This is a genomic window from Streptoverticillium olivoreticuli subsp. olivoreticuli, from assembly GCF_003391135.1.
Lineage (GTDB): Bacteria > Actinomycetota > Actinomycetes > Streptomycetales > Streptomycetaceae > Streptomyces > Streptomyces blastmyceticus.
Genome location: NZ_CP031455.1, coordinates 7649415 through 7705424, shown reverse-complemented (window position 1 = coordinate 7705424; position 56010 = coordinate 7649415). Strand labels below are relative to the sequence as shown.

Annotated in this window: 50 protein-coding genes, 1 tRNA gene and 1 pseudogene (1 of these 52 cut by a window edge); 29 read left to right on the top strand and 23 right to left on the bottom strand. The window is 73.0% G+C overall.

Annotation, left to right across the window (positions count from 1 at the left end):
• Positions 1 to 30 precede the first annotated feature (30 nt).
• The 4 genes from DXZ73_RS33440 to DXZ73_RS33425 form a co-directional block, all read right to left on the bottom strand.
• Positions 31 to 1173, bottom strand: coding sequence for an acyl-CoA dehydrogenase family protein (locus tag DXZ73_RS33440; protein ID WP_116214691.1), 1143 nt, complete (start codon positions 1171 to 1173; stop codon positions 31 to 33).
• Entirely contained in the window at positions 1170 to 2309 is a 1140-nt protein-coding gene (locus tag DXZ73_RS33435) for a CaiB/BaiF CoA transferase family protein (RefSeq protein ID WP_116214690.1), read from the bottom strand. Before DXZ73_RS33435 ends, DXZ73_RS33440 begins: the two co-directional genes overlap by 4 nt.
• 137 nt (positions 2310 to 2446) lie before the next feature.
• A complete protein-coding gene (locus DXZ73_RS33430; RefSeq protein ID WP_116214689.1) occupies positions 2447 to 2827 on the bottom strand; it encodes an MmcQ/YjbR family DNA-binding protein in 381 nt (126 codons plus the stop codon).
• A 56-nt stretch (positions 2828 to 2883) separates the two neighbouring features.
• On the bottom strand, positions 2884 to 3819 hold the full coding sequence (locus DXZ73_RS33425) for a dihydrodipicolinate synthase family protein (protein ID WP_116214688.1): 936 nt from the start codon (positions 3817 to 3819) through the stop codon (positions 2884 to 2886).
• 357 nt (positions 3820 to 4176) lie between these two features.
• Between DXZ73_RS33425 and DXZ73_RS33420 the strand changes: the two genes are divergently transcribed.
• Together DXZ73_RS33420 and DXZ73_RS38515 are read left to right on the top strand one after the other, a co-directional pair.
• Positions 4177 to 4683 (top strand): inorganic diphosphatase, encoded by a 507-nt coding sequence (locus tag DXZ73_RS33420; RefSeq protein WP_116214687.1) that lies wholly within the window; start codon positions 4177 to 4179, stop codon positions 4681 to 4683.
• 18 nt (positions 4684 to 4701) lie between these two features.
• Positions 4702 to 6234: a hypothetical protein gene (locus tag DXZ73_RS38515; protein ID WP_162890429.1), complete on the top strand. Its 1533-nt coding sequence runs from the start codon at positions 4702 to 4704 to the stop codon at positions 6232 to 6234.
• Between the two features lie 19 nt (positions 6235 to 6253).
• On the opposite strand, the gene DXZ73_RS33410 is transcribed toward DXZ73_RS38515, so the two are convergent.
• The 3 genes from DXZ73_RS33410 to DXZ73_RS33400 form a co-directional block, all read right to left on the bottom strand.
• Positions 6254 to 6670 carry an SsgA family sporulation/cell division regulator gene (locus DXZ73_RS33410; protein WP_116214686.1) on the bottom strand — a complete coding sequence of 139 codons (417 nt, stop codon included), beginning with the start codon at positions 6668 to 6670 and terminating at the stop codon, positions 6254 to 6256.
• 130 nt (positions 6671 to 6800) lie between these two features.
• Positions 6801 to 7982 carry a sensor histidine kinase gene (locus DXZ73_RS33405; RefSeq protein ID WP_116214685.1) on the bottom strand — a complete coding sequence of 394 codons (1182 nt, stop codon included), beginning with the start codon at positions 7980 to 7982 and terminating at the stop codon, positions 6801 to 6803.
• An 85-nt stretch (positions 7983 to 8067) separates the two neighbouring features.
• Positions 8068 to 8367, bottom strand: coding sequence for a YciI family protein (locus tag DXZ73_RS33400; protein ID WP_116216042.1), 300 nt, complete (start codon positions 8365 to 8367; stop codon positions 8068 to 8070).
• An 82-nt stretch (positions 8368 to 8449) separates the two neighbouring features.
• Between DXZ73_RS33400 and DXZ73_RS33395 the strand changes: the two genes are divergently transcribed.
• Positions 8450 to 9154 (top strand): endonuclease V, encoded by a 705-nt coding sequence (locus DXZ73_RS33395; RefSeq protein ID WP_116214684.1) that lies wholly within the window; start codon positions 8450 to 8452, stop codon positions 9152 to 9154.
• Between the two features lie 116 nt (positions 9155 to 9270).
• On the opposite strand, the gene DXZ73_RS33390 is transcribed toward DXZ73_RS33395, so the two are convergent.
• The gene (locus tag DXZ73_RS33390; protein WP_275898603.1) at positions 9271 to 10284 is read right to left on the bottom strand and encodes a DMT family transporter; all 1014 of its coding nucleotides are present in this window, start codon (positions 10282 to 10284) and stop codon (positions 9271 to 9273) included.
• A 316-nt stretch (positions 10285 to 10600) separates the two neighbouring features.
• Between DXZ73_RS33390 and DXZ73_RS33385 the strand changes: the two genes are divergently transcribed.
• Complete coding sequence (locus DXZ73_RS33385) at positions 10601 to 12211, top strand: FAD-dependent monooxygenase (RefSeq protein ID WP_116214682.1); 1611 nt, start codon at positions 10601 to 10603, stop codon at positions 12209 to 12211.
• 46 nt (positions 12212 to 12257) lie between these two features.
• Here DXZ73_RS33385 and DXZ73_RS33380 read toward each other — a convergent pair whose 3' ends face one another.
• Positions 12258 to 13826 carry an FAD-dependent monooxygenase gene (locus tag DXZ73_RS33380; RefSeq protein ID WP_162890428.1) on the bottom strand — a complete coding sequence of 523 codons (1569 nt, stop codon included), beginning with the start codon at positions 13824 to 13826 and terminating at the stop codon, positions 12258 to 12260.
• A gap of 648 nt (positions 13827 to 14474) precedes the next feature.
• Between DXZ73_RS33380 and DXZ73_RS33375 the strand changes: the two genes are divergently transcribed.
• Genes DXZ73_RS33375 through DXZ73_RS33345 form a run of 7 tightly spaced genes read left to right on the top strand, consistent with a single transcriptional unit; the run spans position 14475 to position 21295 of the window.
• Positions 14475 to 15251: an alpha/beta fold hydrolase gene (locus DXZ73_RS33375; RefSeq protein WP_116214680.1), complete on the top strand. Its 777-nt coding sequence runs from the start codon at positions 14475 to 14477 to the stop codon at positions 15249 to 15251.
• Positions 15248 to 16795: an amino acid adenylation domain-containing protein gene (locus DXZ73_RS33370; RefSeq protein WP_116214679.1), complete on the top strand. Its 1548-nt coding sequence runs from the start codon at positions 15248 to 15250 to the stop codon at positions 16793 to 16795. The genes DXZ73_RS33375 and DXZ73_RS33370 overlap by 4 nt, the downstream gene beginning before the upstream one ends.
• Positions 16796 to 16820: 25 nt before the next feature.
• A complete protein-coding gene (locus DXZ73_RS38510) occupies positions 16821 to 17084 on the top strand; it encodes a phosphopantetheine-binding protein (protein ID WP_162890427.1) in 264 nt (87 codons plus the stop codon).
• Positions 17081 to 18250: an acyl-CoA dehydrogenase family protein gene (locus tag DXZ73_RS33360; RefSeq protein ID WP_116214677.1), complete on the top strand. Its 1170-nt coding sequence runs from the start codon at positions 17081 to 17083 to the stop codon at positions 18248 to 18250. Before DXZ73_RS38510 ends, DXZ73_RS33360 begins: the two co-directional genes overlap by 4 nt.
• Positions 18251 to 18279: 29 nt before the next feature.
• Positions 18280 to 19476, top strand: coding sequence for an acyl-CoA dehydrogenase family protein (locus DXZ73_RS33355; protein WP_116216041.1), 1197 nt, complete (start codon positions 18280 to 18282; stop codon positions 19474 to 19476).
• Complete coding sequence (locus DXZ73_RS33350; protein ID WP_162890426.1) at positions 19473 to 20750, top strand: MFS transporter; 1278 nt, start codon at positions 19473 to 19475, stop codon at positions 20748 to 20750. The genes DXZ73_RS33355 and DXZ73_RS33350 overlap by 4 nt, the downstream gene beginning before the upstream one ends.
• Positions 20747 to 21295, top strand: coding sequence for a flavin reductase family protein (locus DXZ73_RS33345; protein ID WP_116214675.1), 549 nt, complete (start codon positions 20747 to 20749; stop codon positions 21293 to 21295). The genes DXZ73_RS33350 and DXZ73_RS33345 overlap by 4 nt, the downstream gene beginning before the upstream one ends.
• Before the next feature lie 51 nt (positions 21296 to 21346).
• On the opposite strand, the gene DXZ73_RS33340 is transcribed toward DXZ73_RS33345, so the two are convergent.
• The 5 genes and pseudogenes from DXZ73_RS33340 to DXZ73_RS33330 form a co-directional block, all read right to left on the bottom strand.
• On the bottom strand, positions 21347 to 22795 hold the full coding sequence (locus DXZ73_RS33340; RefSeq protein WP_116214674.1) for an MFS transporter: 1449 nt from the start codon (positions 22793 to 22795) through the stop codon (positions 21347 to 21349).
• A gap of 373 nt (positions 22796 to 23168) precedes the next feature.
• A pseudogene (locus tag DXZ73_RS38505) lies at positions 23169 to 23432 on the bottom strand (helix-turn-helix domain-containing protein); the annotation flags it as partial.
• A 130-nt stretch (positions 23433 to 23562) separates the two neighbouring features.
• Positions 23563 to 24732, bottom strand: a complete 1170-nt coding sequence (locus DXZ73_RS33335) for an RICIN domain-containing protein (RefSeq protein WP_116214673.1) — start codon at positions 24730 to 24732, stop codon at positions 23563 to 23565.
• A 204-nt stretch (positions 24733 to 24936) separates the two neighbouring features.
• Positions 24937 to 25110 carry a hypothetical protein gene (locus tag DXZ73_RS38500; RefSeq protein WP_162890423.1) on the bottom strand — a complete coding sequence of 58 codons (174 nt, stop codon included), beginning with the start codon at positions 25108 to 25110 and terminating at the stop codon, positions 24937 to 24939.
• Between the two features lie 325 nt (positions 25111 to 25435).
• Positions 25436 to 25523: transfer RNA gene (locus DXZ73_RS33330), tRNA-Leu, on the bottom strand.
• Positions 25524 to 25629: 106 nt separating this feature from the next.
• Here DXZ73_RS33330 and DXZ73_RS33325 point away from each other — a divergent pair.
• Positions 25630 to 26961 (top strand): DUF2254 domain-containing protein, encoded by a 1332-nt coding sequence (locus DXZ73_RS33325; protein WP_116214672.1) that lies wholly within the window; start codon positions 25630 to 25632, stop codon positions 26959 to 26961.
• A gap of 98 nt (positions 26962 to 27059) precedes the next feature.
• Positions 27060 to 27893, top strand: a complete 834-nt coding sequence (fdhD, locus tag DXZ73_RS33320; protein WP_116214671.1) for a formate dehydrogenase accessory sulfurtransferase FdhD — start codon at positions 27060 to 27062, stop codon at positions 27891 to 27893.
• 15 nt (positions 27894 to 27908) lie between these two features.
• Here fdhD and DXZ73_RS33315 read toward each other — a convergent pair whose 3' ends face one another.
• Complete coding sequence (locus tag DXZ73_RS33315; RefSeq protein ID WP_116214670.1) at positions 27909 to 28352, bottom strand: MarR family winged helix-turn-helix transcriptional regulator; 444 nt, start codon at positions 28350 to 28352, stop codon at positions 27909 to 27911.
• Positions 28353 to 28441: 89 nt separating this feature from the next.
• On the opposite strand from DXZ73_RS33315, the gene DXZ73_RS33310 reads away from it, so the two are divergent.
• Both DXZ73_RS33310 and DXZ73_RS33305 read left to right on the top strand, forming a co-directional pair.
• On the top strand, positions 28442 to 29374 hold the full coding sequence (locus DXZ73_RS33310) for a quinone oxidoreductase family protein (RefSeq protein ID WP_116214669.1): 933 nt from the start codon (positions 28442 to 28444) through the stop codon (positions 29372 to 29374).
• Between the two features lie 135 nt (positions 29375 to 29509).
• The gene (locus tag DXZ73_RS33305) at positions 29510 to 31474 is read left to right on the top strand and encodes a sialidase family protein (protein ID WP_116214668.1); all 1965 of its coding nucleotides are present in this window, start codon (positions 29510 to 29512) and stop codon (positions 31472 to 31474) included.
• A 119-nt stretch (positions 31475 to 31593) separates the two neighbouring features.
• On the opposite strand, the gene DXZ73_RS33300 is transcribed toward DXZ73_RS33305, so the two are convergent.
• Complete coding sequence (locus tag DXZ73_RS33300) at positions 31594 to 32661, bottom strand: bile acid:sodium symporter family protein (protein WP_116214667.1); 1068 nt, start codon at positions 32659 to 32661, stop codon at positions 31594 to 31596.
• 85 nt (positions 32662 to 32746) lie between these two features.
• Here DXZ73_RS33300 and DXZ73_RS33295 point away from each other — a divergent pair, with 85 nt between their 5' ends.
• The 4 genes from DXZ73_RS33295 (at position 32747) to DXZ73_RS33280 (ending at position 37098) form a co-directional block, all read left to right on the top strand.
• Positions 32747 to 33622, top strand: coding sequence for a LysR family transcriptional regulator (locus DXZ73_RS33295; protein ID WP_116214666.1), 876 nt, complete (start codon positions 32747 to 32749; stop codon positions 33620 to 33622).
• A 169-nt stretch (positions 33623 to 33791) separates the two neighbouring features.
• Complete coding sequence (locus tag DXZ73_RS33290) at positions 33792 to 35618, top strand: AMP-dependent synthetase/ligase (protein WP_116214665.1); 1827 nt, start codon at positions 33792 to 33794, stop codon at positions 35616 to 35618.
• A 92-nt stretch (positions 35619 to 35710) separates the two neighbouring features.
• Positions 35711 to 36541 (top strand): aldo/keto reductase, encoded by an 831-nt coding sequence (locus tag DXZ73_RS33285; protein WP_116214664.1) that lies wholly within the window; start codon positions 35711 to 35713, stop codon positions 36539 to 36541.
• 86 nt (positions 36542 to 36627) lie between these two features.
• The gene (locus tag DXZ73_RS33280; RefSeq protein ID WP_116214663.1) at positions 36628 to 37098 is read left to right on the top strand and encodes an Asp23/Gls24 family envelope stress response protein; all 471 of its coding nucleotides are present in this window, start codon (positions 36628 to 36630) and stop codon (positions 37096 to 37098) included.
• A 42-nt stretch (positions 37099 to 37140) separates the two neighbouring features.
• On the opposite strand, the gene DXZ73_RS33275 is transcribed toward DXZ73_RS33280, so the two are convergent.
• Entirely contained in the window at positions 37141 to 37449 is a 309-nt protein-coding gene (locus DXZ73_RS33275; RefSeq protein WP_116214662.1) for a 4a-hydroxytetrahydrobiopterin dehydratase, read from the bottom strand.
• A gap of 178 nt (positions 37450 to 37627) precedes the next feature.
• Here DXZ73_RS33275 and DXZ73_RS33270 point away from each other — a divergent pair, with 178 nt between their 5' ends.
• A complete protein-coding gene (locus DXZ73_RS33270) occupies positions 37628 to 39403 on the top strand; it encodes a hydroxysqualene dehydroxylase (RefSeq protein ID WP_116214661.1) in 1776 nt (591 codons plus the stop codon).
• 38 nt (positions 39404 to 39441) lie between these two features.
• On the top strand, positions 39442 to 40251 hold the full coding sequence (locus tag DXZ73_RS33265) for a helix-turn-helix domain-containing protein (protein ID WP_116214660.1): 810 nt from the start codon (positions 39442 to 39444) through the stop codon (positions 40249 to 40251).
• Here DXZ73_RS33265 and DXZ73_RS33260 read toward each other — a convergent pair.
• Together DXZ73_RS33260 and DXZ73_RS33250 are read right to left on the bottom strand one after the other, a co-directional pair.
• Positions 40241 to 40609, bottom strand: a complete 369-nt coding sequence (locus DXZ73_RS33260) for a nuclear transport factor 2 family protein (RefSeq protein WP_116214659.1) — start codon at positions 40607 to 40609, stop codon at positions 40241 to 40243. The two genes, DXZ73_RS33265 and DXZ73_RS33260, sit on opposite strands and share 11 nt — an antisense overlap.
• Before the next feature lie 249 nt (positions 40610 to 40858).
• Complete coding sequence (locus DXZ73_RS33250) at positions 40859 to 43174, bottom strand: collagenase (protein WP_116214658.1); 2316 nt, start codon at positions 43172 to 43174, stop codon at positions 40859 to 40861.
• A gap of 200 nt (positions 43175 to 43374) precedes the next feature.
• Between DXZ73_RS33250 and DXZ73_RS33245 the strand changes: the two genes are divergently transcribed.
• Both DXZ73_RS33245 and DXZ73_RS33240 read left to right on the top strand, forming a co-directional pair.
• Positions 43375 to 43956 carry a TetR/AcrR family transcriptional regulator gene (locus DXZ73_RS33245; RefSeq protein ID WP_116214657.1) on the top strand — a complete coding sequence of 194 codons (582 nt, stop codon included), beginning with the start codon at positions 43375 to 43377 and terminating at the stop codon, positions 43954 to 43956.
• 85 nt (positions 43957 to 44041) lie between these two features.
• A complete protein-coding gene (locus DXZ73_RS33240; RefSeq protein WP_116214656.1) occupies positions 44042 to 44803 on the top strand; it encodes an SDR family NAD(P)-dependent oxidoreductase in 762 nt (253 codons plus the stop codon).
• Here DXZ73_RS33240 and DXZ73_RS33235 read toward each other — a convergent pair.
• On the bottom strand, positions 44793 to 46175 hold the full coding sequence (locus DXZ73_RS33235) for an amino acid permease (protein WP_116214655.1): 1383 nt from the start codon (positions 46173 to 46175) through the stop codon (positions 44793 to 44795). The genes DXZ73_RS33240 and DXZ73_RS33235 overlap by 11 nt on opposite strands.
• 259 nt (positions 46176 to 46434) lie before the next feature.
• On the opposite strand from DXZ73_RS33235, the gene DXZ73_RS33230 reads away from it, so the two are divergent.
• Both DXZ73_RS33230 and DXZ73_RS33225 read left to right on the top strand, forming a co-directional pair.
• On the top strand, positions 46435 to 47610 hold the full coding sequence (locus tag DXZ73_RS33230; RefSeq protein WP_116214654.1) for a damage-control phosphatase ARMT1 family protein: 1176 nt from the start codon (positions 46435 to 46437) through the stop codon (positions 47608 to 47610).
• Between the two features lie 78 nt (positions 47611 to 47688).
• Positions 47689 to 48207 (top strand): GNAT family N-acetyltransferase, encoded by a 519-nt coding sequence (locus DXZ73_RS33225; RefSeq protein WP_116214653.1) that lies wholly within the window; start codon positions 47689 to 47691, stop codon positions 48205 to 48207.
• Positions 48208 to 48400: 193 nt separating this feature from the next.
• Here DXZ73_RS33225 and DXZ73_RS33220 read toward each other — a convergent pair whose 3' ends face one another.
• Together DXZ73_RS33220 and DXZ73_RS33215 are read right to left on the bottom strand one after the other, a co-directional pair.
• Complete coding sequence (locus DXZ73_RS33220; protein WP_116214652.1) at positions 48401 to 49423, bottom strand: MBL fold metallo-hydrolase; 1023 nt, start codon at positions 49421 to 49423, stop codon at positions 48401 to 48403.
• A 129-nt stretch (positions 49424 to 49552) separates the two neighbouring features.
• Complete coding sequence (locus DXZ73_RS33215) at positions 49553 to 50761, bottom strand: aminotransferase class I/II-fold pyridoxal phosphate-dependent enzyme (RefSeq protein ID WP_116214651.1); 1209 nt, start codon at positions 50759 to 50761, stop codon at positions 49553 to 49555.
• 279 nt (positions 50762 to 51040) lie between these two features.
• On the opposite strand from DXZ73_RS33215, the gene DXZ73_RS33210 reads away from it, so the two are divergent.
• Complete coding sequence (locus DXZ73_RS33210) at positions 51041 to 52723, top strand: thiamine pyrophosphate-requiring protein (protein WP_116214650.1); 1683 nt, start codon at positions 51041 to 51043, stop codon at positions 52721 to 52723.
• Here the strand turns inward: DXZ73_RS33210 and DXZ73_RS33205 are convergent, their stop codons facing one another.
• Positions 52724 to 53296 (bottom strand): TIGR03086 family metal-binding protein, encoded by a 573-nt coding sequence (locus tag DXZ73_RS33205; protein WP_116216040.1) that lies wholly within the window; start codon positions 53294 to 53296, stop codon positions 52724 to 52726.
• 459 nt (positions 53297 to 53755) lie between these two features.
• Here DXZ73_RS33205 and DXZ73_RS33200 point away from each other — a divergent pair, with 459 nt between their 5' ends.
• The 3 genes from DXZ73_RS33200 to DXZ73_RS33190 all read left to right on the top strand — a co-directional run.
• Positions 53756 to 54628, top strand: a complete 873-nt coding sequence (locus tag DXZ73_RS33200) for an isocitrate lyase/PEP mutase family protein (RefSeq protein WP_240351603.1) — start codon at positions 53756 to 53758, stop codon at positions 54626 to 54628.
• Between the two features lie 204 nt (positions 54629 to 54832).
• Positions 54833 to 55642, top strand: a complete 810-nt coding sequence (locus tag DXZ73_RS33195; protein WP_116214649.1) for a class I SAM-dependent methyltransferase — start codon at positions 54833 to 54835, stop codon at positions 55640 to 55642.
• A gap of 125 nt (positions 55643 to 55767) precedes the next feature.
• Positions 55768 to 56010, top strand: partial view of a CAP domain-containing protein gene (locus tag DXZ73_RS33190; protein WP_116214648.1) — the beginning only. The gene runs 651 nt beyond the window's last position; the window shows 243 of its 894 coding nt (coding positions 1–243); the start codon lies at positions 55768 to 55770; its stop codon lies off the right edge, out of view.

Here is a 56010-nt window from a genome sequence, read left to right as displayed (position 1 = left end):
AAAGGTGGCGGCTCGGAAACAGCGGCGGGGTCAGGCGAGCAGGGAGCGGCCGATGATCTCCTTCATGATCTCGGTGGTCCCACCGTAGATCGTCTGGATCCGGCCGTCGGTGAACGCCTTGGCGACGCGGTACTCGGTCATATAGCCGTATCCGCCGTGCAGTTGCAGGCAGCGGTCGGCGACGCGCTTCTGGAGCTCGGTCGCCCACCATTTGGCCATGGAGGCGTGGACGGCGTCGAGCTCGCCCGCCGCGTGGTCGGTGATGCAGCGGTCCAGGAACGCGCGGGTGACGGCGCACTCGGTGGCCATCTCGGCGATCTCGAAGCGGATGTGCTGAAGTCTGGCGAGCGGACGGCCGAACGCCTCGCGTTCCTTGACGTAGCGGGTGGTGATCTCCAGGAGGTGCTCGGCGGCCGCGATCCCGGCGACGGCGATGCTCATGCGCTCCTGGGCGAGGTTGGTCATCAGGTGGCCGAACGCGCCGTGGAGCTCGCCCAGGAGGTTCTCCTTGGGGATCCGCACGTCCTGGAAGAAGAGCTCCGCGGTGTCCTGGGCCTTCTGGCCGATCTTGTCGAGGTTGCGGCCGCGTTCGAAGCCGGGCATGCCGCGCTCGGCCACGAACAGGCTGAGGCCCTTCGCCCCGCCCTCCGGGGTCGTCCTCGCGACGACGATGACGAGGTCGGCGAGGATCCCGTTGGAGATGAAGGTCTTGGAGCCGTTGAGCAGCCAGTGGTCGCCGCGGTCCTCGGCCGTGGTGCGGATGCCCTGGAGGTCGGAGCCCGCGCCCGGTTCGGTCATGGCGACGGCCGTGATGATCTCGCCGGTGCAGAAGCCGGGCAGCCAGCGCCGCTTCTGCTCGTCGGTGGTGAGCGAGGTGAGATACGGCCCGATGACGTCGTTGTGCAGCCCGACCGCGAGCCCGGCGGCGCCGGCGCGGGTGAACTCCTCGGTGAGCACGGCGCTGTAGCGGAAGTCGGCGGTGCCCCCTCCGCCGTACTCCTCGGGCACGGCCAGGCCGAGCAGCCCCTGCCGACCGGCCGCCAGCCACGCCTCGCGCGGGACGATGCCGTCCTTCTCCCACTGTCCGTGGTGCGGCTCGACCTCCTTGGCCAGGAAGGTCCGCACGGCCTTGCGGAACGCCTCGTGGTCGGCGGTGAAGATCTGACGCTTCATCGGTGCGGGCCCTTCCGGTGGGGGGCGAGGCCGCGGACGTCCCAGTCGCGTGCCACCTCGGCGGTGTCCGCGCCCGGCCGGGCGGGCGGCCGGCGCACGGAGCCGGGGGTGGCGGAGAAGCGCGGGGCGGGTGCGGGCTGGGTGAGGCCGCCGTGCTCGACGAAGGTGCCGCGGGCGGCGAGGTGCGGGTGGCCGGGGGCCTCCCGCAGGGACAGGACCGGTGCGACGCAGGCGTCCGAGTGCGCGAAGACCGCCGTCCACTCGGCGCGGGTGCGCTGCTTGAAGCGTACGGCGACGGCGGTGCGCAGCGCGTCCCACCGGGCGGGGTCGTCGCGGTCGGGCACCTCGCCCGTGAGGCCGAGGCGGTCCAGGAACTCCGCGTAGAAGCGCTTCTCCAGCGCGCCCACCGCCATGTGGAGGCCGTCGGCCGTCTCGTACGTCCCGTAGAAGGGCGCTCCTCCGTCGAGGAGGTTGGCGCCGCGCCGGTCCTGCCAGGCGCCCGCGGCGAGCATGCCGTGGACGAGGGCGGTCAGGTGGGCGGTGCCGTCGACGATGGCGGCGTCGACGACCTGGCCGGTGCCGGTGGCGCGGGCGTGCTGGAGGGCGGCGAGGACGCCGACGACGAGATAGAGGGAGCCGCCGGCGAAGTCGCCGAGGAGGTTGGCGGGGGCGTACGGCGGGCCGTCGGCGGGCCCGGCCAGTGCGAGGGCGCCGGTGACGGCGATGTACGCGATGTCGTGCCCGGCGGTGTCGGCCAGCGGGCCCTCCTGGCCCCAGCCGGTCATCCGGCCGTAGACGAGGCGGGGGTTGCGGGCGAGGCACGCCTCGGGGCCGATGCCCAGGCGCTCGGTCACGCCGGGCCGGAAGCCCTCCAGGAGGATGTCGGCGCGCTCGGCGAGGTCCAGGACGGCCGGGGGGCCGTCCGCGGACTTCAGGTCGACGATCACCGAGCGCTTGTTGCGGTTGGTGAGGTCGTGGCGGGGGTCGATGTGCAGCCCGGGGCCGTCGGGACGGTCGACGCGGACGACGTCGGCGCCGAGGTCGGCGAGGAGCATGGCGGCGAACGGGGCGGGCCCTATCCCCGCGAGCTCGACCACGCGCACACCGGTGAGCGGACCGTTCGCCGTCTCCGTCATCCAGACCCCAGTCCTATGACACAAGTGCTGTAACACTCGTGATGTTAAGAACGGGTTCCAGTTTCCACAAGCCCCGGCCGCGGCCCGCGGCCGGCAAAATCCCGCCGGACCGGCGGCACTTGGGCGCCTGCCCCCTCTCAGCCCGCGTCGAGCTGGGCGACGAGCTTCTTGGGGGCGATCGTCCGGTAGCTCTCCTCGACCCAGTCGCAGAGCAGCTCGACGGGGACGTCCCCGCCGGTCAGCGGGATCGACACCCAGCCCGACCGCCCCAGCCCGTAGCCCGTGGGCGCGGCGCCGGGCACGGCGAGGGCGTGGCCGTGCGCCTCCTCGTCCTTGAGCTTGACGCTGATGCCGGGCGTCTCGGTGTTCCCCTCGGACCCCAGGAAGACGAAGATCTTCTTGTTGACCTTGATCACGGCGTCCTCCTCCCAGGGGAATTCCTCGCCCGCCCCCGGGAGCCCGAGCGCGAACGCACGGACCTTCGCCCGTGCCTTGAGTGGTGCTGAAGCCGTGGCCATGGGTGCCTCCGGGAAGGGTGGGGCGGGTGATGCCCCACGCTAACCCGCGGGCCGGCTCACAGCAGGCCCGCCTCTTCGAGGAGTCGGCGCACCGTGCGCACGGATGCCTCCGGCAGGGGGTCCGGGTGCGCGGCGGTCGCCGGGCAGTCGATGACGCCGAGCAGGCGCAGGGCGGTCTTGAAGCCGAGGAGCGCGGAGGACCCGGCGCTCATCACCGCCGGGTCGCCCGTCTCCGTGAGCGCGAACAGCGCCGTCAGCCGGTCCTGTTCGGCGGCGGCCTCGCGCCGGCGGCCCGCGCGGGCGTACCCGTACAGCCGTACGTATCCCGCGGGGTCCACGTTGCCCAGCCCCGGCACGACGCCGTGGGCCCCCGCCAGCAGGGCGGCGTCGGCGGCCCGTTCGGAGCCGGTCAGCACGCTGAACGTCCGGTCGAGGCCGCGCTCGCGCAGCCCGGCGAGCAGCACGCGCAGCGCGCCGAGGTCGCCGCTGCTGTCCTTCAGCCCGGCGAGGGTGCCGTCCTGTGCGAGCGGCAGGAGGACGGCGGCGGTGAGCTTGCTGTGGACGGCGGACGGGATGTCGTACGCGATCAGCGGCAGCCCCGTGCCCGCCCGGACGCGGCGGAAGTGCTCGGCGGTCTCGACGGGGTGCGCGCACGCGTAGAAGGGGGCGGTGACGACGAGCGCGTCCGCGCCGAGCGCCTCCGCGGCGCGGGCGTGCGCCTGCACCCGGGCCGTCGTCATGTCGATGGCGCCCGCCAGCACGGGCACCCGCCCGCCGACCGCCTCGACGACGGCCCGGAGCGCGGCGCCGCGCCGGTCGTCGGTCAGGAAGGCGGCCTCCCCGCTGGATCCCAGCGCGAACACGGCCTCCGCGCCCGCCGCCAGCACATGCTCCACGAGCGCCCCGAGCGAGCGGACGTCCACGTCCCCGGCGGACGTGAGCGGCGTGCAGACCGGCGGCACGACCCCGCACAGGGGCACGGGCAGCGGCATTCGGATCCCCTTTCGCCGTCTTCGCGGCAGGCTGGGATTTCTGTACCCGGCATCGGTCGAATCAAGCCCGCCCTGCCCGTCCCCCGGCAAGGCGGACACCTTCCCGCCTGCGGCGGGCGGCCCCGGACTCCCCTGGCCCCCCGCGGACCCCGTCCGAGGGGGCCCCAGAGGTGCCCTCACGGGGCTGGATGTGCAGCACGCAATCACCGACCTGCAGCCCGCCCAAGCCCGTCCGGCGATTGAGGACACCGCGCGGCAGCGCGGTCCGGGGCCCGTGCCCCGGCAGAACGGATACCTTCCCGCCGCACCCGCGCCGCGCCACCATGGAGGCAGCCGACCGCCAACGGAAGGGCACCCGTGGACTTCGACGTCGTCGTGGAGATCCCGCAAGGCAGCCGCAACAAATACGAGATGGATCACGAGCGCGGCCGGATCCGTCTGGACCGGCTGCTGTTCACCTCCACCCGCTATCCCGCGGACTACGGCTTCGTCGAGGAGACCCTCGGCGCGGACGGCGAGCCCCTCGACGCCCTCGTGCTCGCCGGGGAGCCGACCTTCCCCGGGGTGGTCATCCGGTGCCGCGCGATCGGGATGTACCGGATGAGGGACGAGCAGGGCGAGGACGACAAGGTCCTGTGCGTGCCCGCGAACGACCCCCGCCATGAACACATGAGAGATCTGCGCCACTTGCCCGAGTACGACCGGCTGGAGATCCAGCATTTCTTCGAGGTCTACAAGGAGCTCGAACCCGGCAAATCCGTCGACAGCGGCGCATGCTGGGCCGACCGCGCGGCGGCCGAGGCGGAGATCACGGCGTCGGTCGAGCGGGCGGCGGCCGCGAAGCGGGGGCAACAGCGGGCGTAAGTACGGTAGATAGGGGGCATGGCCCCCACGGAACGGCACTCCGACCTCACGCCGACGGCGCCCCACCGGGGTGCCGGGCCGCTCCCACCCGCCCGGCAGGCGCCCGAGGGCCGGGCACCGGTGCGGCCGCGGATACCGCCGCTCGCCGGCGTCGCACTCCTCTACGCCCTCGCGCAACTCTGCTACGCCGTCGCCCATATGAACCTCGGCTGGGACGAGACGGTCTATCTCTCCCAGGTCGATCCCCGGCACCCCGCCGCGTTCTTCAGCGCTCCCCGTTCCCGCGGCGTCTCCTTCCTCGTCGCTCCCGTCGTGGCCGCGACCTCCTCGACGCCCGCCGTGCGCGTGGTGCTCGTGCTGCTGTCGTCGGCGGCGCTGTACGCGGCGTTCAAGGTGTGGGAGCCGCTGCTCGGGCGGCTGCGGCCGGCGCTCGCGGCCGCGCTCTTCGGCAGTCTGTGGATCACGGTGCTCAGCGGGCCGCAGGTCATGCCGAACCTCTGGGTCGCACTGACGTCGGTCGCCGCCGTCGGCTGGTTCCTGCGCGCCCGCGAGGAACGCGAAAGGCCGCGCCGCGCCCTCGCCGGCCTCGCCCTCTCGCTCGCCGCCGCCACGCTCTTCCGCGCGCCGGACGGCGTCTGGCTCGCCCTGCCCCTGCTCGCGGTCTGCGCGACCGTACGCGCCTGGCGGCGCCCGGGCACCGTGGCCGCCGTGCTCGGCGGGCTCGCGCTGGGCGGGGTGCAGTGGGCGGTCGAGGCGTACGTCCGCTTCGGCGGGATCACCCGGCGGCTCGACATCTCCAGCGACACCGAGGGCGGCATGGGCGCCCACCTCGGCGGCGGGCTGTCCGCGACGTTCCGGGCGCTCGACGGGCCGCTGCTCTGCCGCCCCTGCCGCATCGCCGGGCCGCCGCTCACCCACTCGCTGTGGTGGCTGCTGCTGCCCCTCCTCGCCGCCACTGCCTGCGCGCTGGCACTGAGGGCACGCCGTCGCACGGCGGCGACCCTGCTGCCCGTCGCCTGTGCGCTGTCCGTCGCGGCGCCCTACCTGCTCCTGCTGGACTACTCCGCGCCGCGCTTCCTGCTTCCCGCGTACGCGCTGGCGGCCCTGCCGGTGGCCGGGCTCGCGGCCCACGCGCTCCGGGCCGTGCGCGACGGCCGGGCCCGTACCGGCGTGGCCGCGCTGCTGTGCGCCGTACTGGCCGCGCACCTCGCCGTACAGATCAAGGAGCTGCGGGTGAACGCGGCGGACGCGCGGGACACCACGGTGCGCTACCGGCGCGCCGCGGACGGCCTGGAGCGGCTGGGCCTGCGGGCGCCATGTCTGGTCAGCGGGCCGCGGGCACAGCCGATCGCGTACGAGGCGGGGTGCGCGTCCGCGCAGACCATGGGGAACAACCGGTCGACGACGACGGCGGCCCTGGTGCGCGCCGCGGCGCGGGAGCCGATGGCCGTGCTGTACGACCCGGGTGACGGGTATCTGCCGCCGTATGCCCGCGGCTGGCGGGCGCATCCGCTGCGCGGCACGGACTGGGTGGCGTACGTCGCCCCGTGACGGTCGATGCGGGGCGCTCTCAGGGGCTGGAGTCCAGCAGTGCCGTCAGGTCCGTGTCCAGGTCGAGGTGCGCGATCTCCGTGCCGGCGGGGACGAGCGCGTAGGAGCGGGCCAGGAAGCGGCGGAGTTCGGCGGTGTCGATCTGGACCATGGCGATGCCCTCGGGCGCGTGGAACTCCAGCACGGTGCGGTCCGGGCCGCACGGCCAGACGTGGACGTCGCCGCCGCCCGCCGGGGAGAGCAGCCCGCACGCCAGCAGTTCGCGCGCGAACGCCCACGCCACGTCCGCCCCGTCGAGGGACGCCACTGGAGGGAACGCGATGTGCACCGCGAAGGGGTCTGAGGGCACATAGCGGAGCTGCGCGGGAACGGCGCGGTCCTTCGGGGCCGATGCGATCAGCCGTGCCTGGACAGCCTGGTCGATGACGGTGGACAACGCGCGCTCCCTTGCGGTCGGTATGGGGTGGTACGGGTCCTTGCCTCTCTCTGCTTCTCCTGGAGAGACGGCGGATCGAATACCTCAGCCACATGAATCCGATGTGACCTGCGTCACTCTCATGCCGCCGTCAGTGCTGGACCGGCAGCACGGCGAGCACTTCCCAGCCCCCGCCCGGCACCGGCCCCGCGGTCAGGGAGCCGCCGATCGCGTCGGCCCGCTCGGTGAGGCCCACCAGCCCCAGCCCGCCGCTGTCCTCGGGGGTGCGGCGGGCGTGCGGCGGAGTGCGGCCGTTGTCGCGCACGGAGACGAACAGGCGCGGGCCCGCGTCCCGGAGCGCCACGTCCACGGCCGACGCGCCGGGGCTGTGCTTGGCCACGTTGGCCAGGGCCTCGGTGACGATGCGGTGGACGGAGGCGGCCAGTTCGGGGGCCAGTCCGGCGTCGAAGCGGGGGTCGACGTGCAGGGAGACGCGCGGGGCGCCGGGGCTCGTGCGGGAGAAGTCGTCGACCAGCTCCGCGATCCGGTCCAGGCCGGGCAGCGGCTCGCGGTGGGCCTCGTCCTGCTGGAGCACGCGCAGCAGCCGCCGGGCCGTGGTCATCGCCTCGCCGCCCGCCTCCTCGATGTCCCGCAGCGAGGCCGCGATCCGCTCGTCCCGGGCCAGCGAGCCGGTGGCCTTCGCCAGCAGGGTCATCGCGGCGACGTGGTGCGAGACGAAGTCGTGCAACTCGCCCGCCAGCTCCAGCCGTTCGGCCTCCCGCGCGGCGGCCACCGCCCTGGCCCGTTCGGCGTCGCGGTAGCGCAGGCACAGCCCCAGCGCGGCGACCCCGGCCACGACGAGGGAGTAGGCGACCACGGTGGTGCTCAGCGCGTCGGCGTCCCGGACCGGCGCGGCGAGCACGCCCGCGGACAGCGCGATCCCCAGCGGCACGGCGGCCCGTACGGGCGTCCGCCAGGCGACGAGCGCCAGCAGGACGAGCAGCGCCGCGCTCTCGGTCAGGCCCCAGACGGGCACGTGCGCGCCGACGGCCAGCAGATAGCCGGTCGCCGACCAGGAGACGACGACGGCCGCCACCGCGCGGACGGCGAGCTGGGCCCACGGCAGCACGCACACGGCGACCAGCAGGCCCGCGCACCACACCACGAGGTGCGCGTGGTGCCCGCCGCCGTGACCCGGGTACACGGCCCGGCTCAGCAGCCGCCCTTCGACCATCCACAGCCCGCAGAGCCCGGCCAGCAGCCACCCGTAGCGGCGCCTCGACCGGGCGGGCGGAGGGCGGTCGAGGGTCGAAGGCAGGGTTATGGGGGTCATGCATTCACGTTATGGGCGCCCCCGGGGCCGGGGGATCGCCCTTACAGCCACCCGCCATGGGCCGAAAGGATGAATCTTTGACCTTTCAGGACGGCAGCTCCTGGCGGTACGGCTCCAGCGGCGGCGCCGTCTTCGTCGCGACGAACTCGGTGATCGAGTATTCGCACACCCCCGCCACGCTGAACGGGTCGCTCTTGGTGATCTCCTCGATCTTCGCCCGGTCGTCGCCGATGGCGATGATGATCCCGCCGTCGCGCGGGACCTTGCGGCCCGAGGCGATGAAGACGCCCGAGGCGTAGTGCGCGTCGAGCCAGGCGACGTGCTCGGCGAGGGCGGCGTCGATGCGCTCGATCGGCGCGATGTAGGTCAGCTCAAGTACGAACATGATCCACAGGCTACGCGCGCCGGGCCCGCCCACGGGACCCCCGGCCGCCCCGGCGCGCCCGGCCGGTAGCGTGAGGCCCACCATGAGCGACACACCTGACGAGCTGCCCGCGGGCTGGCCCACGACCGAGGCGGAAGCGACCGCCGTCCAGGACGAGTTGCGGGGCCGGGTGGTGCGGGGCGAGCCGGGGCCGTCCCCCGACGTACCCCTGATCGCCGTCGGCGTGGACGTCGCCTACGACGACGAGCACGACCTCGTCGCGGCGGCGGCCGTCGCCCTCGACAGCGGCACCCTGGAGGTCGTGGCGGAGGCGACGGCGGTCGGCCGGGTCGCCTTCCCGTACGTGCCCGGGCTGCTCGCCTTCCGCGAGATACCCACCGTCCTGGCCGCGCTGGACCGGCTGCCGGTCGCCCCCGGCCTGGTGGTCTGCGACGGCTACGGGCTCGCGCACCCGCGCCGCTTCGGCCTGGCCAGCCACCTCGGGGTGCTGACGGGCCTGCCGACGATCGGCGTCGCCAAGAACCCCTTCACCTTCCGCCACGCCGACCCGGGCCCGCTCCGCGGCGACACCTCGCCCCTGCTGGACGGCGCGGAGGAGGTCGGCCGGGCCGTCCGCACCCGGGCCGGTGTGAAACCGGTCTTCGTCTCGGTCGGCCATCGGGTGAGCCTGGACGGCGCCTGCGCGTTCACCCTGCGGCTGGCCCGCGAGTTCCGCCTGCCGGAGACGACGCGCAGAGCGGACGCGCTGTGCCGCGCCGCTCTGCGAGCGGCGTCCGCGGACGTGTGAGGGCGGGGGCTGTGCCCCCGCCGCCCCCGGACCGGACTCCCCCGGCTACCGCTGGGAGGTGCCCCCGACGGGCTTGATGCCGCAGGCCGGCGGTCGAGCACCCGCACACGGGGCCCTCAGATGTCCGACGAGCTCGAATGTGCCGCGGCTCGGCGGTCGCAGGTGGCGAGTCCGGCCCGGCCGGCACTTGAGGCCGCCCGCCGCAGGCGCAGCGGAGTCGCGCCCGACATGCGGCGGTCCGCCGGTCCTGGACCATCAGGGGCGAAGCCCCGGGGCGCGGGAAGAGCGGCCGGCTCGGGCGGCGCGCGCTCCGCGTCGCGCGCGGTCAGCGTGATCACACCGCTCGTGGCCACCGCGCCGGCCGCCGCGGCCAGCACACCGCCGAGCAGTCCATGGCGGAAGCCCTCGCCGAGCACCGTTATCCCGATGGCGGCGGCCACCGCGGGATTGACGACGGTGAGCGTGGCGAGCGGGGCGGCGAGGCCCGCGCCGCGGTAGGAGGACTGGGAGAGCAGCAGTCCGGCCGAGGCGAAGAACACCACGCAGGCCAGCACCAGCGGCAGGGAGCCGGTCTCGTGCGAGGTCCAGTCCTCGGCGGCGGCCTTGGTGAAGACGGAGGCCAGGCCGAAGGCGACACCGGCCGCCGAGGCCAGCACCACGCCCCGGAGGACCGGGCGGTACACCCAGCGCGCGGCGAGCGTGAGGGCGACGACGGCGCCCAGCCCGGCCGCGGCGAGCACGGGTCTCGCGGCGCGGTCGAGGGTCTCGGTGCGCGGCGGCCCCGTGAGCGTCAGCAGCGCCGCCAGCCCTCCGGTGGCGAGCAGCGCGCCGCGCCAGCCGACGGCGCCGACGGGTCTGCGGACGAACACCGCCGCCATCGGCAGGGCGAAGACGATCGTGAGCGCGCCCAGCGGCTGCACCAGGCTCAGCGGGCCGTAGGCCAGGGCCAGCACGTGCAGCGCGGCGCCCACTCCGGTCAGCCCGACCGCGCCCCACCAGCTCGCGTGCCGCAGCGGACCGCAGGCTCCGCCACCGCTGGTGGTGGCGACACGCTCCTGCACGATGGCCGCGCCCGCGTAGCAGACGGCGGACACCAGACACAGCAGCACCGACATCGCCAGCGAACTCACGTCGCCCCTCGCCGGTCCGTCCCGAAGCCCTTCATACCTCCACCTTGCCTCGGTGCGCCGGGCACGTCGTCGTACCTGAGAACGGACTGTCGGGTACTACGGATGGAGTACGGGGCCACGGAGGTACGTAGAGGGCCACCCCGAGGCGCCACCCGTCCCGAGAAATGCTATTTACATTTCTTTCCGTGCGGAATTGGCGGCCGGGAATCCCCATTGCCATTCCGCGCGGCCGACTGAAATCCTCGATCGCGGAAACAATTCCCGATTCCGTATTCGAGGGTTGTCCGAGGGGCCGACGACACCGGGAGGAGGAACGGTGACCCGGCTGCTCCACGAGACCGACGTGCTGATCGTGGGCGGCGGTCCGGTCGGACTGGCGCTGGCGCTGGACCTGCGGTACCGAGGCGTGCGGTTCCTCGTGCTCGACGCCTCCGACGGCTGCGTTCCGCACCCGGGGGCGAGCACGGTCGGGGCCCGGCCGATGGAGCTGTTCCGGCGCTGGGGCGTCGCCGACGCGATCCGGGCGTCCGGCTGGCCCGGTGACCACCCGCTGGACGTCGCCTGGGTGACGGCCGTCGGCGGACACGAGATCCACCGCGTGCGCCGCGGCACCGTCGACAGCCGACCGCCCCTGCCGCACACCCCCGAGCCCGAACAGATCTGCCCGCAGCACCGGCTCACCCCCCTGCTCGCGCGGGAAGTGGGGGCGCATCCCGAGGGACCGCTGCGGCTCCGCTGCCGGTTCGACGGCTTCACCCAGGACGCCGGCCTCGTCACCGCCTCGGCGACCGACCTGCGCGACGGGGCGCGCCTGACGTTCCGGGCGCGCTATCTGGTCGGCTGCGACGGCGCGGGGTCGGCCGTGCGCGCGGCGGCGGGCATCGCCGCCCCGGCGCGGCACGGCACGCGGATCCTCCGCGACATCCTCTTCCGCGCCCCCCGGCTGCGCGGCCGGCTCGGCTCGCGCGGCGCCCTGGTCCACCTCCTGGTCCGGCCGCCGGCACCGCGCTTCCCCGTGCGGGCGGTCGACGGACGGGAGTTGTACCGGCTGACGGTGGGGGCGGAGTGCGGGCAGCAGGGGCGCGCCGCCTTCGGGCAGGACGCGATGAGCCTGGTCCGTACGGCGGTGGGGCTCGACACTCCGCTGGAGCTCGTCTCCGAGAGGGTCTGGCATCTGACCCACCGCGTCGCCGACCGCTTCCGGCAGGGCCGCGTCCTGCTCGCGGGGGACGCCGCCCGCTGTCTGCCGCCGCCCGGTGGCGCGGGCCTGGAGACCGGCATCTGCGACGCCGCCGACCTCGGCTGGAAACTCACCGCGGAGCTGACGGGCTGGGCGGGCCCCGGCCTGCTCGACACCTACGACACCGAACGGCGCCCGGTGGCCGGACACGGCGGCCCCTGGCGGGGCATGCGCCGCGAGGTGTCCGAGGCGGTCCTGTCGGACTCCCCGGAGGGTGTGCGGGCCAGGGCCGAGCTGGCGGGGCGACTGGAACGCGGCGAGGCTCAGGGCGAGTTCATTTCACCGGATACGGCCTTCGGCGTCCGATATGACTCGCCTGTCGTCGTCCCCGACGGGCCCGGCGACTTCGACTGGCGTACGGACGCCGTGCCCGGGGCCCGGGCCCCGCACGCGTGGCTGGGCGCGGGGATCTCCACCCTCGATCTCTACGGCCTGTCCTACCGTCTGCTGCTGCTCGCCGGTTCCGAACGCCGACACGACTACGCGCAGTTGAACGGCTTCGAGCGCGCGTTCACCGATCGGGGCGTGCCCTTGCGGATGACCCACTGCTACGCACCGCGGGTGGCCGCGTGCCATCGTCTGCCGTACGTCCTGGTACGTCCCGACGGCCATGTCGCTTGGCGCGGGTCCCGGCTGCCGCCGGATCCGGGGGCACTGGCGGACACGGTGCGGGGCGCGGGGCGGTGAGGTCCGGTACGGCCGGCGTCCGTGTGCGTGTCGATCGCCGGGCGGTTCAGACCGGCCGCGCCCGCCGGACGAACCATCGGCCCAGGTAGGCCGACAGCGCCCGCTCGTCCCCCGGCCGCGCCCGCAGGCCCACATGCCCGTCCGGCCGGACGAGGAGCATGCCCCCGGGCCATCCCCTCTCGTCCGACACCGGCCGCACGTGGAACACCTCCGTCGGCACCGCGTAGTCCGCCAGTACCCGCCGCATCCCCATCGCGTCGCCGACGTCGCTCCCCAGCCGGCCCGGGACGACCAGCAGCGTCCACCGCCCGTACGAGAGCAGGTCGTGCAGCCCGCGCCGCCGCCCGCCCTGGACGACGGGGAGGTCCGGCAGGCGATCGCCCGCGCGGAGCGGGCCGTGGCCGCCGCCGTCGGCCGACAGGGCGCTGGTGCGGTGGTCGGCGGCGAAGTGGCTGAGGACGGCCCGGCCCCGTCGGTCCATCCGGCCGTCCGCCCGCACGGCGGGGCCGACGATCCCCAGCGCGGCGAGAACGGGCGGGGCGGCGGGCAGTTCCGGGAGGGTGCGGCTCAGCCACCGCGTGAGCTGCCGCGCGGTCCTGTGCTGCTCGGTGGCGTAGGTGTCGAGGAGGGCCGGTGCCGCCCAGCCGTGGTGGACGGCCGCCAGCTTCCAGCCGAGGTTGTGCGCGCCGCGCAGCCCGGCGTCCAGGCCATGGCCGCCGACCGGGGCCCACACATGGGCGCTGTCGCCCACCAGCAGGGCGCGGCCCACCCGCAGCGAGGCCGCGGCGCGGTCGTGGAAGCGGGCACGGCCGGCCCACGGCGGGTCGGCCGGCATGAGATGCAGGCCGGGGTCGTGGGTGCCGTGGGCCAGCAGGTCGCGCACCTCGTCGGGGCTGGGCGCCGCGGTGATCCGGGGGTCGGGGTCCCGCAGGAAGCACAGGAGCCGGTAGCCGCCGCCCGGCCTGGGGGTCGCGACGGCGCACAGCCTGCGTTCGAAGAAGACACGGACGGTGTCGCGGGCGTCGCCGTACTTCCAGTCGACCTCGGCGTTGATCTGCAGGGCCTGGAGACCGGGGCGGGGCCCGCCCTCGCAGGGGACGCCGAGCGTCGTGCGGACGAGGCCGTGGGCGCCGTCGCAGCCCACGACCCAGCGACAGCCGAGCGTCCGGGCCCGGCCGTCGGGGCCGCGGACGTCCACCTCGGCGCCGTCGCCCCGCAGGCGCACGGCCAGCGCCTCGGTGCCCCGGCGGACGTCGCCGCCGAGCGCCCGGAGGCGGCGTTCCAACAGGGGCCGCACGGCGCCCTGTTCGACGGACAGCGGGCGGGGGAAGGCCGTGCCGGGCACGTCCGTCGCGTGCCGGCCGATGTGCCGCCCCCGGACGTACACCTCGGCCCGGCTCAGCAGCAGGCCGTCGGCCAGGAGTCCCTCCGCGCAGCCGAGGTCGCGCAGCACTTCCAGGGCTCGCTGCCGCAGCACACCGACACGGGGCTCCCGCCCGGGGCGGCCCTCCTTCTCGACGACGGTCACGCCCACCCCGTACAGCCGCAGCGCGACGGCCAGCGCGAGGCCCGCGGGCCCGCCGCCGACGACCACGACATCCTGGAAGTCGCTCATGGTCATCTCCCTCCCCCTTGTCCTGATTGTCAGGGTGCGTCAGGCGCCGCTCAATGGGGCCGCACGGCCTCGGCCCAGGGCGGATGGAGGGGCCGGGCGAGCCGGCCGGGCGGGAAGGAGTGGATTCGGCGGACCGGAGGATTTCGCCCCGGACGGTCCCGGAGGGCCTCTTGACCGGCCTTGCGAATAAATGCGTCCGGTGTGCGATGCGACGCGAACTCCGGGAAATCAAAGGAAAGTTCATGATAACCCCTGCACACGGCGCGATGCCAGCACTTTTCCGCGACCGTGACGCCTTTCACCCCGGGGCGGCCGGCGCTCCGAGCGGCCTCCGGAGGATCGGCCCGAATGGGGAGGGATACCGCAACTGGAGGACGTTCACCGCGATTTGCCGCTTGATCACGGAAGTCCGGACTCCCCCTGCGCGTACACCCGGAAGAACGCCGCCGGACCGGTCCGCCACACCCCGGTGCGGCAGGAATTTCACATTCCGCGGTTCGCGCAGTTTACCGCGGTCCTCGTCGCATTGGATTCAACTCCCCGAATCCAGAAAGCAGTTGACGACGACATTGGCGTGAGCAAGTATCGGTTCGGCCGATGGTCGGCGTTCCCTGTTCACCCAACCGGCACTCACAGCGAGGACATCGGATGTCCACCATCGAGTTATCGCGCGGGCCCGTCGAATACACGGTGCTCGGCGGCGACCCCGAAGCGGCACCTCTGGTTCTCCTTCACGAAGGACTCGGCTGCATCGCCATGTGGCGGCGCTTTCCCGCACGCCTGGCGGCGGCCACCGGGCGGCGCGCCCTGGTCTTCTCCCGCCACGGTTACGGAAGTTCGGGCCCGGCCCGGCTGCCGAGGTCACCCCGTTATATGCACGAGGAGGCGTACGAGGTCCTGCCCGAGCTCCTCGACCGGCTCGGCCTGCACCGGCCCGTGCTCGTCGGCCACAGCGACGGCGCCTCGATCGCGCTGCTGCACGCGGCCGCGCACCCCGTCGAAGCGGCCGTGGCGATGGCCCCGCACCTCTTCGTCGAGGACCGCACCCTGCAGGGCATCGAAGCGGCCCGCGCCGCCTTCGCGTCCGGGCCGCTGGCCCGGGAGCTGGCCTTCTACCACCAGGACCCGGGGGCCGTCTTCCACGGCTGGAGCCGGGTGTGGCTCTCCCCGGAGTTCCGCGACTGGGACATCGGGCCCGACCTCGCCGGGGTCACCGCCCCCGTCCTCCTCGTCCAGGGCGACCGCGACCAGTACGGCACCGCGGCCCACCTCGACGCGGCACAGCACGCCCTGCCCGGCCCCGTACGGCGGCTGGAGCTGTCCGACTGCGGCCACACCCCGCACCTGGAACGGACCGACGACGTGATCGAAGCCGTTCACACCTTCCTTGTCGACCCAGCGTTGCGCCAGGAGACACGACCATGAGCGACACCGACGACACCCGCCTGGACGCCCTGCTCACCGCCGCGGCCCACCGCCATCCCGGCCGACCGGCCCTGACCGCCGAGGGACGCACCTGGACGTACGCCGAACTGGACGACGCCGTCGAGGTGTTGGCGGGCCGGCTGGCCGCCGTCGGGGTGGCGCCCGGCGACCGGGTGGGCGTCCACGCCCCCAAGGGGACGGCCGCGGTCCTCGGCATCTACGCGGGCCTGCGGGCCGGGGCGGTCGTGGCCCCGCTCGACGTGGCGGACCCGCCGGTACGGACCGCGCACATGGTGCGCGGCGCGGGCATCTCCGTGTTGCTCACCTCGGACCGGGCGCCGGCGGCGAGCCGCAGGGCCGCGGCGGAGGCGCTGACGCCCGGGAGCCCCGCGGCAACGGAAGGCGCACTGGACCACGGCCTGCATTGGATCCGCACCCTCCCCACCACAGACCGGCCCGCACCACTTCCCGCCCCAACAGACCACGGCGGCTACGTCCTGTTCACTTCCGGAAGCACCGGCCGCCCCAAGGGCGTCCTCCTCTCCCACGCCAACGTCGCCCACTTCGCCCTCTGGGCCGCCGAGGAGCTCGGCCTGACCGAGGCGGACCGGGTCGGCTCGCAGGCCGCGCTCACCTTCGACCTCACGACTTTCGACCTGTTCAGCACGGCAGCGGCGGGCGCCTGCGCCGTCCTGATGCCCGACGTGCTGCGGGCCTTCCCGCGCGACGTCGTCGGCTGGCTCACGGAGCAGCGGATCACCGCGTTCTACGCGGTGCCCTCGCTCTATCAGGGCATGCTCGAACAGGGCGGCATCGAGGGGCACTTCCCGGCCTCGCTGCGGGTCGCGGCCTTCGCGGGCGAGCCCTTCGCGCCGCGCCCGCTGGAGCGGTATCTCGGCCTCCTGGGCGAGGTGCCCTTCTACAACCTCTACGGGCCCACCGAGACCAATGTGTGCACCTACAGCCGGGTGCCCGCCGACTGGACCGCCGACCAGGAGATCACCATCGGCCGGGCCGTCGACGGCGACACCGTCGACGTCTTCGACGAGGACGGCCGGCCCACCGACGGCCAGGGCGAGATCCTCGTCGCCGGGGCCACCGTCTTCCAGGGCTATCTCCAGGACGGCACCCTGGTCGACCCCACCCGCACCGTCGTCTTCCGCGACGGCGTCCCGCGCCGCGCGTACGCCACCGGCGACATCGGCCGGATCACCGGGGACGGCCGCATCTTCCTGCGCGGCCGCGGCGACTCGCAGGTCAAGCGGCGCGGCCACCGCATCGACCTGCTCGACGTCGAGAGCGCCGTGCTCGGCCTGCCGCAGGTCACCGCCGCCGCGGTCGTCGCCAAGGACGGCCCGCACCGGGGCGAGATCTGGGCGTACGTCCGGACCGCCGCGAGTGCCGAGGACGTCCTGGCCGGACTGCGCGGCGTCCTGCCCCTGCGCATGCTGCCCGACCGGGTGGTCACCACCGACTCGCTGCCCGTCAACGCCCGCGGCAAGGTCGACCGCCGCGCGCTCGCCATCTCCACCGTCACCGCCTGAACCCTCCCACCGAAGGAGCCCGACCGTGCACACCGTGGAAGACCTCTGCGCCCTCATCAGCAGCAAGATCACCTGGGGTCGTGGGGAGGAGCCGCAGCGGCTCCTCCCCGACACCCCGCTGCTCGAACTGGGCCTGCTGGACTCGCTCACCATCATGCAGATCGTCACCGCCCTCGACGCCGAGGCCGGTCTCACCCTGCCGGACACCGAGATCGTCGCGGCCAACTTCCGCAACCCCGGGGCCCTGTGGGCCGTCCTGGAGAACATCGGGGCGGGGGCCGCGCGATGACCGCCACGGACCGTCTGCTGCGCACCGGCCCCACCGCGACCGAGGCCGTGGTGAGCGAATACCGCGACCGGGCCCGGCCGCTGGCCGAGCAGCTGACAGGCAAGGGCTTCCGCGACCAGTGGGAGGCCCTGGCCGGGCTCGGGGTGCTGCGGCTGGATCCGCCGGAGCCGGACCGGGCGGGTGCCGCCCCCGGGGCCGTCACCCGCTCCCTGGCCATGATCGAGGGCATCGGCCTGGCGGGCGTCGACCCGGGTGTCGTCTACGCCCTGGCGTCCCAGGTGTTCGGCATGCAGTACCCCCTGCGCGCGGTGCTCCCCGAGGAGGCGTGGCGGTCCCTCGCCCACCTCCAGGAGGGCCGCGTCCTGCTGTGTCACGCGCTGACCGAGCGCCGGGGCGGCAGCGACCCGCTGTCGATGGACACCCGGGCCCGCCGTGACGGCGACGGCTATGTGCTGGACGGTGCCAAGACCTTCATCACGGCCGCGCCGGTGGCCGACCTGGCCCTGGTCTTCGCCCGGACCGAGGAGAACCGTTCGCCGTTCGCCCTGTCCGCCTTCCTCTTCCCCGTCGACACACCGGGGGTGACCCGCGCCGACGCGTTCGCCAAGACCGCGCTGCCGGGTGTGCCCATGGGGGAGCTGGCCTTCGAGGGTGTGCGCCTGGCCGCGGACCGCCGGATCGGCGCGGAGGGCTCGGGACTCGCGATCCTCTCCTCCACCACCACGTGGGAGCGGGCCCTGCTGCTCGGTTACGCCCTCGGCCCGATGCGCCGGACGCTCCAGCGGATCACCGCCTGGGCGTCCGAGCGCGACCACTTCGGGCGCAGGATGGGCGCGAGTCACCAAGTGGCCGCGCGGGTCAGCGACATGGCGCTGGCCCTGCACAGGTCGCGCAGCCTGCTGTACGCCATGGCGGCGCGGCTCGACGCGGGCACGCCCACGCGCCGGCTGTCCGCCGAGGCGGCGCTCACCAAGATCTCCGTGTCGGAGGACTACGTACGGCTGACCGGGCACGCCACCGCGCTCTCCGGCGTACGGGCCTTCATCGCCGACTCCGAACTCCCCGCCGACCTGCACAGCCCGATGGCGGCCCTCACCTATGCGGGCCCGAACGACCTGCTGCGCGTCGGCGTCGCCCGAGAATTCGGCCTTCCCGTAGAGAACTGATTCCCGAAAGGCCCCTCATGGCCCTGTCCATGCCCACCGAGTCCCTGCCCACCGACATCGAAGAACTCCTCAAACTCGCCGAGAAGACGGGCGCTGCCCTCGCGCCGCTGGCCGCCGACGTGGACGCCGGCCGTGCCGACGGACACGAGACGTACCGCATCCTGCGGGACGCGGGCCTGCTGGGGCTGCTCGTGCCGCGGGAGGCGGGCGGCGCCGGGCTCGGCTTCGCCGGGTACTCCCGGGTGCTGGCCGTGCTGGGCGCCCACAACGGCGCCGCCGCCCTCGGCTTCAACATGCACAACGTCGCCATCGGCTCGCTGTGCGAGTCGGCCGCCACGCCGCTGCCGCCCGCGGCGGACGCCTTCCGGTCCTGGCTGTACGACGAGGTGGTCCACGGGCGGAAGATGTTCGCGTCCGCCACCTCCGAGGCCGGGAGCGGCGCGAAGCTGCGGGGGGTGCGCACGACGTACCGCCCCTCCGCCGACGGCCGGGGCTACGTCCTCACCGGGGAGAAGTCGTTCGTCTCGCTGGCGGGCGTGGCCGACTACTACGTGGTCGCGGCCCGTGCCGAGGGGACGGAGGGCAGCGGCGAGGTCTCGCACTTCGTGGTGGCCGCCGACGACCCGGGCGTCCGCTTCGGCGAGGTGCACAGCCTGTCCGCGATGTACGGCACCAGCACCGCGGGCATGGTCCTCGACGCCGTGCCCGTACCGCGCTCCCGGCTCTTCCTCGGGGTCGAGGGGATGTCGATGTACAAGCTGGTGCGCGAGCCGCACTGGATGATCTCCGGCTACACCGGCGCGTATCTGGGCATCGCCGAGGCGGTGCTCCGCTTCACCACCGACCATGTCGCGGCCTCGCCCCGCCGGGCCGCCTCGCCGGTGCTGCAACGGGAGCTCGGCCGGATGGCCGCGCGGCTCAGCGCGGCGCGGGCGCTGGTCCACGAGGCGGGCGCGCGGATCGACAGCGGACGGGGCACGGTCGGCGCCAACGCCGCGGTGCACGCGGCGAAGTACATCGTCGGCGAGGTCGGCCCGGAGCTCGCCCAGGACGCCGTCCGCATCTGCGGGTCGGCCGCCGTCAACCGCTCGCAGCCGCTGGAACGGCTGCTGCGGGAGGCGTCGTTCGCCTCCGTCATGCCCGCCAAGCCGGAGGAGTGCCTGGAGTACCTCGGCAAGGCTGCCCTCGGCGTCAACCTCCACGACGCGACGGCCTTCGACTGGTGAGCGCCATCCGACCCCGGCAGGCCGCCCCCGCGGGCGCGCCCGCCACCGCCGCGCCGGCGCCCGCCAGGGCGTCGCGCGCCGCCGTGCCCACCGTCACCTACGTGCTGTTGGTGGTGATGGCGGGCGGCACCGTTCCCACACCCGTCTACTCCGTGTACGCGCAGCGGCTGCACCTGTCCCCGCCGGTCGTGGCCCTGGTCTTCGCGGCGTACGCGGGCGGCATCCTGGTCTCCCTGCTGCTGTTCGGGGGGCTGTCGGACCAGATCGGGCGGCGGGCCACGCTCGCCCCGGCGCTGCTGGTCGCCGCGGTCAGCGGCGTCGTCTTCATCGTCTTCCCCACGCTGCCCGGGCTGTTCGCCGGGCGCGTGCTGTCCGGTGTCTCCGTGGGGCTGACCACGGGCGCCGCCACCGCCTATCTGGGGGAGCTGCACCCGGACCGGCCCCGTGCGGCGCTGATCGCGTCGGTCACCAACATGGCCGGTCTGGGCGCCGGTTCCCTGCTGTCGGGGCTGCTGGTGGAGTACGCCCCCTCCCCCACCGTCCTGCCGTACGCCGTCCTGACCGCGCTGCTGCTGCCGGGGCTCGCCCTGGCGGTGCTGCCCGAGCCCGTCGCGCCGCGCGGCGGCGGGATCCGGCCGCAGCGGCTGAGCGTGCCCGCCGCGGCCCGCCGTACGTTCGCCGCCGCGGCGGTCGCGGTCTTCGCGTCCTTCGCGCTGCTGGGTCTGCTGGCCTCGCTCGCGGGGAACTTCCTGGTCGAGGGGTTGCACGACCACAGCCATCTCGCGGTCGGGCTGGTGGCGTTCAGCGCCTTCGGCTCCGCCGGGGCGGCCCAGCTGTTCGCGGTGCGGCTGCCGCCGCGCACCGGTCTGGCGGTGGGCATGGCCGGTGTGCCGCTGGGGCTCGGGCTGATCGTGGCGGGGCTGTCCGCCGCCTCGCTGCCGCTCTTCCTGTGCGGCTCGGTGCTCGGCGGCGCGGGCGCGGGCACCTCCTTCAAGTCCGGTCTGGCGCTGGTGGCATCACAGGCGCGGCCCGACCGGGTCTCGGAGCTGGTCTCCAGCTATTTCGTCGCCGCGTATCTGGGCCTGACCCTGCCGGTCGTCGGTGTGGCCGTGCTGTTGTCGCACGGCACGCTGATGGCGGCGGCGGGCATTTTCGCCGGGGTGGTCACGGTGCTGTGCGTGGCGAGCATCGCGGTCACGGCGGCGGTCGGTTCCGGCCGCCGCACCCGACGTGAGGACGTCATGATCACCACCCATGGGAGGACCCCGCCATGACCACCGCATCCGGCAGGAGCGGCGCCGTCGACGACGGCACCGCCATGCTCACCCTCGTCGATCCCGACGGCTTCCGCGCCCTGATGGCCTCCCATCCCGGCGGGGTGGCCGTGGTGACCACCCAGGACGGGCTCGGCAACCCCTACGGCTTCGCGTGCACCGCCTGGTGCGGTGTCTCGCTGGCGCCGCCGCTGCTGCTGTTGTGCGCCTCCAACTCCGGCAGCACGCTCCCGGTGCTCGCGGAGCACGGCTGGTTCGCCCTGAACCTGCTGCACGGGGCGGGGCGCCGCGCAGCGGAGGCGTTCGCCACCCGGGACGCGGGCCGCTTCGCGAAGATCCCCTGGCGGCTGTCCCCGGACCTCGGGCTCCCCGTCCTCCCGGAGGACGCGCACACCTGGGCCGAATGCCGCGTGATACGCCTCACCCGGGCGGGCGACCACACGATCGTCCTGGGCGAGGTCGCCCGCACGGACAAGGCGCCGGAGCCCCGCCCGGCGCCGTTGCTGTACGGCATGCGCAGGTACGCCACATGGCCCGCGACATGACCGTGCGGGGGCTGCCACGGGGGCAGCCCCCGCACGGGGGTCCGGGAAGCGTCAGGCGTGCGCTTCGGCCGCCACCGGCTTCGGGATGAGGAAGGACGTCGCGATGGCCGCGGCCAGGATGACCACTCCGGCGATCATGCCGGAGGTGTAGCCGGTGGACGACGCCGGGTCCGAGGGCGCGGTCGCGGTCTTGACCGCGTACAGGAGGGCGAAGCTGAGACCGGCGCCGAGGTTGAAGGCGCCCGCGTTGAGCCCGGGCAGGAAGCCCGGGTTCTCGCTCGGGGACAGCACGATGCCGAGCCCGTTGAGGACGATGTTCGCCACGCCCGCGTAGGTGATGCCCACGAGGACCGAGGCCACCAGCAGCAGCACGCGGGAGTGGGCGGGCATCGTCAGGATCATCAGGACGACGGACGCCGCGGCCCCGACGAGCCCGATGCGCAGGATCCGCCCGTAGCCGAAGGTGGCGGCGAGCCGGCCCGCGACCGGGCCCATGGCCAGTCCGGCCAGCGCGTACGGCGTGAGGGTCCACCACGCGGACTGCTCGGCGGTCATGCCGAGGCCCGCCTTGGCGTCCTGGGCGAAGGCGGGGATCAGCCCGTTCATGACGGCGAACACACCGGTCATGGTGAGCACGGTGGTCAGCAGGGTGGCCCAGGTCGAGCGCTGGCGCAGGTGCCGGGTGGCGACCAGGGGGTGGGTGCTGCGGTCCTCGGTCCGCCAGAACAGGGCGAAGGCGACGGCGGAGACGACCGTGAGGACGCCGACGAAGGTCCAGTTCGCGGCGCCGAGCTTGCCCGCCTCGTTGAGGGCGATGAGCAGCGAGCCGACCGAGACGACCAGCAGGCCGACGCCGGGCCAGTCCATGCGGCTCGCGTCCGGGACCTTGGTCTCGGGGGTGAGGGTGGCGACGAGGACCGTGGCGATCACGGCGACGACGGCCATGGCCCAGAAGACGGACCCGAAGCCGTGGTTGTCGGCGAGGTAGCCGCCCGCGAGGGAGTCGACACCGGCGATGCCGCCGTTGACCGCGGTGATCACGCCGAGGAGGGTGCCGTACTTCTTGGGCTCGGTCACCTCCTGCCGCAGCATGATCAGGCACAGCGGGACGACCGGGCCGGAGGCGCCCTGGATGACACGGCCGACGAAGAGCATGGGCACGCTGGTCGCCAGCGCGGCCACGACGCATCCGACGGCCATCAGGGCCAGCATCCCGGCCAGGACCTTGCGGCGGCCGACGACGTCGCCGAGGCGCGGCAGGAAGAGCGAGAACAGGGCGGCCGAGGTGAAGAAGGCGGTCTGGGTGAGACCGATCTCGGCGGAGCTGGCGCCGAGGCTGTCCTCGATGCTCTTCAGCGCGGGGCTGAGCATGCTCGCGTTGAGCTGGAAGGCGATGCAGGCCGTGAGGAGAGCGGTGACGAGCACGCCCACGCGGACGGGGCGGTGGCCGGTCACGTCGGGCCGGTCACCGTGGATGCGGTCGGTACGGGAAACGTTCATGCCTCGTGGATCTCTGGGAACGCAGCGAACGGCTGCTACCGGAGGACAAAGTTACCGTCTCCGGTCAAAAGGGGCTGTATCTCTCGGGTTGCTGGTCACACTGTCGGCGCGCCGCCTCCCGAACACAGAAAAACCCCAGCAAATACTGGGGTTCTTCGTGGTGTCCGTGTCCGAGAGGGGACTTGAACTCTCGCCTCAGACACCAGCTCGCAGGGCATCTGACCTGCGGAAACACCAACTTTAGGGGCTTTGCTGCCACCCCATGGTACCCGGCTTTTCCTGCGGGTTTCGGACCGTTCCTGCCCTCTGTCGGTCACGCGTCGGTCATGTGACCAACCGGCATCCGATCAGGTCAAGGTCAACACGGCGGGCCGGCCGCGATGGTCCGGACGGACACCTTCTCCCGCAGCCGGTCGGCGATGTGGATGCGCCCGGACTCCCGCAGACAGCGGCCGGGGCCTGCCGAAGACGGCTCCCGGTGAACCGGGGAGACGCGCCTTCGACAAGCCCTGTGGGCGCGGCGGCCGTTGCGCCACACCTTGCCGGTCCGCGGGTTGATACCCACGATCCGGCACACCTCTTTGTTGCTGTAGCCCTGCCGCATGAGCTGGAAGCATGCCGCCCGCTCAGCGGTCAGCTTCTTCCGTCCCTACGGCCTCCGGTCCTCCCGGATCTGGTGGTCCATCGCATCCCCTGAGCCGGAGTATTGCAACGAACTGCACGCTTTCACCAGCACTGAGTATGGGGGCCGCAGGCGACCCGGCTTTTCATGAGGAGAAGATCGGCATGAACCGCTGGTTGAGGCCCCCGTTGCCCTGCCACAGGCCCAGATACTCGGGGGTGTCGCCCATGGCGTCCACAGTCAGGTTGGTGTATTTGTTCACGATCTGCCAGGACCCCGGTTCAGCAGTCGAGGAATAGATGGTGAACACCTGGTTCGGTATGTCCATGCAGTCGTATTCGTCGATGAAGTCGCCCTGCTGGGAGTAAATTCCCTTGCTCACGTCCATGCACTTGCCAGTGGTAGTGTTGATGAACTTGAAATCCCATTGGCCACCGTTTGCCGCGTGCTGGAGCCTCCAGGTGCTTCCCTTTCCGCCGTATTCGCCTGTGACAATGCGAGTGCCATTCGCGCTGCTTCCCTTTTCGGGCTGTGCGAATCGTTCACGCTTATCGTTGGACAGGCTGACCGTGGCGCCGTTCGCGGCCAGGTGAGTGCGGAAATAGATCGGATAGTGATCCGAGAGACCGTCGCCGTGCACCTCTCCACGATAATTCTGCATGGAGCGGGACGAGATCATGTAGTCGAGCTCGTTCTGGGAATGCTGCGTCACAGACCCGCTGTGGTAGACGTACGCACCCAGGCTTGTGGCCCAGTCGTGCACCTGCTGATTCGGCTCCCGGTTGAAGTCCCCCAGGGCGGTCCACTGGCGCCCTGCCGAGACGCCGTGGATGCTGTTCAGCAATGCCCCTACTTCGTTGCGCTCGCCACTGGCCTGCGCGTGCACATTGTAGTAAATATCGTCGCCGAAACGCAGCCCCAATGCCGGGCGGGTCCTGTCCGCTCCGGACGGGGCAACGATTACCTGGTCCGCCCGCTCATGCGTGACAAAAGCCAGATTCATCTGTGCGCTGTCGGTCGTCGGCGACGTCCGCATCCAGTACACAAACCGGTTTCCCCATGCGTAGCGGTTCACGTAATAGCCGTTGACGTAAAACTGCCCTTCGAAACGCATGTCGACCATGTGTTCCGGGTCCTGCCCGGCTTCTTGAATGGCGACGAGATCGTTTTGGTTACTGAGATCCCTCACCGTGTTCCATTTATTCCCTCCCTGCGAGTTCCAGGTCGCAATCCCGCGCTCGTTGGGCTGGAAAGCGTTGGCCGAGGTGGGCACAGTGATCATGATCCCGATGATTCCGATCAGTGCCAGCCACATGGCGGTCACCGATCGGCGTGCGCGGAAAAATCTGGTGGGCGGCAAGTTCCGGCCTTCCGTCTCATTGGTGATGGGAGGCAGCCCGGCTTGCAACCTTCAGCGTCCACATCGTGTATCAGAGCCCGCCTACCAGGGGCGAACCGGCAGAAGCCGGAGCCCACCGGAAGCGGAATGCCAGGTTCTCAGCCTGCGCTCACGCTTCGCTCACGTTTCGCTCACGTCACCAACTGCACCTCCTGCCTCGCCCAGGGTCTTCCTGTCCTCGATCCACCGCACCCCCTCACCGGCACCGGGCACAGCGACCGCGAGGGCGTAGATCAGGGCATCGGGCAGGTCCGGCACATAGTGGACGACGAGGGCCAGGGCCACGGAGATCACTGCCGGCAGCCGGGCCGAATGAGCCTTGATGAAGGGTGGAGCTGCCCACGTAGCCCATGGCCGTACGCCACGCGCCCTGGATGCGAGCGGCCGACGACTCGAAGACCTGCCGCTGCGAGCCGGATGCGTCTCGCACGGGCTACCGAGATGCACCTCACCGAGCCCGCGCCGGTGGCCTGAGCACGATCCCCTGGACGGCTGGTCTCGTGGTTGGTCACGCCGTCGGTCTGGGAAGCCGCCGATTCCGTGGGTCACGCGGTGGGTCACGCTGGATGCGACAAGGCGCCGAAAAACAGAAAAACCCCAGGTGAACTGGGGTTTCTGCTGGTGTCCGAGGGGGGACTTGAACCCCCACGCCCGATAAAGGGCACTAGCACCTCAAGCTAGCGCGTCTGCCATTCCGCCACCCGGACAAGGTGTCTGTCTCTGCGAGGTGTTCCCCGCGGCGACATGGATAACAATACCAAGGTTTCGGAGTGCCTTTCACCTGGGTATCCATGCGGGCCATAAGCTCCATTTATGGGCAATGCTGGACAAACCGTGACACCGAACGGCGTCGCGCGGCGCAGACCCCGGCCGCTGTCGCCGTTGCGGGAGCACCTGCGGGACACCTTCTGGTTCGCCCCGGCCGTGGGGCTGGTGGGGGCCGCGGTGACGGCGGTGGTGGCCCTGGAGCTCGACGGGCTGCTGATCGAGACCCTGCAGCGGGAGGGGGACTACGACACCGTCTCCTCCCTGATCGACCTCGCCGACGACACGAAGTCGATCATCACCACCGTGGGGTCCGCGATGCTGACCTTCATCGGTGTGGTGTTCTCCATCAGCCTGGTCGCGCTCCAGATGGCCAGCGGGCAGTTCTCGCCGCGCGTGGTGCGGCTCTACGTCCGCAGCCGGATCACCAAGTGCACGTTCGCGGTCTTCCTCGCGACGTTCCTGTTCGCGCTGCTGGTGCAGGCCTCGTACCAGGGGGACACCGATCCCCGCACGGTGCGGACGGTGCCGTTCCTCTCCAGCATCGCCTGCGTGGTGATGGTCATGGTGAGCCTGGTGCTGTTCATCGCCTATGTGAACTCCACGATCCGGCTGATGCGGGTCAGCCATGTCATCGACCGGATCGCCTGGGAGTCCTTCCGGGTGCTGGACAAGCACGGCGCGGCGGGCGCCGGGGCCCCCGCGCTCGGCCCCGCCTCGGCCGAGGTCGCGCACCGGGGGCGGGCCGGGGTGCTGCGGGACGTGAACATCGCGCGGCTGGTGCGGGTGGCCCGGCGGTACGGGGTCGTGCTGCGGCTGATCCCGCGGATCGGGGACTTCGTGGTGCCGGGCACGCCGGTGCTCGCGGTGCACGGCGGTACGGGGCCGCCGCCGCGGGCGCTGCGCTACACCGTGTCGGTGGGCGTGGAGCGGACCTTTCACCAGGACCTGGGGTTCGGGCTGCGGCAGTTGTCCGACATCGCGCAGCGGGCCCTGTCCCCCGCCGTCAACGACCCCACGACCGCTGTGCAGTGCCTGGACCGGATCGTGCAGATCCTGGCCGCCGTCGCCGGCCGCCCGCTGGGCGCGCTGCGGCACTGCGACCGCCGGGGGACGGTGCGGCTGGTGCAGGACCTGCCCGGCTGGACGAACCTCGTCGACCTGGGCTTCGCGGAGATCCGGGGCTGCGCGACGGGTGCGCCGCAGGTGACTCGGCGGTTGATGGCCGCGCTGGAGGATTTGTCGGCGCTGGCGCCGGAGGGGCGGCGCTCGCCGTTGCTGCGCCACCGCGAGCTGCTGCGGCAGGCGGTGGAGCGTCACGTGCGCGAGCCGGCGGACCGCGACTTCGCCCTCCGCCCGGACCGCCAGGGCATCGGCTAGCCCGGGCTTGCTCTTCCCCGGCCCCGCGGCCCGGGCGGTCGGCGCCGCCGGGGAGAATGAGGCGTCCACCGCCACCACCAGCACCGGGACTGATCGACATGGGACGGGTCACCGCACGACGCCGCGTCATCCGCATCCGGGACGGGGCCGTCGGCGCCCGCCCCGACACCTTGGTGGCCGAGGAGCCGATGGAGATCCGGCTGAACGGCAAGCCGCTCGCGATCACCATGCGCACCCCCGGCGACGACTTCGCGCTCGCGGCGGGGTTCCTGGTCAGCGAGGGCGTGCTGGCCGGCGCGGAGGAGCTGGCCAGCATCGTCTACTGCGCCGGGGCGACAGAGGACGGCTCCAATACGTACAACGTCGTGGACGTGCGGCTCGCGCCCGGGGTGCCGCTGCCCGACATCGCGCTGGAGCGCAACGTCTACACCACCTCGTCGTGCGGCCTGTGCGGCAAGGCGAGCCTGGACGCCGTACGGACGACCGCGCGGCACCCGATCTCCGACGGTCCGTCACCGATGCGGCTGGAACCGGCACTTCTGGCCGCCCTGCCCGACCGGCTGCGGGCGGCGCAGCAGGTCTTCGAGCGGACGGGCGGCCTGCACGGCGCGGCGCTGTTCTCCGCGGAGGGCGAACTGCTGGACGTGCGCGAGGACGTGGGCCGGCACAACGCGGTCGACAAGATCGTCGGGCGGGCGCTCCAGCAGGGGCTGCTGCCGCTGTCGGGCACGGTGCTGCTGGTGTCGGGGCGCGCCTCGTTCGAGCTGGCGCAGAAGGCGGTCATGGCGGGGATCCCGGTGCTCGCCGCGGTGTCGGCGCCGTCGTCGCTGGCGGTGGACCTGGCCGCGGAGACCGGGCTGACGCTGGTGGGCTTCCTGCGCGGGTCGTCGATGAACGTGTACGCGGGCGAGCAGCGGGTGGTGCTGGACTGACGACTCCGGACGCCCTCAGTCGCCCACCTCCGCGACCCGGGTCAGGAGCGCCAGGAACTGTTCGCGCTCGGCGGGCGAGAGGACTGCGAGCAGCGTCTCGTTGGCCTCCTCGCCCAGGATCGCGAGGCGGGCCAGGAGCCGGTGGCCCTCGGGGGTGAGGGAGATCGCGTTCTTGCGGCGGTCGGTGGGGTCGGGGGCGCGGGTGACGAGCCCGGCGGCCTGGAGGTCGTTGAGGATGCCGACCATGTCCTTGGGGTCGAAGCCGGTGGTGCGGCCGAGCTCCGCCTGGGCGACGGGGCCGAGGTCGGCGACGGCGGACAGCACGGCGTGGTGCGGCATGCGCATGCCCTCTCGGGCGAGGGCCTCGCCGACGAGGCGGCGGCCGCGCGCGGAGGCGCGGTTGAGCAGCCAGCTGGGGAGGGCGCGGATCCGGGTGAGCGCGGGCTCGTTCTCTGCCATGGCACGAGCCTACCGAAGAAACCATTGGACTCCCCAACGAAATGAGATACCGTTGGGATCACCAACGACTCCTGTGAGGTGAGGTGCCCATGCGTCGCGTCCGGTATCACGAGAACGGCGGCCCCGAGGTCCTGCGCGTCGAGACGGCGGACGTCCCCCGTCCCGGCCCCGGCGAACTCCTGCTGCGCACCGAGGCCATCGGCGTCACCCTCCCGGTCGTACGGAAGGTGCGCGGGGGCGGCATCCCGCTGCCCGCGAGCCTGGGCGGCGAGGTCGCCGGGGAGATCGTCGCCGTCGGCCCGGAGGTGACCGGCTTCGCCGTCGGCGACCGCGTCACGGGCCTGTGCTTCGCCGACGGCTACGCCGAACGCTCCCTCATCCACTCCTCCATGGCCTCCCCCGTGCCCGCCTCCGCGAGCGCCGTGGACGCCGTCGCGCTCGTGCGCTGCGGCCTGGTCGCCCTCGGCGCCTACGAGGCCGCCCGCCCGGCCGAGGGCGAGTCGGTGCTGGTGACGGCCGCGGCGAGCGGCGTCGGCCACCTCGCCGTGCAGCTCGCCAAGGCGCGCGGCGCGAAGCGGGTGGTGGGCGCGGTGAGCTCGGCCGCGAAGGCCGGCTTCGTGCGGTCCCTGGGCGCGGACGAGGTCGTGACGTACGACGCGCTCGCGGACGTCGCCCCGGTCGACATCGTCCTGGACGCGGTCGGCGGCGCGCTCCTGACCCCCGCGCTCGCGGCGCTCGCGCCCGGCGGGCGGCTGGTGGCGTACAGCTCGGGCGGCGGCACGATCGAGGCGTACGACCTGCTGGTCGGCGCGAAGTCCGCCATCGGTTTCCAGATGGCGCTCATCGCCCGGCACCGGCCCGCGCTGATGGAGCAGTGGCGCCTTGAGCTGTGGGAACTCTTCGCCGCCGGGCGGCTGCGCCCCCGGATCCACGCCGAACTGCCGCTGGAGGAAGCCGCCGAGGCGCACCGGATCATCGAGTCGCGCGTCAACCTCGGCAAGGTGGTGCTGCTCCCCGTGTGAGCTCATTGGCGCAACCGGCCTTGTGGGACCACGGCCCGCCCCGTACGTTCGGCCTCACCGGGCAGGCGTACGCGCCGCCCGGTTTCCGCGTGTCACGACAGCTCCCGCACTGCCTCGACGCGAAAGGGCCGGGCCATGGCGCCGCTCCCCCGCACAGGTCCCCGACACACCGTCACCGCTGCTCCCTGCGCACCTTCCTGGCCCTCCCGCACCCGCCGCGCCGCCGGACGCACGGCGGCGGCCGCGCTGTCGGTCGCGCTGCTCACGCTCGCGCTCCAGCCGGTGCCGGCCGGGGCGTCCGGTCCGGGCGGGTTCGAGGAGCGCGTGCTGTTCAAGGCGGGACAGGGGGAAGGGGACACGGAAAGGGACTACGCCTGCTTCCGCATCCCCGCGCTCGTGACCACGGCCCGCGGCGCCCTGCTCGCCTTCGCCGAGGGCCGAAGACACAACTGCGGCGACGCCACCGACATCGACCTCGTCCTCAAGCGCTCCACCGACGGGGGCCGCACATGGGGTCCGCTGCGGGTCGTCGACGAGGGCGGGGGCGACACCCACGGCAACCCGGCGCCCGTCGTCGACCGGCGCACCGGCCGGATCGTGCTCGCCACGACCCACAACGCGGGCCGCCCGGACGCGGGCAACTGCGACGTACCCTGCGACCGCACCCCGCACGTCCAGTACAGCGACGACGACGGCACGACCTGGTCGCGGCCGCACGACATCACCCGGGAGATCCGGCCGCGTGGCTGGAACTCCTGGTACGCCACCGGCCCCGGCCACGGCATCCAGCTCGCCCACGGGCCGCACCGCGGCCGCCTCGTCGTCGGGGTCAACGCCGAGAGCCACAACGGCACCCGGGTCACCTCCGACCACGCCGCGCTCGCCCTCAGCGACGACGGGGGCGCGCACTGGCGGCTGGGCGCCGTGGACACCCAACGCATCGCACGCGACGGCACGTACCGCCAGATGCCCTCCGAACTCACCCTCGCCGAGCGGAGCGACGGAGCGATCCACGTCAACGGCCGCGAGCAGGGCGGCACCGACCTCGGCAACCGCACCGTCGCGGTCAGCCGCGACGGAGGGGACACCTTCGACGGCCCCTTCCAGGCGGTCCCCGACCTCTACGCCCCCATGGTCCAGGGGTCCGTCGTGCCGCTGCGCGACGGCCGCTGGCTGCTGTCCGCACCCGCGGACCCCGACCGCCGCCGCACGATGACCATCCGCTCCTCGTACGACCAGGGGCGCACCTGGGAGAGCGTGGGGCGCGGCAGGCGTGTCACCGCCGACTGGTCCGGCTACTCCGACATGGCCGTCCTCTCCCCCGGGACGGCCGGGCTGCTCTACGAGGCGGGCAAGGCCGACGCGCACGACGAGATCCGCTTCGCCCGCTTCACCGAGGGCTGGCTGGGCCCGCGCCGCGGCCCCGACCCGACGACACCGGACCGGGCGCCGGGCGCGTGGGGCGCCACCGTGCTCGGCGGGGCGCGCCCGGTCGTGGGCCGCTTCGGCGGAGCGCTGTCGTTCGACGGTACGGACGACGCGGTGCGACTCCCCTACCGACGGGAACTCCCGCTGGGTGAACGGGACTTCACCGCCACACTGTGGTTCCGTGCGCCGGCCACTGCGCGCGGGGAGCAGCCGCTGCTGTGGATGGGCGGCGTCGGCGGCGCGCCCCAGGTGTCCCTGCGGAGCGACGCCCGGGGCGTCACCGGCTCCCTCACCGCCATCACCGGCCCGGGCCCGGCACGGTCGGTCACGGCACGGGCGGTGGGCGCGTACGAGGACGGGACCTGGCACTTCGTGGCACTGCGGCGCGGAGCCGGACGGCTCACGCTCACGGTGGACGGCGCGTCCACGGAGGTGGCGGGCGTGCGGGGGTCGGTGAGCCGGACGTCGACGTTCGGCGTGCACGTGGGGCAACGGCCGGACGGTCGCGGGTTCTTCAGCGGTGATCTGGACGAAGTGCGGGTGTACGGGCGGGGGTTGTCGGATGCGGAGCTGACGCGGTTGCATGGATCGAACGACGGGGTGTCGCCACGCGCGCTGCGCTTGTGGCTGCCCCTGGACGGGGTTTCTCCCCCACCCCGCCCCTTCCCGTAACTGGGGCGCGTGCCCCAGACCCCCGGCTGCGGGTCCGTTGTCGCCTGCGGCGGGAGCTCCCTGCGGGAGCGTCCTCAATCGCCGGACGGGCTGGATCTCGCGGACCGTAACCGGCGAAATCAGCCCGTCCGGCGTTTGAGGACAGCGCGCGAAGCGTGCTTCGGGGTCCGGGGCGGAGTCCCGGTTTCGGGAAGGGGCGGGGCTGGGGAGAAGCCCGCCGCAGGCGTCCTCGCGTACCGCTTCGCCAACACCGCACACACCATCAACTGCATCTGATGGAAAAGCATCAACGGCAACACCGCCAGACTCGCCTGCGCCCCAAAAAGCACGCCGGCCATCGGCAGCCCCCCGGCCAGACTCTTCTTCGAGCCGCAGAAGATGATCGCGATGCGGTCCTCGCGGCTGAAGCCGAGCCGTCGCGAACCGTAGGTCGTGATCGAGAGCATGACCGCGAGGAGCACCGCCTCGACTCCGAGCAGCGCCAGCAGCCGTACGGGGGTGACCTGGTGCCAGATGCCGCGGATGACGCCCTCGCTGAACGCGGCGTAGACGACGAGGAGGATCGAACCCCGGTCGACGTACCCCAGCACCTTCTTGTGCCGGACGAGGAAGCCGCTCACCCAGCGGCGCAGCAGCTGGCCGGCCAGGAAAGGGATCAGCAGCTGGGTGACGATCGCGAGCAGGGAGTGCGCGGAGAAGCCGCCGCCGCTGTTGCCCAGGAGCAGGGCGGCGAGGAGCGGGGTGAGGACGATGCCGACGATGCTGGAGAAGGAGCCCGCGCAGACCGCCGCCGCCACGTTGCCGCGCGCGATGGAGGTGAAGGCGATGGACGACTGGATGGTCGAGGGCACCAGGCACAGGAAGAGCAGCCCGGAGTGGAGCTGCGGGGTCAGGACGTAAGGGACGAGGCCGCGGGCTGCCAGCCCGAGCAGCGGGAAGAGCACGAACGTGCAGGCCAGGACGGTCAGGTGCAGCCGCCAGTGGCGCAGCCCGTCCATCGCCTCGCGGGTGGAGAGCCGGGCGCCGTAGAGGAAGAACAGGAGCGCGACCGCCGCCGTGGCGGTGCCTCCGGCGACCGGCGCGGCGGCGCCGCGGGCGGGCAGCAGGGCGGCGAGGAGGACCGTGCCGAGCAGGGCGGCTATATAGGGGTCCACGGGGACACGGGAGAGGAGGGCAGGCCGTCGCATGCCCCTCAGCCTGCCTCTGACCTGCGATATCGGGAACCCCGCTCACCGCACTGACTGTTATCACGCAGGGCGATAACCTGGTGGGGTGTTCGATCCCGTGCAGCTTCGTACGTTCCTCACCGTCGCGCAGACCCTGAGCTTCACGCAGGCCGCCGGGCGGCTGGGGCTGCGGCAGTCGACGGTGAGCCAGCAGGTGCGCAGGCTGGAGGCGGCGGCCGGGCGGCAGCTGTTCGTCCGGGACACCCACGGCGTGGAGCTGACCGAGGACGGCGAGGCGATGCTCGGCTTCGCCCGCACGATCCTGGAGGCGAACGAGCGCGCCACGGGCTGGTTCGCGGGGACGCGGCTGCGCGGCCGGCTGCGGTTCGGGGCGTCGGAGGACTTCGTGCTGACCCGGCTGCCCGAGATCCTGGAGGGCTTCCGGCGCGACCACCCGGAGGTCGACCTGGAGCTGACCGTCGACCTCTCCGGGACGCTGCACCAGCGGCTGGCGGCGGGGCGCTTCGACCTGGTGCTGGTCAAGCGGCACCCCGACGAGCCGCACGGGCGGCTGGTCTGGCGGGACCGGCTGGTGTGGATCGGCAGCGAGCGGCTGCGCCTGGACCCGCACCGGCCGCTGCCCCTGGTCGTCTTCCCGCCGCCCGCGGTGACCCGGGCCCGCGCCCTTGAGGTGCTGGAGCGGCACGGGCGCGCCTGGCGGGTGACGTGTACGAGCGGCAGCCTCAACGGCCTGGTGGCGGCGGCCCGTGCGGGGCTGGGGGTGATGGCCCACACGCAGGGCATGATCCCGCCGGGCCTGTCGCGGATCCCGGCCCGGGCCGGGCTGCCGGAGCTGGGCGGGATCGACGTGGTGCTCCTGTACGGGGCCGCGCCCGCCGCCCGGGGGCCCGCGGAGGCGCTGGCGGAGGCGATCCTGGCGTCCGGCGACCGCCTCCAGACCCCCGGGCTCCGGCAGGCCTGAACGCGCGGGTCCGACGCACCGCGCTTTGTGCCTCTGAGGTACACAACAAGCGCGGACCCGGTGAGGGATCGGCGCAGGGCCGTACGGAAAAGGGTTCGGGACCCACCCGGATCGGGTACGGTCACCGCGCTGTGCGGAGCGTCACGAGAGACAAGCAGGAGCTGGCCAGTTGCGCGAGTTCACCGTTCCACCCCTGGTGACGGCGCCCCACGTCGGAGGACTGGCGGACGTCGTCTTCGAGCGCGCGGCCACGCATCCGCAGGACGTCGCGTTCGGCCGCAAGGGCCCGGACGGCCGGTGGCGGGACGTGACCGCCGCGACCTTCCGGGACGAGGTGCTGGCGCTGGCGAAGGGCCTGCTCGCGGAGGGGATCCGGTTCGGCGACCGGGTCGCCGTCATGTCCCGTACGCGCTACGAGTGGACGCTCTTCGACTTCGCCCTGTGGACGGTCGGCGCGCAGTCCGTGCCGCTGTACCCCACCTCCTCGCCCGAGCAGGTCCGCTGGATCCTGCACGACGCGGGCGTCACCGCCTGCGTCGTCGAGCACGAGGACCACGCGATGACGGTGGGTTCCGTCGTCGACGGGCTGCCGCGGCTGGCCCGGCTGTGGCAGCTGGACGACGGCGCCGTCGAGGCGCTGAGCGCCGCGGGCGAGCGGATCGCGGACGAGGTCGTGCACCGGCACCGGCTGGCGCTCACCGCCTCGACCCCGGCGACCGTCATCTACACCTCCGGCACCACGGGCCGCCCCAAGGGCTGTGTGCTCACCCACGCCAATTTCATGGCGGAGGCCGACAACGTGATCGAGCGCTACGGATGCGTCTTCCGCTCCCGGCCCGGCGAGGCGGCGGCCACCCTGCTCTTCCTGCCGCTGGCGCATGTCTTCGGGCGGATGGTGCAGGTCGCGGCGGTGCGGGGCAGGGTCAAGCTGGGCCACCAGCCTCAGCTGACGGCCGCCGCGCTGCTGCCCGACCTGCGGGACTTCCGGCCGACGTTCGTGCTCGCCGTGCCCTACGTCTTCGAGAAGATCTTCGCGACGGCCCGCCGCGCGGCGGAGTCCGAGGGGCGGGGCGGCCCCTTCGACAAGGCCGTCGAGGTCGCGGTGCGGTACGCGGAGGCGCTGGAGCGGCGGGCGTTCGGCACCGGGCCGGGGCCGGGCGCCGCGCTGCGCGTGCGGCACCAGGTCTTCGACCGGCTCGTATACGCCCGGGTGCGCGCGGCCCTGGGCGGTCGGGTCCGGTACGCGATGTCGGGCGGCTCGGCGATGGACCGGCGGCTGGGGCTGTTCCTCGCGGGCGCGGGCGTCACCGTCCTGGAGGGGTACGGCCTGACGGAGACGACCGGCGCCGCGACCGCCAACCCGCCCGAGCGGACCCGCTTCGGGACGGTGGGGCAGCCCGTGCCGGGCACGACCGTGCGCATCGCCGACGACGGCGAGATCTGGCTGCGCGGCGGTCAGGTCTTCTCCGGCTATCTGGGCGACCCGAAGGGGACGGACGCGGTGCTGCGCGACGGCTGGTTCGCCACCGGGGACCTGGGCGCGCTGGACGCGGACGGCTATCTGACCATCACCGGGCGGAAGAAGGAGATCCTGGTGACGTCGGGCGGCAAGAGCGTGTCACCGCTGCCGCTGGAGGAGCGGGTGCGGTCGCACCCGCTGGTCGCGCACTGCCTCGTCGTCGGCAACGACCGCCCGTACGTGGCCGCGCTGGTCACCCTCGACATGGAGGCGGTGGCGCACTGGCTGAGGCTGCGGGGCGAGCCGCGGCCGGACCCGGGCGAGCTGGTGCGCGACCCGGATCTGGAGGCCGCGGTGCGGCGGGCGGTGGTCGCGGCCAACACCCAGGTCTCCCAGGCGGAGTCGATCCGTACGTTCCGGATACTGGCCGCCCAGTTCACCGAGGAGCACGGGCTGCTGACACCGTCGCTGAAGCTCAGGCGGCGGGCGATCGAGCAGGCGTACGCCCGGGAGGTGGAGGCGCTGTACCGGACGTGACCTCCGGCGGCACGGGCGAACCGGGAATGCGGTGATGGGGATTCCGGTTGACGATGGACGTCACTGAACGACCGACGTAAGGACGCGTACGCGTGAGCAAGGTCCCCTCCCTCACCCTGAACAACGGCGTCGAGATGCCCCAGCTGGGCTACGGCGTCTGGCAGGTGCCGGACGATCAGGCGTTCGACGCCGTCACCACCGCCCTGGAGACCGGGTACCGCAGCATCGACACCGCCGCCGTCTACGGCAACGAGGAGGGCGTGGGCAAGGCCCTCGCCGCGACCGGCGTCCCGCGCGGCGAGATCTTCGTGACCACCAAGGTGTGGAACTCCGACCACGGCCACGACGCCACCCTCCGCGCCTTCGACGCGTCCATGGACCGGCTCGGCCTGGACTACGCGGACCTCTATCTCATCCACTGGCCCGTGCCCTCGCGCGACACCTTCGTGGACACCTACAAGGCCCTGGAGAAGCTCCTGGCCGACGGCCGCGCCAGGGCCGTCGGCGTCTGCAACTTCCAGCCCGCCCACCTGGAGCGGCTGCTCGCCGAGACGTCCGTGGTCCCCGCCGTCAACCAGATCGAGCTGCACCCGAACCTGGCGCAGGCCGAGCTGCGCGCCCTGCACGCGCGGCACGGCATCGCCACGGAGGCGTGGTCGCCGCTCGGCCAGGGCAAGGGGCTGCTCGCCGACCCGACGATCGCCCGGCTCGCGGGCAAGCACGGCCGGACCCCGGCCCAGATCGTGCTGCGCTGGCACCTCCAGCTCGGCAACGTGGTCATCCCCAAGTCCGTGACCCCGTCCCGCATCCGGGAGAACCTCGACGTCTTCGGCTTCGAGCTGGACGCCGACGACCTCCGGGCCGTCGCGGCGCTCGACAACGGCAACCGACTGGGTCCGGATCCGGACGAGTTCGACCTCTGACACCCGGGCAGGGATGAGCTCGGCGGGTACGGACAGAAGTCCGGTCAGGAAGACCGGCCGTACCACCGAGTCGAGGAGCGACGGTCATGACGACGAGCCCGTCCATTGCCACGTCCGGCGAACCGGGCACGACGGTCCAGCCCAGCACGCCCGGCGCGGACGCGCCGGCGGCCACCCGCGGCCGGACCACGATCGCCGACGGCGTCGTGGAGAAGATCGCGGGGCTGGCCGCCCGCGAGGTGCCGGGCGTGCACACCCTCGGCGGCGGGTTCGCCCGCACGCTGGGCGCGGTGCGCGAGCGGGTGCCCGGCGCGCGCTCCAGCGTCACCCGAGGGGTGAAGGTCGAGGTCGGCGAGCGCCAGACGGCGGTCGACCTCGACATCGTGGTCGAGTACGGCGTCCCGATCACGGCGGTCGCGGGCGAGGTGCGCGAGAACGTGATCGCCGCGGTGGAGCGGATGACCGGGCTGGAGGTGGTGGAGGTCAACATCGCGGTGGTGGACGTACGCCTGCCGGACGACGACGACCTGGTGGAGTCGGAGGTCCGCGTCCACTGACGCGCGGGCGGGCCGGACGGTCGCGCCCGCGAGGATCAAACGCTAAGGCCGCGCGCCGTGCAGGGGCGCGATCGCCTCCACCCGCCGCGCCAGCTCCACGTCGAGACCCGTCACCTTCCCCCCGGCGCTGTGCGTGTTCACGCTCAGACCCACCGTGTTGTAACCCAGTGTCAGATCCGAGTGGTGCCCCAACTCCTCCTGGATCTGGGCGATGTGAATCACCATCGCCGCAGCCGGGAAGTGCCCCTCGAAGGAGTACGTGCGGCTGATCCGATCGCCGTCCGTCGTCCAGCCGGGCAGCTCCTGGAGGCGCTCCTCGACGTCCTTCTGCGAGAGCGGTTCGACGGCCATGAGGAATCCCCTTCGTCGTGGGTGCCGGTGACTCAAGCGTCCCACGTGACGGGGGCGGTTTCGCGTCAATGTGCGGGGCGGCGCACGGCGAGTTCACGGATCCCTTCCGGGGTGAGGGTGGTCCTCCTATGCTCCGCCGCCGGACGTGACGGGTCATCGGCGGCAGGGGACTGGACTCATGGACGGTACGGGCAGCACCCGCAGGGGCTTCATCGGCGGCGCGGCGGCGGTCGCCGCGGCGGCCGGGACGAGCGCGCTCACGGCCGGCGGGGCGGCCGCGGCGCCGCGCCGGAGATCCGGCGGACGGAGCGTCGCCGTGCTCGGCGGCGGCGTCGCCGGGCTGACCGCGGCCCATGAACTCGCCGAGCGCGGCTTCCAGGTGACGGTGTACGAGAAGAAGGCGCCCGGCGGCAAGGCCCGCAGCATGGACGTGCCGGGCAGCGCGCGGGGCAACCGCAGGCCCCTGCCCGCCGAGCACGGCTTCCGCTTCTTCCCCGGCTTCTACCGCAACCTCCCCGACACCATGCGCCGGATCCCCTTCCCCGGCAACGCGGGCGGCTGCCACGACAACCTCGTGCCGTCCTCCGAGGAGCTGTTCGCCCGCACAGGTCACGAGGACATCCGGCTGCCCTTCCGCACCATCGGCGAACCGCCCGCCGTGCTCACCCCGGACGCCCTGCGCCGCGCGATCATCGGCTTCTTCGACGCGTTCGGGAACATCCCCGCCACCGAGATGGCGTACTTCGTGAGCCGCCTGCTCGTCTGGTTCACCAGCTGTGAGCAGCGCCGGCTCGACGCCTGGGAGCGGCTGCCCTGGTGGGAGTTCATCCGCGCCGCGCGGATGTCGCCGAACTACCAGCGGCTGCTGGCGATCGGCATCACCCGCAACATCGTGGCGACGAAGGCGGAGGTCGCCAGCACCCGGACCGTCTGCACCTGCGTGGAGGCGTTCTTCCTCAATGTGCTGGGGCGGGGCGCGGACGGCGAGCCCGACCGGGTGCTCAACGCGCCCACCGACGAGGCGTGGATCGGCCCTTGGGTGACGTATCTGCGCTCGCTCGGCGTCACGTTCCGCGTCGGCTGGACCGTACGGGACCTCCGCCTGGACGGCGGCCGGATCGCCGAGGCCGTCGTCCAGGACCCGGCCGGGGCCCGGCAGTCGGTGACCGCCGACCACTTCGTCTCGGCCATGCCGGTCGAGCACGCGCGGACCACCTGGAACGCCCGGGTGCGGGCCGCCGACCCGCAGTTGGGGCGCTGCGACGAGCTGCGGACGGACTGGATGACGGGCATTCAGTTCTATCTGACGGAGCCGACGCCCATCGTCCACGGTCACGTCAACCACATCGACTCCCCCTGGTCGATCACCTCCGTGGGCCAGGCCCAGTTCTGGTCCGGCCGCGACTTCCCCGCCGACTACGGTGACGGCCTGGCCGTCGACTGCCTGTCGGCGGACGTCTCGGAGTGGGACAGGCCCGGCATCCTCTACGGCAAGACCGCCAAGCAGTGCACCCGCGAGGAGGTCGCCCGCGAGGTGTGGGCGCAGATGAAGGCGGGGCTCAACGACACCGGGCGCACGGTGCTGAGCGACGCGACGCTGCACTCGTGGTTCCTCGACCCGGCCGTGGAGATCGGCGGCCCGCGCCCGGCCAACGACGAGCAGCTCCTCATCCACCCCGTGGGCACCTGGTTCAACCGCCCCCAGGCGCGCACCGCGATCCCCAACCTCTTCCTGTGCGGGGACTACGTGGCGACCGACATCGACCTGGCCACGATGGAGGGGGCGAACGCCTCCGCCCGAGCCGCGGTGAACGCGCTGCTGGACGAGGTGGATTCGGCGGCGGAGCGGTGTGCGGTCATTCCGCTGTACCGCGCGCCGGAGCTCGAACTCTTCCGCGCGACGGACGAGCTGCGCCATCGGCTGGGCCTGCCGAACGCGCTCGACCTGGGGTAGCCCGCCGCGGCCGGACGGCGGCGGGTTACGGTCGGTCCATGACGACTGTCGTGGATGCCCCCGGGGTGGGCGCGCTCCTGCGCGAGTGGCGGGAGCGGCGCCGGATCAGCCAGCTGGAGCTGGCGCTGCGCGCCGACTCCTCCGCCCGGCACATCAGCTTCGTGGAGACGGGGCGTGCCCGGCCGAGCCGGGAGATGGTGCTGCGCCTCGCGGACCACCTCGACGTGCCCGTGCGGGAGCGGAACGCGCTCCTCGTCGCGGCCGGCTACGCCCCGCACTTCCCCGAACGACCCCTGGACGACCCGGCGCTGGCCGGGGTGCGGAAGGGTCTGGAGAGGCTGCTGCGGGCGTACGAGCCGTACCCGGCGCTGGTCGTCGACGGAGCGTACGACGTGGTCGCCGCCAACCGCGGCATCGCCCTGCTGCTGGAGGGTGTCGCCGAGCCGCTGCTCGCGGCCCCGTTGAACGCGATGCGCGTCACCATGCACCCCCGTGGCCTGGCGCCGCGCATCCGCAACTACCTCGAATGGCGCGAGCATCTGCTGCACCAGATGGAGCGTCAGCTCGCCCTGATGCGGTCCGCTCCCCTGCGCGCCCTGTACGAGGAGGTCAGCGGCTATCCGCTGCCGGAGGGCGGCGAGGAGCGGGTGGCGACCGGTGACGTGGTGCCGTTCGCGCTGCCGATGGTGATCGAGCACGGGGGCCACGTCCTGTCGTTCGTCTCGTCCATCGCGACGTTCAACACCCCGATGGACGTGACCGTCTCCGAACTGGCGGTGGAGACCTTCCTCCCCGCCGACCCGGAGACGGCCGCCCGTCTTCAGGAGCTCCACGCGCTCATGCCGTAGGCACCCGGTCCAGGAAGCCGAGGACGGACCGGATCCGCCCGTCCTCGGCCAGGGTGAGGACGTCGGATCCGGCGACGGGCGCGGACCCGTCGGCGAGCGAGACCAGCTCCCAGCGGAAGCGGGCGACGCCGTGGTGCCCGTCGACCCGTCCGAGGGGCCGGAACTCGAAGCCCGGGAACTGCTCGTGCGCCCCGGCTATGACGGCGGCGACCCGGTCGTGCCCGCTCGCCTCGGCGAGAGGGTCGGTGTAGGACCCGTCCTCTGCCCAGGCGGCGGCGACGGCCTTGGCGAGCGCGTCCGCGCCGGTGGTGTTCCAGGCCTCGAAGTAGCGGGCGACGGCGGTCTCGTACTGCGTCATGGTGAATCTCCTCGATGCGGAAGCGGTCCGGGTGTGCGCGGTCCCCGGGCCGGAGTGCGCCGGCCCGGGTTCCGCTGCGCCCACTCTGCCGGGGCGGGGCGGGCGGGGCGATTACCCGCGAGGTAGTCGGGCAGCCGGGGGGTCTCGGGGGAACGGGATCGCCGCGAGGTCCCTGAGTGAAGGTGCTCGCCTACGGGAGCGGCCCCCGCTGCACCGATGGGAGCGGGGGCCGCGGGGGAACGTTCGGCGTCAGCCGCGCAGCGGGCCTTCGCAGGTGAAGGGGGCCGTGCCGGCCCGGCCGTCGGACCAGACGTCCACCGTGCCGAAGTAGCAGTTCATGTCGGCGAGGTTGTTCGCGGCGCCCCCGGCCCGGCCGAGGACGAAGTAGTCGACCGTGTCGGACATGTCGCGGAAGACCCGGTCCGGGTCGCCGGACGCCGACAGGTTGGCCGTGACCCGCCCCGAGCACACGAAGCGCGGCAGGCCCGCCGTGTCGCCGTTGCCCACGCAGTCGGGGGTGATCCACGTGGCGCGGGAGAAGGCCGACCGCACGTCGGACGGCTGCGCCAATGCCAGCGACCCCACGGGAGTGAAGTGCGTGTCGGGGACGTACAGCTTGTCCACCTGGGCGATCTGCTCGTCGAGGAAGGCGTCGTACTCCCGCTGCTGCGCCGCGTCCGCGCCCATCCGGGTGCGCCAGGCGTCGAAGCCCTTGGGGTCGTCGGCGCGCTGGTAGCCGTACATCTCGCGGATCAGTGACGGGTGGTGCAGCCAGAGGAACTCGAAGTACGTGCCGGCGTAGGAGTAGAAGCGGAAGCCGTCGCCGTCGTAGGTGGCGTGCAGCAGCCGGTTGACGGACATCCGCGGGCCGCCGCCCGCCGTGTCCGCGATCACGCTCTTGACCAGGGACTTGCGGACCTTGATGCCCTCGTCGCGGGTGGCGCCGTCGAAGAACTCGGCGGTGCCCTCGTCCATGGCGGTGGTCAGGTCGGCGGTGTACCAGCGGGGGTCGCCGAAGGTGCCGGGCACGGCCCAGCGGCCGTTGAGGTAGTGGGTGTACTCGTGGCGGAAGAGCTCTTCGAGGGTGAGCGAGGAGTCCTGCGGGACGCGGCGCTGGTAGGTGTAGAAGGTCGCGCCCTGCTCGATGTAGACGCCGCCGTTGTTGGTGCCCATGCCGGTGAGCAGCGGGTGGAAGACCTCGTAGTCGGCGCGCGAGGCGTAGAGGTGGATGTGGAGGGTGGTGTTGGTGTCGTCGGGCAGCGGGGCGTCGGTGCCGAGCACCCGGAAGAACTGGGTCTTGACCTGCTTGCTCGCGTAGTAGAGCTGGTCGACGGTGGCGCGGTCGAGGGCGGTGCGCACCTGGATGGCGCCGTTGTCGTAGGTGTACGTCTGCGGGAAGAGGTCGTTCTCGATCTGCTGCTTGCAGACGTGGTGGCGCTCGCAGTCCCCGAAGGTGTTCAGCCAGGAGACGACACTGGCCCAAGGGGCGCTGAATTTGCCGAAGTTGGTCTCGGTGACGGGCAGCAGGGCGCCGAGGTCGGTGACGATGCCGGTCTTGAGGCTGTCGATCTGGCCGAAGCGGCCGTATTCGCCGAGGGCGTCGCGTACGGCCCAGGCGTTGGCCGTTCCCTTGAGGTGGGTGTGGCCGGAGAAGGCGCGGAAGGCGGCGCGGTAGCCGGGGTCGGCGGCGGCCGCCTGCCGGAAGGCGGTGTCGTTGTTGCCGGGGTAGACGCCGAGGTAGTTGACGGTGAGGGCGGCGAGGGCGGCGCCGCCCCAGGCGGTGTCACCGGCGGTGGGGGCGCCGGGTCCCATGGCGGCCAGCACCCTTTCGACCAGGGGCAGTTGGTACTGGCGCAGGCCGGGCGCGCTCGCGGCGTCGAGGGCCTCGCGCAGGGTATCGGCGTTGGTCCGGGTGGGGTCGAAGGCGTGGGCGCTGCCGCCGAAGGCGTCGACCGCGCGGCGCATGGCCTCAGCGGTGGGGGCGTCGGCGATGTCGATCTCGTGGTGCGAGAAGGCCTGGTAGGCCACGGCGTGCAGGTAGGTGAACAGCTCGTACAGATGGGCCGCGTCGGTGCCGTCGTGGCCGGGGGCGAGAGCGGTGGCGCGCCGGGCGACGGCCTGGATGTGGGTCCGGGACATCACCGGTGCGAGGCGGGGGTCCCAGGTCCATATCAGTCCGCGCAGGCAGGTGTCCGCCGTGACGGCGGGGTCGGTGAGGAAGTCCGCGAGCTGTTCGGGGCCGAGGGCGGTGATGCCGTCGAGGGTGCAGGGGGTGGTGCCGCGCAGGGCCCTGGTGATGGAGCGGTGGTGGGGCAGGGCGCCCCGGGCGGTGTCGCCGGGTATGCGGCCGGCGGATATCAGGCCGCCGCCGGGCGCGGTCCCCTGGTCCTTCGCGGGCGGTACGGCGAGCCGGTCGACGTCGTCGGCCGGGCCGGTGCGGGTGGGGGCCGCGGAGGAGGCGGCCGGGGCGGGGGCGGCTTGTGCTGCCTGGGCCGCGGGGAGGGCCAGGCAGGTGGTGAGGGCGGCGGCGAGCAGCCCCCTTCGGATGTGGCGTAAGGCGTGCATGGTTTCTCCTGGCTGGGAGTTGACACTGCATCAGCTGAGAGAGTGCGCCCGTACATTAGTAATGTGACATTGCACTGACAACTCAGTGGCCACACCTTTGCCAGGGCTTGCCTTTTCCGCACGGGGCCCGGGGCGAAGCCCCTCGCGCGGCCTTACGAAAATAATTGACCGACCGTTCTCGATAGGTCTACGGTCGGAGCGTGGCCAGGACCAAGGAATTCGACCCGGACGCCGCCCTGCAGTCAGCCCTGGAGCTGTTCTGGGAGCGCGGCTACGAAGCGACGTCGCTGACGGATCTCGTCGAGCACCTCGACATCGCCCGAGCGAGCCTCTACGCGACCTTCGGGAGCAAGCGCGAGCTGTATCTCAGGGCCCTGGAGCGCTACGGGGAGCAGTGCGACCCGCGCATCGTGGAGGAGCTGTCCCGGCCCGGCCCGGCGCTGCCCGTCGTGCGGGCCGTCGTGCACCGCTTCGCGGAGGAGGCCACCCGCGACGACCTGCGGCGCGGCTGTTTCGTCACCAACACCGCCGTGGAGCTGGCCCCGCACGACGCGGACGCGGCCCGCGGGGTCGAGCGGAGCTGGCACTGCCTGGAGACCGCGCTCACCTCCGCGCTGATGCGGGCCAGGGCGCAGGGCGAACTGCCCGCCGGCCGGGACCCGGTCGCGCTCGCCCGGATGCTGGTGGTGCTGCTGCAGGGCATCCGCGTGGTGGGCAAGGCGGCGCCGGACCGGGCCCGGCTGCGGGACGCGGCCGAGCAGGCGCTGGCCCTGCTGGACTGAGGCCGACGGGGTGGGTGCCCCGGTGAAGACCTGACCTTTTTCAAGACCGATCGTTCTTGTCTCATGCACTGAGGAGTTGTTCGTCATGACCGCACGCTTCACCGGCAGGACCGTTCTCGTCACCGGCGGTGGTACGGGAATCGGCCGGGCCGTCGCCCTCGCCTTCGCCCGCGAGGGCGCGAAGGTCGTGGTGGCGGGCCGCAGGGCGGAGCCGCTGGCGGAGACCGTCGCGTTGGTGGGGAAGGAGGGCGGCGAGGCCCTCGCGGTCACCGCGGACGTGACGGTGTCCGCCGACGTACGGGCGCTGGTGGAACGGACGGTGGAGCACTTCGGCGGCCTCGACGTGGCCGTCAACAACGTCGGTCTGCTCGTACCGCCCGCCAAGGTCGCCGACATCCCCGAGGACGACTGGGACCGGGTGATGGCCACCAACCTCAAGGGGGTCTGGCTGTCGATGAAGCACGAGATCGGCCACATGCGGGCCCATGGCGGCGGCGCCATCGTGAACATCTCGTCCAACATCGGCGCCCACATGCGCCTGGAGGGCTTCGGCGCGTACACCGCCAGCAAGGCGGCCGTCTCGGCGCTCACCCGCAACGCCGCCCGGGACCACATCGGCGACGGGATCCGGATCAACGCGGTCAGCCCCGGGCCCGTGGAGACCCCGACGTCCTCCCGCCCCGGCGAGTCCGCGGGCGACAAGGCGGAGCGGATGCGGCAGACCGTCCCGGCGGGGCGCGCGGGCGCCCCCGACGAGATCGCGGCCGCGGTCCTCCACCTCGCCTCGGACGAGGCCGGCTTCACCGTGGGTGCCGACCTCGTCCTCGACGGTGGCATCACTGCCTGACGGCCTCGGCGACCGGCTCGGCGGCTTCCGGCGCGTCCTCCTGGGGCGTGCCGGGGACCGGGCGGCGGGCCGCCATCCACGCGTAGACGAGGATGCCGACGAAGAGGAAGAGCACGCCCTGGTAGATCGCGGCGTAACCGGCGCCCGCCACCAGCCAGAAGGAGAAGGCGAACGCGCCGAGCGCCAGCACCATGTCCCGCACCAGCCGGTCCATCCGGACCTTGTCACGCCGGTCCGTCAGCAGGAAGTACACCTGGGCGGCCGCGGCCAGCAGATACGGCACGGTCGCCGAGAAGGTGGTGATCAGGACCAGGATCTCGAAGACGCCGCCCTCGCCGAGGGTGTAGTTCACGAGGGTCAGCAGCGAGGCGAGGACCGCGGCGGCCAGCACGCCCACGGTGGGCACCCCGCGCCGCTTCCTGCCGAAGGACGTCGGGAAGAGGCCGTCCTTGGCCGCCGCGTACGGCGCCTGCGCGCTCATCAGGGTCCAGCCGTTGAGCGCGCCCATGATGGAGATCACCGCGGCGGCCGCGATCAGCGTGCCGCCCCAGTGGCCGCCGAACATCGTGTCGACCGCGTCCGAGAACGGCGCGGTGGACTTCACGAGCTTGTCGTGCGGGACGGAGCCGAAGACGGACAGCGTGCCGAGGAGGTAGACCACGGCCGCGCCGATGGTGCCGAACACGCTCGCGCGCCCGACGTTGCGCTCCGGGTCGCGGACCTCGCCCGCGCTCATGGCCGCGGACTCCACGCCCACGTAGCTGTAGAGGAGGATCGCGGCCGACGCGGTCAGGCCACCGGTCCAGTTGCCGCCGCCCTCGGTGAAGGAGCCGAGGTTGGCCGGGTCGAAGTAGAAGAGGCCGACGATCGCGACGAACAGCAGGGGCAGGAACTTCAGCACGGTCGATATCAGCTGGATCGCGCCGACCCAGCGCGTACCGGCGAGGTTCGCCAGCGCCGGGAGCCAGAGCGCGGCCAGCGCCACGACCAGGTCCGTGCCCTTGGAGGAGGTGCCCCCGGTGACCACGTGGAAATAGCCGACGCCGGCGACGGCGAGGGCGGCGTTGCTGACCCAGGTCATCGTCCAGTACGACCACGCCGACAGGAACCCGGCGAAGTCGCCGAAGGCCTCACGGGCGTAGACGTACGGTCCCCCGGTCCGCGGATGGCGTTCGGCGAGCCGTCCGAAGACCAGCGCCAGCGCGATCGCGCCGATCGTGAGAACGCCGAACGCGAGCAGGCTGACCGTGCCGAACGGCGCGACCGACGCGGGCAGCAGGAAGATGCCGCCGCCGATGATGTTTCCCATCACCAGGGCGACAGCAGTTGGTAGGCCGAAACGGCGGCTGTTCGTGCCGTCGGTGTCGTGCATGAGGTGGTGCGCCTCTCGTCCTGCGGGCAGGTCGCGGATCTGTGCGACAGGACATGGTGACCGGACGGGTGACCTCCGCAAAATCCTTGATTTTTGTCCCGCGGAGCGGCCCCGCCGACCGCAAAAGGTGCTGCGAGTCACCCCGCCCGCCGTCATTCGTCCGCCGCGCCCGCCCGGCGACGACGCGGGGGCGGCCACCGGCACCCCTGTGACCTGCGACACCATGGCGGGAGCGCCGTCCCACGAAGCGAGGCAGACGATGAACGAAACCGCCGCCGTCCACGGCATCGCCGACCCCCGCGGGTTCGGCTGGGGAGTCTTCCACGAACGCCATCCCGCCCTGATCCGGAAGCTGTGCGACAGCAATCCCTACGGCCCGGCGCAGCGGTCCCGGCTCGAGGCCCTGGTGGAGGAGTCGCGCTCCGGCGCCGTCCGGCCGCCGGAGGCCGCGACCGCCGGGCACGCGCGGTGGCTCTCCGGGGGCAGCGGCTACTTCGGGCGGCCGTGGAGCGAGGTGCCGTTCCTGTGGGCCGAGAACTATTTCTATCTGCGTCTGCTGGAGTGCGTCGGCTACTTCGCCCCCGGCCCCTGGCAGGGAGTGGACCCCTTCGCCCCGATGAAGTCGGCCGAACTGGCCGATCCCGGGCTGGAGTCCGACACGGCGTGGCTGGACGGGCTGGACGGCGCGGCACCGGCGGAGACCTTCCACGCCCTGCTGCTGGCGTCCCTGTACGGCAACCGGGCCGACCTCGGTTTCCGGCTGGTCCACGACGCCGCGGCCACGGACGGCACCGATGTCCCCCCGCTCCTCGCCGACGACAGCGCCGCGGTGTGGCGCCACGTCTCCGGGCGGCCGCCGGGCGAGATCCACGTGATCCTGGACAACGCGGGGCGCGAGCTCCTCGCCGACCTGCTGCTGGCCGATCACCTGCTGACAACGGGGCGGGCGACCGGTGTGGTGCTGCACGTCAAACCACGCCCCTATTTCGTCTCCGACGCCGTCACCTCCGATGTGCGGGACTGCCTGGTGCGGCTCGCCGCCTTCCCCGAAGAGGCGGGCAGGGCGGGCGGCCGCCTGCTGGACGCCGCGGCCGCGGGCCGGCTCCGCCTGCTCGGCCACGACTTCTTCTGCTCACCGCTCGGCTTCGACAGCATGCCCGGCGACCTGCGGGCGGCGCTCGCCCCGGGCACCCTGTGCGTCGTCAAGGGCGACCTCAACTACCGCCGCCTGGTGGGCGATCGGGCCTGGCCCGCGACGCTGCCCTTCGCCACCGCCGTGGCCGGGGTGCCGGGCGCCCTCGTCGCACTGCGCACGCTGAAGTCGGAGGTGGTCGTGGGGATGCGGGCGGAGACCGTGGAGCGGCTGGACACGGCCCTGCCGACGTGGCGCACCGACGGCTCGCAGGCGCTCGTGCAGGCACGGCTCCAGGACTGAACCCGGGGGCGGGCGAACGATGTGAAGACACCGCGGTCGTCCGGCTTCCGGCGCGGGGCCCCTGGGCAGGATGGCGGCATGACCTCGCTTCGAACGCCCCGACTGACGCTGCGCCGCTGGCGCGAGGACGACCTGGAGCCGATGGCGGCGATCAACGCCGATCCGGAGGTGATGCGGTGGATCGCCGACGGTGCCGTGCGGGACCGGGAGCAGACCGCGACGGGGATCGCGGAGTGGGAGCGGGAGTGGGACGAGCTGGGCGTGGGGCTGTTCGCGGTGGAGGTGCGGGAGACGGGGCGGCTGGCCGGGTTCGCCGGGCTGTCCGTGCCGGGGTACCTCCCCGAGATCCTGCCCGCCGTGGAGATCGGCTGGCGGCTGGGGCAGCCGTTCTGGGGCCGGGGCATCGCGACCGAGGCGGCGCGGGCCGTGCTGCACTTCGCGCTGCGTGACCGGGGGCTCGCCCGGTTGGTGAGCGTGCACAAGGTCGGCAACGACGCCTCGGAGGCGGTCATGCGGAAGCTGGGGATGCGGCGCGAGCGCCGGACGGTCGACCCGGCGAACGGGCTGCCGGTCTGCGTGCACGTGCTGGAGGCCTGACGGCGGGCCCGGCCGCCCCGCACCACCGCTGCGCGGCGGTGTCCTCAATCGCCGGACAGGCTTGAGTCGGCTGATGTGAGTGCGCATCCCAGCCCGTGGGGGCACCCCCGGACGGAGTCCGGGGGAGGTAGCGGGGGGGAAGCGCCGCAGGCGACAGACGGCCTGCGGAGAGCAGGGGTCCGCCGAGCTCGGCCTAGAGCACCCGGCTCCCCCCGATCGGCAGGTCCCACAGGTCCTCGCGGGGGCGGCCGGTCGCCTCCCATGCCGCGCGGACGCGGTGCAGGGGTTCGAGCGGGGGTTCCGCGGAGAGGACGAACGTCGACCAGTGCATGGGGGCCATGGCCCGTGCGCCCAGGTCGCCGCAGGCGCGTACGGCCTCCTCGGGGTCGGTGTGGACAGGGCCGAGCATCCAGCGCGGGTCGTACGCGCCGATGGGCAGCAGGGCCAGGTCGATGCCGTCGTAGCGGCGGCCGATGGCCTCGAACCAGTGGCCGTAGCCGGTGTCGCCCGCGAAGTAGACGCGCCGCCCGCCGGGGGCGGTGAGCACCCAGCCGCCCCACAGGGAGCGGCATGTGTCGGTGAGGGTGCGCTTGCTCCAGTGGTGGGCGGGGACGAAGTCGCAGCGGACCGGGCCGGCCGGGCCGGGCAGTTCGACGGACTCCCACCAGTCGAGCTCGGTGACCTGGGTGAAGCGGCGGCGGCGCGCCCAGCGGCCGAGGCCCGCGGGCAGCAGGAGCGGGGTGCCGCGGGGCAGCCGCTTGAGGGTGGGGGCGTCGAGGTGGTCGTAGTGGTTGTGGCTGATGAGGACGGCGTCGACGGCCGGGAGGTCCTCCCAGGGGATGCCCACGGGGGTGAGCCGGGCGGGCGTGCCGAGGATCTTCCGGGACCAGACGGGGTCGGTGAGGACCGTGAGGCCGCCGAGGCGCAGGACCCAGCTGGCGTGCCCGGCCCAGGTGACGGCGGTGGTGGTGATGTCGACGGCGGGCAGCGGGCCGGGCGCGACGGGCAGCGCGGGGATCTGGCGGAGCGCGACGGGGTCCGGGCGCAGTCTGCGCTCGCGGGCGAGCCGGGCGAGGGCGCGGACGCCGGGCAGCGGGGTGGTGAGGCGGTCGGCGAACGACCGTGGCCAGAGGCGGTTCTCGCCGAGGGGGCGGGGCCGGGGCCGGGTGAGGGAGTCGGGGGGCTCGGTGAGGGAGCGCTCGGTCTGTTCGGTCATCGAGAGGGCTCCATTCCATGGGGAACCGGGGTGGTGCGGCGCGCGCCCGCCCGTGCGGCGGCGGGCCTCGGGGGCGGGGGCCCGGTGGGCGCGTGAGGCTCGGTACGCACGGTCGGCATCGACGGTAGGTCAGCTGTCGGCGAGTTCGCTGAAGACCGAGCCGAAATCGGTCAGCGCCGCGCGGACCCCGGGCAGGGCCAGCGGGTCCGGCGCGTCCAGGGCGCGCTGCCGTTCGGCGTCGGTGGCGCCCAGCAGCGGCGGGGTCGACAGCCGGACCCGGAGGTCGTCGGGGGCGTCCCCGAAGCGGTGGCCGCCGGGGACGGGCCGGCCGAGCGCGGCGCTGAGGTGGGCCTCCAGTTCGACGGAGTCGGTGATGGAGCGGGCGGCGAGGGCGGTGCGGAGCTCGCCGAGGTCGGCGTAGAGGTACGGGCCGGTCTGCGGCGGCCGGCTGAGCACCCCGGCGGTGGCGAGCCGCTCGCGGGCGGCGGCGCCCAGGGTGCCGTAGAGCCGGGCGGCGGCGGCCGTCCGGGCGCGTACGGGCCCGGGCTCGGCGAGGGCGTAGGCCGCGGCCGCGGCGATGGGGGGTGCCAGCTCGGCGCGTACGGCGGCGAGCGCCGAGGTGACCCGGGCCCGCAGGACCTCCCCGCGGCCGGCGGCGGGGAAGCGGGCCACGGCGGCGGGCCAGGCGGTGGGGGTGAGCGCGCCCGCGAGGTCGGTGAGGACGACGACGTGCTCGGGCCACATCTCGGCGGGGCCGAGGAAGACGGTCCCGCCGGAGTGGTGGCGCGTGTCGCGCCAGGTCTCGTCGCTGATGACGGTCATCCGCTCGGCGACGGCCGCCTCGCAGACCTCGTGCAGGATCTCGGGCGGTGCGACGGTGCCGGTCGGGTCGTCGGCGGTGGACAGGATCAGCAGGCGCGGCCTGCCGCCCTCGTCCCGGATCCGGCGCACGGTCTCCAGCAGCGCGAACGGGTCGGGGACGCCGCCGCACTCGGCCGGTACGGGCACGTGGAAGGCGGGGCGCCGGGCGAGCCGGGCGAGCGGCAGGTACCAGGCGGCGCAGGGGCGGGTGAGGAGGACGTCGCCGCCCGCCGCGGCGAGCAGGGCGAGGAGCAGCAGGGGGGCGCCGGGGGCGGCGAGGACCTGGTCGGGTTCGGTGGGCAGGCCGCGCCGAGACCAGTAGCCGCAGGCGGCGGCGCGCAGTTCGGGGCCCCCGCCGAGGGGTTGGGACGCGCTGTCGGCGGCGGCCGCGGCGAGGCGGTCGGCGAGCTCGGGCAGTACGGGGAGTCCGCGTTCGGGTGCGGTGACGGCCGGGAGCGCGGGAAGGCTCGCCTGCATCCGTACCTCCGCCCGCCGTGACTCTGCGACCACCTTGGCAGATCGCGGGCCCCGCGGCGGCCCGACACGGGCTGCGCGGGTGAGCCGGAAACCCGGGCCGGGCGCCGGGCGGGCGCGGGGCCGCCCGCGGGGTTTCGATGGAGGGTGACCGGTTACCCGTCCGGCCACGCACCGCCGCACCCGCGAGGAGGCAGCAGCCCGTCGACCGGCCGTCCCCCGCCCTTCCCGTACGGCCGGCCACCCGGACGGCGTAACGGACGCCGAGAACAGGTGAGAGACATGAGTCAGAAAGTGTCCGACTTCCTTCTGGCGAGGCTGCGCGCGTGGGACGTGGAACAGGTCTTCGGCTACCCCGGCGACGGGATCAACGGGCTGCTGGCGGCCTGGGAACGGGCGGACAACCGGCCCCGGTTCATCCAGTCCCGCCACGAGGAGATGTCGGCGCTCGAGGCGGTCGGCTACGCCAAGTTCAGCGGCCGGCTGGGGGTGTGCGCGGCCACGTCCGGGCCGGGCGCGATCCATCTGCTCAACGGTCTCTACGACGCGAAGCTCGACCATGTGCCGGTGGTGGCCATCGTCGGGCAGACGCACCGCTCGGCGATGGGCGGCGCGTACCAGCAGGAGGTGGACCTGCACTCGCTCTTCAAGGACGTCGCCTCCGACTTCCTGGAGACGGTGAACGTCCCCGAGCAGCTGCCGAACGTCCTGGACCGGGCCGTCCGCATCGCGTACGCGCGGCGCGCCCCCACGGCCGTCATCATCCCCGGCGACGTCCAGGACCTCGACTACTCGCCGCCCACGCACGCCTTCAAGATGGTGCCCTCCAGCCTGGACCGCAGCGGCTGGCAGGCGGTGCCGTCGGAGGAGGCGCTGCACCGGGCGGCGGAGGTGCTCAACTCCGGTGAGAAGGTGGCGATCCTGATCGGGCAGGGCGCGGCGGGCGCCCGTGCCGAGACCGAGGAGGTCGCGGACGTGCTGGGCGCCGGGGTGGCGAAGGCCCTCCTGGGCAAGGATGCGCTGAGCGATGAACTCCCTTATGTGACGGGCGCGGTGGGGCTGCTCGGCACGGACCCCTCGTACGAGTTGATGCGTGACTGCGACACGCTGCTGACGGTCGGTTCCAACTTCCCCTACGCGCAGTTCCTGCCGGAGTACGGCCAGGCGCGTGCCGTCCAGATCGACATCGACCCGCACATGATCGGCCTGCGCTATCCGTACGAGGTCAATCTGACCGGCGACGCCCGGACCACCCTTCAACGGCTGCTGCCGCTGCTGCGCCGGAAGGAGGGGCGCGACTGGCAGGAGGGGGTCGCCGCCGGGGTGCGGCAGTGGGAGGAGGTGATGGCGCGGCGCGCCGACGCGGCGGCGCAGCCGGTGAACCCGGAGTACGTGGCGCGGGCGCTGTCGCCGCTGCTGCCGGACAACGCGATCCTGACCTCCGACTCCGGTTCGGTCGCCGGCTGGTACGCGCGGCACATCAGGATGCGCGGCACGATGCGGGGCTCGCTGTCCGGGACGCTCGCCACGATGGGGTGCGGTGTGCCGTACGCGATCGGCGCCAAGTTCGCGCACCCCGACCGGCCGGTGGTGGGGCTGGTCGGGGACGGCGCGATGCAGATGAACGGCATGGCCGAGCTGATCACCGCCGCGAAGTACCACACGCGGTGGGACGATCCGCGGCTGGTCATCGGCGTGTGGAACAACCACGACCTCAATCAGGTGACGTGGGAGATGCGGGCGATGAGCGGCTCCCCCCAGTTCCTGCCGTCGCACGAGCTGCCGGACGTGTCGTACGCGGCGTTCGCGCGCTCGATCGGGTTGACCGGGATCCGGGTGGAGCGGCCCGAGCACGTCGAGGGGGCGTGGCGGCAGGCGCTGGCGGCGGAGGGTCCCGCGGTCGTGGAGTTCGTGACGGATCCGACGGTGCCGCCGGTCCCGCCGCACGAGGCGGGCGCCGGCTGATCAGGCCTTCCGGCCCAGTCGCGCGAGCAGCCGGGTCTGGGCGTCGGCCCCCGTGGGCGGCTCGACCGCCTCGGCGAACAGGCCCGTGCCGGAGAGGGATCCGGCGTACGGCTCGACCTCGCGCCGCGTGAAGTCCACGAGCGCCCTGGGGAGTTGCTCTTCGGCGCCGATCGCGCGGGCGAGGTCCCAGGCGTGCACGACGGCGTCCGCCGTCATCTGCGCGGCGTACGCGTCGGCGGACGTGGGGCCGTAGGAGAGCCGCACGGTCCGCTTCAGGGCGCCCGGCGCGGCGAACGCCTCGCGCGCCGCGCCGGCGGCGGCGTCCCAGGCGGCGGCCGGGTCGTCGCCGAGCACATCGCCGTCCAGGGAGTCGCCGAGGTCCTCGACGGCCGCGCCGTCCAACAGGGGCGGCACCCACAGCTGTTCGGCGGTGAGGTGGTTGACCAGGTCGCGTACGGTCCACTCGGTGCAGGGCGTCGCGTCGGCCCACCGGCCGGGGCCGACGGCGTGCACGTGCTCCGTGAAGAGACCGAGGGCCTCGCCGTGCCGCTTGAGCAGCGTGTCGGAACTCATGGCACCCATTGTCGGCGGGAATCCGGGCGGCGGCGAGGCGAGCGGACACCCCTTGCGCGGGCGGGTGGGGTGAACGCGCCATTGTGGGCGGGCCGGGCGGGGCGGGCCGCTCCCCCGTCAACCGGAATGCGACGAGCCCGTGGGCTCGCAGGCCGCCCGGAGGCGGACGCCCGGAGGAATCAAGGCTGTTGGGGCGCTCGGCTCAAAAGCATCGCGACAAACTCTTCTTTACTCGACCAACATTGCCGCATGACCATTCCTTGACTAATGTCCGAATGGCAGACCCCGAACACGAACCACATGAACGAAGGCCGGGACCCTCGCCCGCCGGCGTGGGTCCCGGCCCTGTCCGTGATGTGTTTCCCCGATGTGTCCCGTGACGCGCGCGCACCGGCCGGAGCTTCGCAGGCAGTTGGCCGGAGCGTCGCATCGACGCAACCCAATGTTTCGGAGGGTACCGTGAACCACCCCGATCGGCTACGTGCGGCCATCGCCGAGAACGGAACGACACCCCTCATCGGTGTCTTCGACATGTTCTCCGCCTCCGCCGCGGCCCAGCACTACGACGGCATGTTCGTCTCCGGTTTCGGCTTCGCCGCGTCCCACTACGGCCTGCCCGACATCGGCTTCATCGCCTGGCCCGACCTCGTCTCCTTCGTCCAGCGGCTGCGGCTCGCCTTCCCCGCCCAGCACCTGCTCGTGGACATCGACGACGGCTACGTCGACCCGGAGACCGCCTGCCACGTCGTCCAGCACCTGGAGGCCATCGGCGCCTCCGGGGTGATCCTGGAGGACCAGAAACGGCCGCGGCGCTGCGGACACGTGGAAGGCAAACAGGTGCTGCCGCTGGAGGAGTACCTGGACAAGCTCACCATGGTCCTCGAATCCCGCCGCGACCTCGTCGTCGTCGCCCGCACCGACGCCACGGAAGAGGCGGAGATCCTGCGCCGCGCGAAGGCCCTCGCCGCGACGGACGCGGACGTGATCCTGGTCGACGGCGTCCGCAGCGTGGACTGGATACGCAAGGTCCGCGAGGTCATCGGCGACAAACCGCTGCTCTTCAACCAGATAGCGGGCGGCAAATCGCCCCGGCTCTCCCTTCCGGAGCTCGGGGCGCTCGGCGTCGACGTGGCGATCTACAGCACGCCGTGCCTCTTCGCCGCGCAGACCGCGATGGACGACGCGCTGACCGGCCTGAAGGCGGCGGACGGCCGGCTGCCGGAGTTCACGGCGGACAGCGTGGGCGTGGCGGAATGCCTGGCCCTGCTGGAGAAGAACATCAGCCGCCACCATGACCACAACGGCGCCCCGAAAGTCCCGGTGACGTCGTAGCCCGAGGTGTCCTCGGGCGCCGGACGGCATACGAGGCCGTCCGGCGTCCGAGGGTCGGCGCCCGGGGTCCGCGAGGGGCGACCGGAGGCGTCGACCGCCCGACGGCTGCCCGGAATATGAGACGGCTTTCTCGGAATGTGGGAGCGCTGCGTACGGTGAGGGCACCCGCCCGTACCGAAGCGGGCGCACGCCGAGGGGGCTCCCATGCCGGAACCGTCCGCCGTCTACACCCACGGACACCATGAATCCGTCCTGCGCTCGCACGCCTGGCGCACCGCCGCCAATTCCGCGGCCCATCTGCTTCCCGAACTGACGCCGCACATGGAGATCCTGGACATCGGCTGCGGCCCGGGCACCATCACCGCCGACCTCGCCGCGCTCGTGCCGAAGGGCCGGGTCGTGGGCCTCGACACCACGCAGGAGATCCTGGACCGGGCGCGCGCGACCGCCCGTGAACGCGGCCTGGAGAACGCGGACTTCACGGTCGGCGACGTCCACGGCCTGCGCTTCCCCGACGACTCCTTCGACGTCGTCCACGCGCACCAGGTGCTCCAGCACCTCGGCGATCCGGTGGCCGCGCTGCGCGAGATGCGGCGGGTGTGCCGGCCCGGCGGGGTCATCGCGGTGCGCGACGCGGACTACGCGGCCATGACCTGGTATCCCCGGGTGCCGGGGCTGGACGACTGGCAGGACCTCTACCAGCGGGTCGCCCGCGCGGGCGGCGGCGAACCCGACGCCGGCCGCCACCTCCTCTCCTGGGCCCGCCGCGCCGGATTCACCGACGTCACCGCCACCGCGTCCGCGTGGTGCTTCGCCTCCCCGGAGGAGCGGGCGTGGTGGAGCGGGCTGTGGGCGGACCGCACGGTCGCGTCGTCGTACGCGCGTCTGGCGGTGGACGGCTCGTTCACGGACGAGGCGGGTCTGCACCGGATCGCCGGGGCGTGGCGGGACTGGGGCCGGTCGCAGGACGCGTGGTTCGCGGTCCTGAACGCGGAGCTGCTGTGCCGGGCGTGAAAGGAGGGCCGGCCCACGGGTGATCAAGTGTCCAATGAGCGCCCATGAGTTGTTGATCGGCCCTTCCTAGCCTCATCGAGACCACGACGCCGGGGCCCGGCCCCACGATCGATGAGGACACACCCATGCCCAAGACCTTCCGCATAGCCGGCGCCACCGCCCTCGCCGCCGCGGCCCTGGCCCTCGTGCCGACCGCCGCGCACGCCGCCGACAGCGGCCCCGGCGCGGTCCGGGGGCTCGCGGGCAAGTGTCTCGATGTCCGCGCGGGCGGCTCCGCCAACGGCACGCCCGTGCAGCTGTACACCTGCAACGGCTCGGGCGCCCAGCAGTGGACGTACGGCGAGACCCCCGGCGTCGTCGGCGGCACG

Bases quoted from the DNA above. Each gene is read 5' to 3' on its own strand.
- DXZ73_RS33440 (WP_116214691.1), bottom strand. From the start codon at position 1,173: ATGAAGCGTCAGATCTTCACCGCCGACCACGAGGCGTTCCGCAAGGCC.
- DXZ73_RS33435 (WP_116214690.1), bottom strand. From the start codon at position 2,309: ATGACGGAGACGGCGAACGGTCCGCTCACCGGTGTGCGCGTGGTCGAG.
- DXZ73_RS33430 (WP_116214689.1), bottom strand. From the start codon at position 2,827: ATGGCCACGGCTTCAGCACCACTCAAGGCACGGGCGAAGGTCCGTGCG.
- DXZ73_RS33425 (WP_116214688.1), bottom strand. From the start codon at position 3,819: ATGCCGCTGCCCGTGCCCCTGTGCGGGGTCGTGCCGCCGGTCTGCACG.
- DXZ73_RS38515 (WP_162890429.1), top strand. From the start codon at position 4,702: ATGGCCCCCACGGAACGGCACTCCGACCTCACGCCGACGGCGCCCCAC.
- DXZ73_RS33405 (WP_116214685.1), bottom strand. From the start codon at position 7,982: ATGACCCCCATAACCCTGCCTTCGACCCTCGACCGCCCTCCGCCCGCC.
- DXZ73_RS33400 (WP_116216042.1), bottom strand. From the start codon at position 8,367: ATGTTCGTACTTGAGCTGACCTACATCGCGCCGATCGAGCGCATCGAC.
- DXZ73_RS33395 (WP_116214684.1), top strand. From the start codon at position 8,450: ATGAGCGACACACCTGACGAGCTGCCCGCGGGCTGGCCCACGACCGAG.
- DXZ73_RS33380 (WP_162890428.1), bottom strand. From the start codon at position 13,826: ATGAGCGACTTCCAGGATGTCGTGGTCGTCGGCGGCGGGCCCGCGGGC.
- DXZ73_RS33375 (WP_116214680.1), top strand. From the start codon at position 14,475: ATGTCCACCATCGAGTTATCGCGCGGGCCCGTCGAATACACGGTGCTC.
- DXZ73_RS33370 (WP_116214679.1), top strand. From the start codon at position 15,248: ATGAGCGACACCGACGACACCCGCCTGGACGCCCTGCTCACCGCCGCG.
- DXZ73_RS33360 (WP_116214677.1), top strand. From the start codon at position 17,081: ATGACCGCCACGGACCGTCTGCTGCGCACCGGCCCCACCGCGACCGAG.
- DXZ73_RS33355 (WP_116216041.1), top strand. From the start codon at position 18,280: ATGCCCACCGAGTCCCTGCCCACCGACATCGAAGAACTCCTCAAACTC.
- DXZ73_RS33345 (WP_116214675.1), top strand. From the start codon at position 20,747: ATGACCACCGCATCCGGCAGGAGCGGCGCCGTCGACGACGGCACCGCC.
- DXZ73_RS33340 (WP_116214674.1), bottom strand. From the start codon at position 22,795: ATGAACGTTTCCCGTACCGACCGCATCCACGGTGACCGGCCCGACGTG.
- DXZ73_RS33335 (WP_116214673.1), bottom strand. From the start codon at position 24,732: ATGTGGCTGGCACTGATCGGAATCATCGGGATCATGATCACTGTGCCC.
- DXZ73_RS33325 (WP_116214672.1), top strand. From the start codon at position 25,630: ATGGGCAATGCTGGACAAACCGTGACACCGAACGGCGTCGCGCGGCGC.
- fdhD (WP_116214671.1), top strand. From the start codon at position 27,060: ATGGGACGGGTCACCGCACGACGCCGCGTCATCCGCATCCGGGACGGG.
- DXZ73_RS33315 (WP_116214670.1), bottom strand. From the start codon at position 28,352: ATGGCAGAGAACGAGCCCGCGCTCACCCGGATCCGCGCCCTCCCCAGC.
- DXZ73_RS33310 (WP_116214669.1), top strand. From the start codon at position 28,442: ATGCGTCGCGTCCGGTATCACGAGAACGGCGGCCCCGAGGTCCTGCGC.
- DXZ73_RS33305 (WP_116214668.1), top strand. From the start codon at position 29,510: ATGGCGCCGCTCCCCCGCACAGGTCCCCGACACACCGTCACCGCTGCT.
- DXZ73_RS33300 (WP_116214667.1), bottom strand. From the start codon at position 32,661: ATGCGACGGCCTGCCCTCCTCTCCCGTGTCCCCGTGGACCCCTATATA.
- DXZ73_RS33280 (WP_116214663.1), top strand. From the start codon at position 36,628: ATGACGACGAGCCCGTCCATTGCCACGTCCGGCGAACCGGGCACGACG.
- DXZ73_RS33275 (WP_116214662.1), bottom strand. From the start codon at position 37,449: ATGGCCGTCGAACCGCTCTCGCAGAAGGACGTCGAGGAGCGCCTCCAG.
- DXZ73_RS33270 (WP_116214661.1), top strand. From the start codon at position 37,628: ATGGACGGTACGGGCAGCACCCGCAGGGGCTTCATCGGCGGCGCGGCG.
- DXZ73_RS33265 (WP_116214660.1), top strand. From the start codon at position 39,442: ATGACGACTGTCGTGGATGCCCCCGGGGTGGGCGCGCTCCTGCGCGAG.
- DXZ73_RS33260 (WP_116214659.1), bottom strand. From the start codon at position 40,609: ATGACGCAGTACGAGACCGCCGTCGCCCGCTACTTCGAGGCCTGGAAC.
- DXZ73_RS33250 (WP_116214658.1), bottom strand. From the start codon at position 43,174: ATGCACGCCTTACGCCACATCCGAAGGGGGCTGCTCGCCGCCGCCCTC.
- DXZ73_RS33240 (WP_116214656.1), top strand. From the start codon at position 44,042: ATGACCGCACGCTTCACCGGCAGGACCGTTCTCGTCACCGGCGGTGGT.
- DXZ73_RS33235 (WP_116214655.1), bottom strand. From the start codon at position 46,175: ATGCACGACACCGACGGCACGAACAGCCGCCGTTTCGGCCTACCAACT.
- DXZ73_RS33230 (WP_116214654.1), top strand. From the start codon at position 46,435: ATGAACGAAACCGCCGCCGTCCACGGCATCGCCGACCCCCGCGGGTTC.
- DXZ73_RS33225 (WP_116214653.1), top strand. From the start codon at position 47,689: ATGACCTCGCTTCGAACGCCCCGACTGACGCTGCGCCGCTGGCGCGAG.
- DXZ73_RS33220 (WP_116214652.1), bottom strand. From the start codon at position 49,423: ATGACCGAACAGACCGAGCGCTCCCTCACCGAGCCCCCCGACTCCCTC.
- DXZ73_RS33215 (WP_116214651.1), bottom strand. From the start codon at position 50,761: ATGCAGGCGAGCCTTCCCGCGCTCCCGGCCGTCACCGCACCCGAACGC.
- DXZ73_RS33210 (WP_116214650.1), top strand. From the start codon at position 51,041: ATGAGTCAGAAAGTGTCCGACTTCCTTCTGGCGAGGCTGCGCGCGTGG.
- DXZ73_RS33205 (WP_116216040.1), bottom strand. From the start codon at position 53,296: ATGAGTTCCGACACGCTGCTCAAGCGGCACGGCGAGGCCCTCGGTCTC.
- DXZ73_RS33195 (WP_116214649.1), top strand. From the start codon at position 54,833: ATGCCGGAACCGTCCGCCGTCTACACCCACGGACACCATGAATCCGTC.